Genomic DNA, 57671 nt, shown 5'->3' on the forward strand with positions numbered 1-57671 from the left:
CCGCCATCTCACGGATAAAGGGGATATTCCATCCCGGTGCTTGCGTCGCTTCGTTTCTAAGGGTCACGTTCATGATCATTCTCTCCTTGTTTGGAAAATGTCGATCGATACGATTCACGTACATAGTAAGTTCCTTTTTTCACATTCATTATACCTTTGTTTATCTTTACTAGTCAATAAAAAAACCACATTTTATCTTTATTTATTTTTGTTTATATTTGATTTTATATATTTTAAAACCATACCAAAAAAAAATACCCTGCCGAATTCCGGCAGGGCTAGTCACACATCTATCTAACACGAGAAGGGGTTTACAAGAAATATCTTACCCCCTCTACCTTAATAGAAGCTGAAAATCGCATAAAAAAACAATGAAAAACAGAACGACGCCGTATAGGTACAACTACTTCATGTCTGATTCAACAAAAATGTAAGACGGATGCATCTTGCCTGTCGGCTCGTAGAATTCATCTTTCTTATAAGTGAACCCCAGCTTCTGCAGCAGCCGTTTGGATACACCATTCTCTGGATGATGTCCTGCGAAGAGTGCCTGAACACCCAATTGCTCAAATGCATAGCGAATAACAGCCTTCCCCGCTTCAAGTGCATAGCCTTTCCCCCAGTGATCTCTGGTCAGGTGAACACCGAATTCATAGATTATCTCCTCTGGCGCATAAGGACGTAATCCACAGCACCCTACGAACACACCTGTTTCCTTATCAAAAAGTGGCCAGTACTGCACCTCCATCTCCCGCTGCCGTTCCATTTCCTGCGCAAGTCTGGCTTCGATCTCATCCTCGCTCATGAACCCCTTGCTGCTAATCCACTTCGTCACCTCGGGATCCCCCCAGAGTGCAGAAGCCAAGGGTCGGTCCTCCTCGCTCCAGGTAGAGAATTGAAGACGTTCCGTTTCCAGAAATGTTTCTCTGCTTTTCACGCCTGTTTTATTGGTTTGATCCATATTCCTACCCCTCCTGCTTCTATGCATGCTTCTACGAATGACTCTACTATAAATTACTCGAATAGCTTCCCTCATAAACAGAAGGATTTATTATTAGAAATAACAGGCTGTGACTCTATTACTACCATCTATCTTAATTATCTCTCCATAAATAAGAAAAGCCCCTGTCGACATCTAGTCCGACAAGGGCTTATCAAAGCATGCTGCATTCATTAGAAATCAGATGTTGCGATTTGGATCGTACCGGTCGAAGCACCTGCAACCGTAGTTAACAAGGCAGCAACGAGCAGCAAATGAACCGACAACGTGAGGCTGTTACCTGCAGGAATCGTATACGTGATCACGGGTGCATTGACACGAGTGACAACCAGATCTACCGGAGCAGGTCCAAAGTTGTTGACCGTGATGCTGGCATTAGTACCTCCAAACAGATTTTCGTAATACGATTTCCCTACGCCAGCAGCCAAGTTGTAAAACTGTTGTGGTAAAAGGATGGCCATTGAAATCACCTCCTTTTGCTTTGATACGGTATTCTATGTTTGAAATCTAGCATTGTAACGGTAAATTGACCGTGGAACTATGTCCATTTTGATAGAATTCATAGTTTATATGGGCCACTAACACAAAAAAAGCCCCAAAGGGATCGACACAAGATGTGTCCGCCTTCAGGGCCTCATGATTATGCATATAACATGAAAAAGTTTAACTCATGTCCTTGTTGCTTGAGATAGTTGTACAACTGGGAACGATGATGGAACACATGGGTTACCGTCTCAATTTGCCATTTCACCTGTACATGTCCATGCTCCATATAAAAGGCGGTGGTAGATCGATTCAACAGGTCCTCTTCACTCAGTGATACGATGTACGATTTGTACGTTTCAAAATTGCGCCACAGGACCGCTTCCAGCTGTTCAATATCCTCGATACCAGATAGACTATTCTCTATTGTTCCAACTTCCGCTTCACTTTTCTCCTGCATGATAGCAAGGTCAGATGCCGTAATCTGAATCCAGTGGTGAACCAGTTCCACCAGTGAACGCATGTTTTCCTGAGGGCGATAAGCCCAATCTTCCGGACGAATCAGGCGAATCAGAGAAGCTCCAGTCCGTACACCTGTCTCCAACTCATCCAACAGATGATCTCGAATTTGCATTGTTCCATTCATAGGTTAAGTCCCCTTTATTTTAAGTTCTACATGTCCAGTATATACTATAGCTCGTCTGATCTATTGTACAATTCGGACAACATCCGGCGATGCTCGCTCGCAGCGGTCAGTGGGGTTTCTCCATATAACTTGCGAAATTGCCGAATCAGATGGGCCTGATCGAAGAATCCATGATTTTGAGCCAGTGCCGACCAGTCCATACGACGCCCCTGATGGATATCTCTCAGAACACAGTGAAACCGAACGACCTCGCTAAACCGTTTGGGGCTGATCCCCACCCATTCACCGAACTTGCGATGCAGCTGCCGCTCACTGACAACCTCGCAGCTGGCCAGCTCTTTGACACTCATCTGCCCACCATGAACAAAGATCCGGTGCATGGCATTCTTCATCAAATCTTTCTCATATGTACTTCCATCCCCAGATAATAGGCACAAGTACGTCTCCATGACCTGCACCCTCTCTTCAAAATGCTTGGTCCCAGCCATTCGCTCGCGAAGCTCGTCGATGTTAGCTGGCCAGCATTCCTCCAAGGGGACGCGCCTGTCCGTGAAGGATTCCAGCGGCAAACCGTGAAAGTGACGTGCCCCACCGGGGAAAAATCGAACCCCAAAGGTATAGTCCGCAGACGGTTTGACCTCTATACTCACTGGAATGGCAAACGGCTCTGTATAATTACCACAGTAGGCAAAAGAATGCTGCTGAAGAACAGCATCATATGTTATCAGGATATCCGTACAACCATCAGGTAATACTCTGCCGGGCACACTCTCTAAAGGATTGTAACCAGTATAAGAAGTAGTCCCCGATTCCCAGAAGCAAGCGATATAGGCTGTCATCGGGTGAGACGGTGTTTGTTCTATGTAATAGGTGTGTACATCGGTCCCATTCATCTGGATTGGCCTGAACAACGGGTGCAGCCTGGCGTCCACCGAAAACTCCCCTCCTAAACGTCAGATAACTATTCAATCACTCTACTATTTTCTCTATCATATCATCTCAAGGATAATTCAGGAAAAAAAGTGCCCTACCGGAGGACAATCCGATAGGGCCATTTACACATCTATTTAACACGAGAAGGGGCTTACAAGATTGATATTACCTTCACTACCTTAAATGAATCTGAAATTGAGATGAAAGGTATATCAAATTTAAATTACCTGCAAGCAGTCATCCATCCTGCTGTCATCAAACGAAACAAAAAGACCCCAAAAGAAGTCACTTGTTCAAGTGCACATCTCTCGGGACCTTCTTCTACTCATGGATATGAGTTGCTAGATGGCTCATAAAGGTTGTAAAACCTTTATTACATCATGCCGCCCATTCCACCCATGCCGCTCATATCAGGAGCACCAGCAGCGCCTGCAGGTTCTGGCTTGTCAGCGATAACCGCTTCAGTAGTCAAGAACATTGCCGCTACGGAAGCAGCGTTTTGCAGCGCATAGCGAGTTACTTTCGCAGGGTCAACGATACCTGCTTCGATCATGTTTACCCATTCGCCAGTAGCAGCGTTAAAGCCTACGCCCACTTGTTCTTTTTTCAGACGTTCCACGATGACAGAACCTTCTTCGCCAGCGTTAGCAGCGATCGTACGGATTGGTGCTTCCAGTGCTTTCAGCACGATGTTTACACCTGTTTGCTCGTCACCGGACAGTGCTACACCAGCAACAGCATGATATACGTTCAGGAGCGCAGTACCACCACCGGATACGATACCTTCTTCAACCGCAGCGCGAGTTGCGTTCAGGGCATCTTCGATACGCAGTTTGCGTTCTTTCAATTCAGTTTCAGTAGCCGCACCGACTTTGATTACCGCTACGCCGCCGGACAATTTAGCCAGACGCTCTTGCAGTTTCTCTTTGTCGAACTCGGAAGTTGTTTCTTCCAGTTGCGTACGGATTTGGCTAACACGTGCATCGATATCGGATTTGTTACCAGCACCGTCAACGATGATTGTGTTTTCTTTGGTTACACGGATTTGGCGAGCTGTACCCAGTTGTTCCACAACAGCGGATTTCAGGTCCAGACCCAGTTCTTCCGTGATCACTTGGCCACCAGTGAGGGCAGCGATATCTTGCAGCATTGCTTTACGACGGTCACCAAAGCCAGGAGCTTTAACAGCTACAGCGTTGAATGTACCACGCAGTTTATTTACAACCAGCATCGCCAGTGCTTCGCCTTCGATATCTTCAGCGATCAATACCAGTGGTTTGCCTTGTTGTACGATTTTCTCAAGCAATGGCAGGATGTCCTGTGTGCTGGAGATTTTTTTGTCCGTGATCAGGATGTACGGGTTGTCCAGAACAGCTTCCATTTTGTCCGTATCTGTGATCATGTATGGGGAGATGTAACCGCGGTCGAATTGCATACCTTCAACCACTTCCAGCTCTGTTGCGAATCCACGGGATTCTTCAACTGTGATTACGCCGTCTTTGCCCACTTTTTCCATAGCTTCAGCGATCAGTTCGCCTACTTCTTCGTCAGCTGCAGAGATTGCTGCAACTTGTGCAATGGATTGTTTAGTTTCAACTGGTTTGGAGATGGATTGCAGTTCAGCAACAGCCGCTTTAACTGCTTTGTCGATCCCTTTGCGGATACCGATAGGGCTAGCGCCTGCAGTTACGTTTTTCAGACCTTCTGTGATCAGTGCTTGAGCAAGTACAGTCGCTGTTGTAGTACCGTCACCAGCAACATCGTTTGTTTTGGTTGCTACTTCTTTAACCAGTTGTGCACCCATGTTCTCGAATGCATCTTCCAGTTCGATTTCTTTAGCGATGGTTACACCGTCATTCGTGATGAGCGGGCTTCCGAATTTTTTCTCCAAAACCACGTTACGGCCTTTAGGACCGAGCGTTACTTTTACTGCGTTAGCCAATGCATCCACACCGCGAAGCATGGAGCGACGAGCGTCTTCACTAAATTTAATGTCTTTAGCCATGGTAAGAAAACCTCCCTAGTATATTGTAAAATGATCTTGCTATATGGTTCGGTTAACCGATTAAATTTGAATTAGTCGAGAATCGCGTGGATATCGCTCTCTTTCATAATCAAATATTCTTTACCTTCGAATTTGATTTCTGTTCCGGCATATTTGGAGAAGATTACGCGATCTCCTTCTTTCACTTCCAGAGCTACACGTACGCCGTCTTTCAGTGCACCCGCTCCAACGGCAATAATTTTGCCCTCTTGCGGTTTTTCTTTAGCAGAGTCCGGAAGTACGATCCCGAAAGAAGTTGTTTGCTCTTGCTCCAGTGGTTCTACCAATACGCGTTCACCTAAAGGTCTGATCATGAAAAATAGCCTCCTTTTGAAATTATATAACGTTGCATTGTAGGTTGTAGCCATATGTATTAGCACTCGACAGTGTTTAGTGCTAACAACCAACTTTATGATACTCAACTTGAAGCATGATTTCAAGTCCTTTTGAAGAATTCTTGCGAGAATTTACGCTGCATTAACATCAGGACACCAAAATGGCGTGTTCAGCCCTACACCTCTTATTGCGTAACCCTGTTACCGAGTCACCAATCAGCTCTAAGCGAATCACTAAACAGCCCTTCACCATTGTATCCATTGCTGGGCAAAATATGCCTGCCTGTCCCAGAACGAAGATCTCTGCGTAATTCATTATACCGGGCATAGTCTAATTGAAAGGTGTAAGAACAAGAGCACAGGAAGGATCACTTAACCTGCGCTCTGCTCATTGTTGGCACGTACATATCTCGCCTCTGCCGCTTCATCGGCCGCAAGCTGCTTGCGGTATACGATGGCAGACAGAAACACACTGATCTCATATAACAGGAGTAACGGAATCATAACAAGCAGATCGGATATGAAATCCGGCGGCGTCACAACAACTGCGATGAAGATCAGGACAAAATAAGCCACCCGCCGCATCTTTCGCAGACGGATTGGATTCAATATCCGAAGCCCTGTCAGAAACATGATGATCAGCGGAAGCTCGAATAACAGCGATACCGGCAGCACAATTCCAAACAGGAAACTGAAATACTGTTTCATTCCATAGGTCTCCACAAGCCCCATCTTCTCCGTAATCGTAGAAGTGAAAGCGAGTGCCATCGGAAATACAACATAGTACGCAAAGGCCAGTCCAACGAGAAATAACAGAAATACATAAGGTACATACTTCAGTGTCGCTTTCCGTTCACGGGGCCGCAAGCCTGGACTTACAAACTTCCAGATCTGAAACACCGTAAAAGGCAGCGTAATAATCAATGAAAACAGACCGGCAATCTTCATATAGATCCCTATTCCATCCCAGAAGGAGAAGGCATGCAGTACAAACCCCTGAGCCGATTCCGCCTTCGTCAAATAGCGGTACACCGGATCTGCCACGAAGAATCCTGCCACCAGGCCCAGCACAAAAACGCTTAACACATAGATCAGCCGCTTGCGCAGCTCACTCAAATGTTCCGTAATGGTCATTTCTTCATTCTGCTGCGTCATTCCTGCCCTCCATTATTGCCAGCTTAAAATACAAAACCCTTCCGGCAGGAAGGGATTTCTCATTCATTGCCGTCAGGTTACTCCGGCAGACGCTTGTCTACAGGCTTGGGAGCGGGCTCAGGCTCACTATCCACTGCCAGCGGCTTGGATTTCTCCTGCTCTTTGCGATTGGACGAATCATCCTCAGAGATGATTTCACGTGCGCCCTCTTTGAATTCACGGAAAGTACGTCCAACAGCACGTCCCAGTTCCGGGAGCTTGTTAGGTCCAAACAACAATAAAGCGATCACGGCCAGCAAAATAAAACCTGTTGGTCCAATGGAACTTAACATTGATATTCCTCCTCGTCTCAAGCTTCGAAGATGCGTACACTTGGCCCTACACTCATAGATGCCTCTGCTGTAATTTACAATTAAGCCCATCATACCACAGATGTAACCACTTACATAACCCGCAAAATCAACTAAGGAGTATAAAAGAAACGATTTTTAATCCTACATCTTTCCGGGTTGATTGCCGTTATTGCTTAAATTGCCCTGTAACCATCAGGAGCGCTTCGGGAAGCTGATCCATAATCGCAGCCAGGTGCTCATGCACACCCTTCGGTGTACCCGGCAAATTGACAATCAGCGTACGTCCACGAATCCCGCACACGCCCCGGAACAGCATGGCGGAACGATTTTTGCTCATAACGCTGTATCTCATCGCTTCTGCCATTCCCGGAACTTCACGTTCAATGACCCGACGCGTAGCTTCCGGTGTAATATCACGAATCGCCAGCTCTGTACCTCCGGTCGTTAGTACAAGGTCTGCATGAAAATAGTCTGTCATCTCAATCAAGGCCGCAATAATCTCATCGGGTTCATCCGGAACGATGCGGTATTCCACGATCTCCCCACCCAGTTCTTCTTCCACTAGCTCCCGGATTACTTGTGCACTCGTATCCTCACGTTCCCCGCGGGCCCCTTTGTCGCTGGCTGTCAGGATTGCTGTTCTCCACACCATAAAGATCACCCTTCTCCTCTATGAAAATAAATGTCCCTTATCGGTTGAAATCACCGTTTTTGCCACCACTTTTGGATTGCAGCATCGTTGGTCCGATAATCATGTCTTTTTGCAGTGCTTTGCACATGTCATAGATCGTCAGTGCCGCTGCTGAAGCCGCCGTGAGCGCCTCCATCTCGACACCGGTTTTGCCTTCTGTTTTGACCGTGACCTGAATCGATAGTTCGTCCAGTCCGTTGTCCTCAAAACGAATATCCACACCATTCAGTGCCAGCGGATGGCACATCGGAATCCAGTCTGACGTTTTCTTGGCGCCTTGAATTCCTGCGATTTGAGCCACGGCGAGCACATCACCCTTCCCGATCCGTCCCTCCCGAATGGCTTCCAGTGTGGAGGGGTTCATCGTGACTTTGGATACGGCCACTGCCGTACGCACAGTTACTTCCTTGCCCGAAATATCCACCATACGGGCACGTCCCTGCTCGTTAAAATGTGTCAGCTTGCCTTCGCTCGAATCCGATCCATTCCTTGCATTGGAGTTCAATACCATCACAACCCTTTATTCGATATGTAGTATACCTTCGGTTGTCATCAACAGATCCATACGCAGATCAAACGGGTCCATCGGAATGTCATCCTGCAGTTGTCCCGGCAAGACGAGTGCAGCGAGAAGCGGCCTTTTCCCCGCCTTGAAGCACTCTGCTTCGAGCTGCTCGGCAAATCGGTCATAATATCCGCCACCATAACCAATTCGTCCGCCGTGAAGATCGTATCCAAGACCGGGTACAATGACGAGATCAATATTCGGCCATTCCTCACGCTGAAGCACCTCGCAGGTGTCTCTGGGTTCCGGGATCCCCCATACGCCAGGCTCAATATCGTGCTCTCCGGCCACCCGCCTTAATTCCATACGGGCCGGATTCGCCAGTACTTTCGGTGCGAACATCCTGTCGCCGTGCTTCCAACCATCCTCAAACAGAAAGGCCGTGGATGCTTCGCTTCTATATGACAAGTAGCTAAAAATCGTCAACCTCTGCTTGTCCTGCCGAAGTCGCTGCAGCTCCTGTTTAGCCACAAGACTAACTTTACTCATGGCATGCTGCCGAATTGCCTCATCCATCAGATCACGACGCTTCATCAGTCTGGAACGAAGCTGGCTTTTGGGTTCCGTCCGATCCTGCATGTTCCTGGATAACCTCCTGTTGATGTGGAAGGTAGTAAAAAAGCGTCAATTCAAAACAATTATATGTTAAGACCAGTTGTCGTCTCGTTGAAAAAATTAAAATGAGTGATTTTCTGCAAAATCCTCATATATTCACATGTCTTCTTTCAGTTTATCATTGATTGAGCAAAAAGACTACACGCCGGGGCGCTCGTTATCGGTGCATTTGATCTGTATTTCATGTAAACTGGAATGTAGTTGAGTAATCAAGAACTGGACCTATGGAGGAACTTAATTATATGCTGCTGCAAGTATCCGGAATTATTAAACGTTATGGTGTCGATCCGATTCTGGACGGCGTGAACTTACAAATATTAGAACGTGAACGCATCGGACTCGTGGGCGTGAACGGTGCGGGGAAATCCACCCTGCTCAAAATCATTGCGGGCGAAATGTCCTATGACGGCGGACAAATTTTCAAATCCAAAGAGACAACCCTAGGTTATCTCGCCCAGAACAGTGGTCTACAATCCGACCGCTCCATCTGGGAGGAGATGATGCATGTTTTCTCTCACCTGACCCAGGCTGAGGCTGAACTGCGGAAGATGGAACAGGATATCGCCGATCCGGCCCAGATGGAGGACGAAAAAAAGTATGCGGACCTACTTGAACGCTACGCCCAGCGATCAGACTGGTTCAAGGACCACGGCGGTTATGCGATGGAAACGCGCATCCGCAGCGTCCTGCACGGCATGGGCTTTGGCGAGTTTTCACCCGATACTCCGATTGCTACCCTAAGCGGCGGACAAAAGACACGTCTTGCACTTGCCCGCATCCTGCTTCAGGCACCTGACCTGCTTATGCTGGACGAGCCTACCAACTATCTGGACATTCCGACCCTAACGTGGCTGGAAGATTATCTAAGAGGTTATTCAGGGGCACTGCTCGTTGTATCCCATGACCGGTATTTCCTTGATCGGCTGGTGACCACCATTGTGGAGATCGAACGGCACCGCTCCAAAAAGTACACAGGGAACTACAGCCGTTATATGGAGCTGAAGGCTGCCGAGTATGAGAGTCAGATGAAACAGTACGAGAAACAGCAGGATGAGATCGCCAAGATGGAGGATTTTGTACAGAAAAACATTGTACGTGCATCCACGACCAAGCGTGCTCAGAGCCGCCGTAAAGCGCTGGACAAGATGGAACGTTTGGACAAGCCGATGGGTGATTTGAAGAAAGCTCATTTTTCTTTTGAGACAGCCGTCATGTCGGGTAAGGAAGTGCTTCGTGTGGACGATCTTTCCGTCGCTTACGATGAAGCTTCGCCATTATTTCGCAATGTCTCATTCGATCTTAGACGCGGGGAAACGGTAGCGCTGATTGGACCGAACGGGATTGGGAAATCCACGATGCTGAAATGCCTCACCGGAAGCCTGCGCCCGGTAAGCGGCCAGATCCAGTGGGGAACCAAGGTGCAGATCGGCTATTATGATCAGGAGCAAACGGGCCTAAACCCCAATAATACGGTTCTGGAGGAACTGTGGAGCGCTTATCCCGGCATGGAGGAAGCAAGAATTCGTACCGTGCTTGGTAACTTCTTGTTCAGCGGAGACGATGTACTCAAAAAGATCTCCTCGCTGAGTGGCGGTGAGAAGGCTCGTGTCTCCCTCTCCAAGCTCATGCTCAAGGAAGCCAACATGCTGATTCTCGATGAGCCTACCAACCATCTCGACCTTTTTGCCAAAGAAGTGCTGGAAGCAGCGCTCATGGATTATGAAGGCACACTGCTGTTCATCTCTCATGACCGGTATTTCCTCAACAAAATGGCTGAACGAATCGTGGAGCTGCATCCTGGAGGAACAGAGCATTACCTCGGAAACTATGATGACTATATTGAGAAGAAGCAGGAGCTTGAGGACATCGCACGCGAAGCTGAAGAAGCAGCTCTCTCTTCCTCTAAGCGTTCTGTGAAACCAGATCAGGAACCAACCGAGAAATCCGGAGCCGCTTCATTCGAAGCAGACAAACAGGCCAAGCGTGAGGAGCGTAATCGGCAGCGGAAACAGGAAGCCCTCGAACAGCAGATTGCCCAGCTGGAAACGGAAATTACAGAGCTTGAAGCCCAGATGGCCCTGCCAGAGGTGTATCAGGATTACATGAAGCTGCAGGAGCTTCAGGGAGATGCGGAAGCACGGAAGCACCAGCTGGCCAAAGCGTATGAAGATTGGGAAATCCTCGCGCTTGAGTCTTGATTTCACCCCTCGTTAGCATCCGTATTAGGCTCATGTGCAAGTTCAGTTAGTAATAAGAGAAATAGTAAAAGCCGACTCCTTGACCGGATCGGCTTTTCTGTTGTTATTGTTGAATATGAATCACTTCAGAATTATTTTAGAGATTTTGCATTTGTCAAATTTACTCGAATTGTGAAAAATATTTTTACTCTACTCCATTTCATATTTATCCACAGAAAAGCAAGATAGCAAGCAATTTAATAAAGTTAATTATACAGCGGTAGAATCGCATTTTTGAACAAAAACCATATTTATCCACCAAGTTATCCACGTTATCCACAAGTTTGTGGATACAATAGGTGTATACTATCCCCTAAACCCTTTTAGTTTCGAAAACATTGCTGGATTGGCTTTGCTACAGTTACCCACAAATTATCCTGAATATGTGGATAACTATAATCACATCTTGACAGATCGCTTTTTACTTATATAGATTATCTCACATAATCAGACAAAAGCAGACCTTCAGATCAAGGTCTGCTTTTCAATTTCCGATAAGTCACTTTGCTCTTTTACCTTAGCCATACAACCTTTTCTATACATGTACCGACTTGTCGCTTTCCGTTGACTCTGCCTTGAGTCCCGCAGCGTTACATGCTGCCACATAAGCAAGACCTGCTGCCATAACAATATCATTATGCGTAGCCGTTCCTCTGAATTCCCGTCCTGCACGCTCCACGGCAACAGCCGCCTCTGCCGTCGCCTCTTCTCCTCCGCTCAGCGCATGGATTTCCATGTCCACGAAGCTGATATCATCGGAAATGCTCTGACCGATCGCACGGATGGCTGCTTCTACCGGTCCGCTGCCCACCGCAGAATACGTCTGTTCGCCCGCACCTGTCCGGATCCGAACGGCTGCCATTCGATCCGTCATGCTGCCTGCCGTTACCTGCAGTTCAACCAGTTCATAATCCTGCGCAGGAATGTTCATCGTCTGGCTGACCATTTGCAGCAGTTGATCGTCACTGACCACTTTTTGCTTGTCAGCCGTTTCCTTGAATACTTCGTACAGTTGCTCCATTTGCTGCTCATCCGGTTCGAAACCGTACTTACGAACGCGGTCTTTCAGGGCGTGACGACCGGAATGTTTCCCCAGAATGATCATGCTGCGCGGAATACCCAACGCTTCAGGATCCATGATTTCATAGGTGTTCCGATTCTTCAGCAGTCCATCCTGGTGGATTCCCGATTCATGCTGGAACGCATTGCGTCCGACAACAGGCTTGTTATAAGCAATCGGGAAGTGCATGGCCCGGCTGATCTGGCGTGAAGTCTCGTATAGCTGATTCAATTTGATATTGGTTGTGGCACCAATGGCATCTCCTCGTGTCTCCAGTGCCATGATCAGCTCCTCCAATGCACAGTTTCCTGTACGCTCACCGATTCCGTTGATCGTTACTTCGATCTGGGAAGCCCCGTTCGCGATCGCAGCCAAACTGTTGGCCACTGCAAGTCCTAGATCATTATGACAGTGCGCGCTATACCGTACTTGATCGCCCCCCCTTGCCCCCTCGCGGACTCGGCGGAACATCTCTCCGTATTCATGCGGCAGCGCGTAACCAACGGTATCCGGCAGATTGATGATGCTGGCCCCAGCTTCAATAGCTACCTCAACCATCTCGATCAGGTCATCCATCTTGGTCCGGGCTGCATCCATCGCCGTGAATTCCACAATGTCGGTAAACTGGCGTGCATAGGACACCATCTCCCGTGCAGTAGCAACCACCTCACTACGCGGACGACGCAATTGGTGCTCAATATGGATATCTGACGAAGAGATGAACAGGTGAATCCGGCGGCGTGCAGCATCAGCAGTTGCTTTCACTGCAGCGTCTATGTCTCCTTTGACCGCACGGGCGAACCCGCAAATTTCCACGTTTTGCAGTTGTCTGGATATCGCCTGGACCGCCGCGAACTCACCTGGGCTGGAGATCGGGAATCCAGGCTCAATGACGTCAATGCCAAGCGCAGCCAGTTGATGAGCCAGCTCAATTTTTTGCTCGGGCTGCAGACTGGCCCCAGGTGCCTGTTCTCCATCACGCAGTGTAGTATCAAAGATCTCAATTTTCCGCTTGTTCATTTCCGTTGTCATTATACTCCGCCTCCATCAATTTCAATGTATGTGTATTCCATGATAAACATTATCCATGCTGGTTTTTTTCTCCTGAGTGCATGTCGACTTGCACTCCTGAATTCAATACCTGCTCACCATTCCAAAACGATGCTCTTCCACACCCACCCATTTGCTGCCGGCAGCAAAACAAATAACCCGCCATCTCATCTAAGAGACGGCGGGTTATATCCCCTCCGCGGTACCACTCTTGCTTGACGATTCCGGCTTGCGCCAGATATCATCCACCTCGTCGTCTCCAGACTCACCATCTCTGCGCTGTTCATCACGCTGCTTGGTGAAGCAATCTGGAGAAACACCCTATAACGGTGGTCAGCCGTTGCTGTGTACACAGGAATTCCTGTTTCCACAGCTCCGTTCCCGGGCGAGATTCAAACGATTCCAGCCACTGCGTCGCACCACCCCGCAGCTCTCTGAGCGCTTCATCGTTTTACTGCTCCCGTTCATTACATTTATCGTATGTAACCCTTTTGTTCAATCAAAAAAGCCTGCCATCTCTCGCAATAATGCAAGAGACGACAGGCTGTAACCATCGCGGTACCACTCTTGTTGACTTTCCATGCTCCCAAGGCAGCTTCCGTATGCGTCCATACGGATCTATTTCCTCAAGGTTGAAAAATCCCCTTTGTTATTGCCGAGTTCTTCCTGACATTCAGGTCATCTGCACGGCAACGGCCCAATCACGGAGGCAATCCGTAACGATGTACTTTCTCATGACCAGTTCGGCCTTCGGATCTCCTGGGGAGTTTCCGTGTTCCATCGTTCCGCTTCCAGGCGAGTTTCTGGTTTCCTTCGACTGCGTTGCACCACCCCGCAGCTCTCTAAGACCCGGATTAACCTTACTATTCCTGTTCATTGCGTTTTCGGTTCAGGACTTCAATATCCTGTTTAAATTTGTAACTAATATACAATCTTCACATGCTGCTGTCAACTCTTAAATTCCAATGTTTGACTACATAGACTGAACAGACCATGCCTCCAAGGATAATCCTGGATCTGCCTTGGCATCGAATTCCGAGATTTCACCCCGCTGCCATTTCAAATAAGCGGCAGCTCCGATCATCGCTGCATTATCCGTACAGTACTCCATCGGCGGGATCAGCAATTCGAGTCCTTCCTTGGCACATCGCTCCTGCAGAGCCGAGCGTAAACCGCGGTTAGCCGCAACACCTCCGCACAGCAGCAGCTGGCGTGATCCGTATTCACGAACAGCTCGCACCGCCTTCTCTACCAATACTTCCACTACAGCTTCCTGGAACCCACGTGCAACAGCAGATGGTTCCAGCGTTTCTCCACGCATTTTGGCCTGATTGAGTGCGTTCAGAACAGCAGATTTCAATCCGCTGAGACTGAAGTCATAAGAACCCGCTTCCAGCCACACCCGAGGTAACGGCACAACCTGTTCTGCTTCAGAAGCCATCCGGTCCACATGAGGGCCTCCCGGATACGGGCACCCCAAGGCACGTGCTACCTTGTCATAAGCCTCGCCTACGGCATCATCCCGTGTACGGCCAATCAGCTTGAACTTACCCTCGGATTCCATATGCACAAGCTCCGTATGTCCACCAGACACCACCAGAGCCATCGCAGGATATTGCAATTCATGTGTAAGCCGGTTGGCATAGATATGGCCAGCAATATGATGCGTGCCAATCAGCGGTTTGCCCAGAGCCATGGCAAGCGTTTTGGCTGCAACAATACCTACCAGCAATGCCCCCACCAAACCAGGTCCCTGCGTTACGGCGATCGCGCTCAGGTCTCTTGGACGGATACCGGATTGTTCAATCGCCTGTTCCATCATCAAGGTAATCACTTCAACATGCTTACGTGAAGCGACCTCAGGCACCACTCCGCCAAATGCCTTATGTGTTTCAATCTGACTCGAGATCAGGTTGGACAGCACTTCCTGCCCATCCTTGACCACGGCAACCGATGTTTCATCACAGCTGGTCTCCACCGCCAAAATATAGGATGGACCCGATTGTTGTTGTTCACTCAGTTCGTTCATGAATCCGTTACGCTTCCTTCCTCTTCGCCGCTCCGGCCAGCAGGCGGCAAATTCGCCCACATAATCATCGCATCCTCCTGATTGTCGGAGTAATACCTTTTGCGAAGACCTGCCGATTCAAACCCTTTTTTCTCATACAAACGCTGGGCAACCAGGTTCGATACCCTCACTTCCAGCGTCATTCGCTCCATGCCAAGATATGCCGCTGTTCTCATAAGCTCATCCAGCAGCTTTTCGCCAAGCTTGCGACCCCGGTAGGCCTCTCTTACCGCAATGTTGGTAATATGGGCCTCATCCATAATGGTCCACATCCCGGCATATCCGATAGCCTTGCCTTCCAGTTCCATGACCATATATTTGGCAAAATGATTATTCGTTAATTCGTTTCGAAATGCTTCTTCCGTCCAGGGCATCGTAAATGCCTCATGTTCAATTACCATAACATCCGGAATGTCGTTCAATGTCATGAGTCTGAACTGAAGTGCTGCATCCTGTCCGTAACCTTCCATATCGTACATCCGCTCGCCACCCTTCTTTCAGCCTTTGCGCAGTAGATTGGCTTCCGCCTCGGCCAGCTGGGTGTAGTTCGGCACCAGCGCGTGCACATCGTCGCGCTGCCCTGCAAGCAGCGCTTCGGCGCCAAGGCGCCCGATCCAGCGGCCTTCCAGCTCATAGGGAACGAGCTGGAGCGCCGTTCCTGCAGGGCAGCGGAGCTCAGCCGCTGCTGCTGCATGCGGGCCCGTCTCGCCGACAATCCAGACGGCTGCGGGCCGCTCCTCCGGCGCCGCCTCCGCCATGCGGGCGGCGAGGGCTTCCAGCCATCCGTCCATCATGCGGATGGCATCTGGCGCGAGCCGCCGGGGCGCATCGCTCCCGGCGGAGGCGAACAGCGCGGTATATGCCTGACCGCGCCGCGCATCCACGAGCGGAACGATCCAGTGGACAGGGGCGGCACCTGTGCCGCCCTGGTCCGCGGATGGCGTTCCGCCAGCCCCTGCTGCGGCAGGTTCATCTGCCGCAGCTTCGGCCTTGGCCGCGAGGCCTCGGTGCCATCCGCCCCAGGCCATCGCCTGCAGGCTGGACACCCCAGCAACGGGGATGTCCCATGCCCAGGCGAGTGTCTTCGCCGCCGTTACCGCAATGCGGATACCTGTGTATGAGCCTGGTCCGATGCCTACGGCAATGCCGTCCAGCTGGCCAGGTGCAGTGCCGCTGGCTGCCAGCAGCTGCTCCATTACAGGCACGACGTGCACGGAGTGATTCCGTTCAGCACGTTCATTGCGCTCCTCGAGCAAGGCGTGATCTTCCATCACCGAGGCAGCCATCACCGCGGTGGACGTATCCAACGCCAAAAACCGCTGACGCGGCTTTTTTTGTAAATCTTCCATCATCTATTGACTCCATTCTGTCTGAACTGCCGGCACATGGCGGCATAAGTCTCACCGTATCCATCCAGCGTAATCTTGCGATCCTCCGGACCGGTTGTTTCAATCTGTACATGCAAATGGTCCTCCGGCAGCAGTTCGGGAATGATACTGGACCACTCCACAAGACTGACTCCCGCTCCATAGAAGTATTCATCCAGTCCAAGCTCGTCCGCTTCTTCCAGTGAAATACGATACACATCCATATGATATAAAGGCAAACGTCCTTCATATTCCTTGATTAACGTAAACGTGGGGCTGTTCACCACTTCACGTATACCCAAATGCCAGGCAAACTTCTGTGAAAATGCCGTTTTGCCCGCGCCCAAATCACCGTCGAGTGCAATCACCATTCCGGCAGTTGCCTGTTCAGCAAGTGCGGACGCGAGCGCTTCTGTATCTGCAATGCCATGGGATTGATACACCCACTGCTCATGCGTCTTATTCAATATACGCCCCACCTTTGGCGGTCAGCCGCCTGAGTTCACTTTGAACCTTATTATATCGGTCCCTTTCTTCCCCCGCAAGCATCGGGGATGGACAGCAAAAGCGATACGGGTCGTCATAAAGTCAAATAAACCGGCACCTGACGGCACCGGCCTTCCTAAGACATCTTGCTATCTAACAGTACCTTCGCTAACTTTCTACTCCTCCAGGCGGTCCACACGAACCGTCTGTGTATTACCGGGATTGCTGCCTACCTGAACCGTTGCCATCCCATTAGCTTCATCCACATGTTCGATCCATACCGGATCTCCCTCCAGGGTTACCGCAATCGTATCTTTGGAATCGTAAATCGCCTTGGCACGTTTTGCATCCATCATGTTATTCATACTCTCCTTCCGGATCATCATGTGGTTCACGAATCATCGTGTCCGTCGTACTCTCACCAATATACCCGTTATCCTCGGTAACCTGGCCCCCACCTAACCCTTCATTCACCATCCGGTCAATGTCGAGCATGAAGGACTCCCGATCAAGTGGCAGCTTTTCGGAAGTCACCGCTTCCCAGTTCACCGCAGCAGCTGGCGTGTAAAATTCTTCAGAATCCTCTGCCCCGGCAATGGGATATGGAGAAAACGCATGTTTGTGCGCTTCTTCTTCATCCCTACTGTTCTTCATTTCGGCACCTCCCAGCTTGTTCGATGTCATCCACTTCCTGACTCACATGCTTAAGACTCAATACCGTGTTCAAGCATGTTTCTGTTATCATCCCCCAGTCAGCCCGAACCATACGAATTCATCCTGTAAGCGATTATCCAGTCACAGAAATGCCCATACTACATCATAAAAAGGTACCTCGGAAAGGAGCCGACCCATGCATACGGTCTGGAAAGGTGCAATCAGCTTCGGTCTCGTGCACGTCCCTGTCAAAATGTTCTCGGCTACTGAAGACAAAGACATCTCCATGCGCTACATCCATAAAGTCTGCGGCAGCCCGCTCGCTTATGTGCGTCAATGTCCTTCCTGTGAAGTGGATGTGAAGTGGGAAGAAATTACGAAAGGTTATGAATACGAAAAAGGAAAATTTGTGCTCTTCGAAAAAGACGAGCTGGAGGCCCTGAATGATTCAGCCAGCAAGACCATCACCATTCTGGATTTTGTGGACTTGACGGAGATTGATCCCATCTATTTTCAAAAAACATATTACCTCTCTCCCGATCAGGCCGGCGGTAACGCTTATCAGCTGCTGATGACAGCCATGCGGGATACAGGTAAAATCGGCATCGCCAAGGTCTCCATTCGTTCCAAAAGCAGCCTGGCTGCCATTCGGGTACTGGAGGATTGTCTCTCCATGGAAACCATCTTCTATCCAGATGAGATTCGTCCGGTCTCACAAGTACCAAACTTGCCAGAAGCTCAAAATGTCAATGACAAGGAATTGACGATGGCGAAGCTGCTGATCGATCAACTGTCCACGCCTTTTGAACCCGGCAAATATACAGACGATTACCGCAATAAACTGCTGGATCTCATCAATCACAAAGTTGCGGGTGAAGAGATCAAGATTGCGCCGGCTAAACCGGAAGCGAATGTCATGGATCTGATGGCAGCCCTTCAAGCCAGCATTGAGGCAGTCAAGCCCATTCCGGCAGATCCGGGAACTGCAACAGCCAAGCCCAAGAAACGCGCACCCAAAAAGACAGCGGTGCAAGCCGTGGTCGGAGGCGATTCCGAAGCCGCTCCAGCCAAAAAGAAAAGAGCAGCTTCCAAACCCAAAACATAACGAACAAAAATTTTTATATGACATGAACCATCCGGCTCTGATAGCCGGATTTTTGTTTTTAAGAGCTCTTATGTCCACTAGCTTAAGTTTGCTCGTAACGTGAAAATACAATTGACGAAAGAAGATTTATATTTTATATTAACTTATAAAAAGTAACTTATTTATAATTATAAAGTTTAGCCTATCGAACCGAATTCGAGAAAGAACTAACAACCTATATTTTCATGCAATATATATTCGATGAACTCAAACCCATTTAATTTAGGAGGAAATCATATGACTACCCCATACCAAATCCCTGCAACGACTCACTTGGGTGAAGTAAGCCTGCGAATCAGCAACCTGGATCGATCCATAAAATTCTATTCCGAAGTGGTTGGACTTCAATTACTGGAACGTCAGGATATGACGGCAACGATGACCGCGGATGGCAAAACGTCGCTGCTGCGCCTGGAAGAACTGACTGATGCGGTGACCTTGCCTGTACGCTCGCACGCAGGCTTGTACCATTTTGCCATTCTGCTGCCTGACCGCAAGTCCCTCGGGCTTGCACTCCGCAACCTCGCTGCCTCAGGCATTGAAATTGGTCAAGGGGATCACCTGGTGAGTGAAGCCTTTTATATTTCCGATCCGGATCAAAACGGCATTGAAATCTACGCTGACCGTCCACGTGATACCTGGAGACGTGATACAGACAACAACTACATCATGGCCAGCGATCCGGTAGATGTACAGAGCTTGTTCGACATCTCGGAGAATGAGCCATGGCATGGCCTTCCGGCCGGAACGGTTATTGGTCATGTACACTTTCATGTACGCAGCCTGGAAGAATCCCGCCGTTTCTACACGGGTGTGCTCGGGTTTGACGTCGTTGGCAATTTTGCGGGCATGTCGGCGCTGTTTGTTTCCGCAGGTGGGTATCATCACCATATCGGCCTGAATATCTGGGCAGGCACAGGCGCTCCTGCGAATCCGAACCAGGCTACGGGAATCGACTACTTTACCATCGTATACGCCGGACAGGAACAACTTCAGCAAGCGCTGGAACAATTGCGCACGCAAGGTGCCGCACTTGAGGAACTGGGCGGTCAATGGTTTACCATTGATCCGCAGAATATCCGTATACGGCTGGTTACAGCAGAATAAACGTGTTACTCCATTATTTTTAATTTTATTGCATACCGTGGAAGCTCGGACAGTGTACATCTCTTGACCCTTTGTTTAGAGATGATGCCCTGGTCCGGGCTTTTTTTATTATAAATATGGTGAATTTGGCGCATCCTAACCTAATATCCAGTCCGATCGATGAAGGAGAACCCACATGGTTGAAAAGGGACGTTTGACTGTAAGGCAGCTTGCCGCCTTACTGTTCCTCTGCACAATTGGTGAACAAATACTTGTATTTCCGGCCATGATCACCTCGTTCGCCCATGAAGATGCCTGGATATCCGCTTTATTCGGTGTCGCCGGAGGTATGGGGATTTTGTCCATTTTTTTGGTCACCTATAAGCTTCACCCCAAACTCAATCTGATTGAAAACGCACTTCGAACATTCGGACCTTGGATCGGGGCCTTGTTCAGCTGCTTCTATTTGTTTTATTTTCTGATTAGCACGTCCACATTCGTCAGGGAAATCGGCGATTTCATGTCGACGCAGATCCTGCGGGAATCACCACTCTGGTTCGTGCATCTGCTCTTTGTTTGCTCCCTGGTATGGGGACTCATATGTGGCCTTGAGTGCATAGCCAGGAGTGCAGAGCTTTTGCTTCCATTAATCGTCTTTTTTTTGCTTATTCTGACGGTTTGTCTACTCCCTCACGTAAAGTTGGATAACATCCAGCCGGTTCTTGCTCAAGGCATTGCTGCTCCATTTCGAGGTTTTATCGCTGTGCTGACTTATCCTTACTGTGAGTTATGCATTTTCATGATGTTATTCCCGTACGCCAAGAAGGAGCCTCATTTGGAGAAGGATATTCTTCTGGCAGGACTTATTGGCGGCCTGATGCTTACACTGACACTGACCATTTGTCTTCTGGTTATGGGACCGTTTATGACGCAGCATCATTGGTTCGCCTCTTTCCAGCTCTCGCAAAAGATTAATATAGGCAACTTTCTGCAGCGAATTGAAGCCTTCATGGCCTCCGTTTGGATTATCGCTGTTTTTTTCAAAAGCATTCTGTTCTTCTACAGCTTTATCCTGGGAGTTACGAACCTGTTCCGACTTTCCAGCTACCGCAAACTTATCCTGCCTGCGGCACTATTAATTTTGGCCATGTCCATTCTGGTCGCTCCCGATGAGGTTTTTTATCTCAAAGTGATTATCCCCTATTGGATCGACTGGGATCTTACATGCGGCATCGCACTCCCTGTGCTGCTTATTTTGGTACATAAATTGAAGTCTCGTGTTTCAAAACTAGAACGCTATAACAGGTAAGCACTTCTGATTACGTTTACTCAATACCGCCACCCGAAAGGAGTCCTGCACATGTTTAAACCTCTGGCACCCTTTGAACCCGTATCTCGGGACAACATTCCAAACGGACCTAACTGGATTGCCCAGGTGAAATGGGATGGCGTTCGCATGCTTGCGTACGAGGATGGCCATGAACTCAAGTTGATTAACCGCAGACTGCACGACCGGACGGTTCAGTACCCAGAGCTGGTCTCTGACCGCAATCTGTGCAGCGTCCCCTCCTACATTCTGGATGGCGAAGTAATTGCGCTTGACCCCGAAACGGGAAAACCTTCTTTTTACCATGTTCTGCGCCGAGACCGCATGAGCAAACCAGACGCGATCGCCCAAGCCGTGTACCGGATTCCGGTGACTTATATGGTTTTCGATATTTTGTACTGTGATGGAAAATGGGTCACCGATCAACCGCTTGCAGAACGCCAGCGTCTGCTGCATCGTGTCCTCAACCCGGGCTCACACGTTCAGGAGGTGACCAATACCTCCGATGCGGCTTCATTGCTCACCGTTATGAGACAGCATCAGATGGAGGGAATTGTCTGTAAAGACCTTACAAGTACCTATGGCATCAATGGCAAGGATCAGCGCTGGCAAAAGGTTAAAATCATGCATGATCTATATGCCATGATTGGCGGGGTTACCTACCGGAGCGGCGTAGTTAACGCCATTGCGGTTGGTGTATATGACGGGCCTCATTTTGTCTATATTGGTCATGTCGGCACAGGGAAGCTAAACTCACCCACCTGGCGTAAACTGACCGAGCAAGTCGAACCTTTGATTCAAGAGGAGCGGCCGTTCCATAACGTGCCCGAACGAAGCTCAGAGACGACATGGATCAAGCCCCAGCTCGGAGTCAAAGTGCAATACATGGAGCTGACCCAGCATCGAACGCTGCGCCACCCGAGCATACAAGCATTTGCGGAAGTGTCCCGTGAAGACTGCCTTGCCAGCCAGCTCGTTATTGATGTGTAGTTGTTACTCTATATTTCGTTTATCTCTTAAGAAAGGGAGGTGTTGATATGCCCCGCACGATCAAAGGTACCATTACCATTGAGGGAATAGAGCTTACTGTAACCAATCCCGATAAACTGCTGTGGCCTGAAGCAGGAGTAACGAAAGCCATCTATTTGCAGAAGCTTGCCGCTATTGCTCCCTTTCTGCTGACGTACACCAGGAACCGCCTCCTGACAACCATTCGGTACCCGCATGGTGCAGGCGGTGAATTTTTTTATCAAAAAAATGCTCCTGAACCCATTCCTGAGTTCGTACGTACCGAGATCCACGAAGGCATCCGCTATATCGTCATGGACGGTCTTCCTGAACTGCTGTGGCTCGGCAATCTTGCCGCTCTGGAGTTCCATCCCTCCTTACACGCCGTAGGCAGCCATCTCCCATGTGAATGGATGATTGATCTCGACCCCTCACTTGAGGATGAGCCACGTATTATGCAGGCTGCTCTGATAGTAGGGGAAACGCTGACTTCCCTTGGCCTCCGTTCCGTACCCAAAACTTCCGGTGCCACAGGCATACAGATCATCGTTCCCATCCGTCAGGGCGTCACCTTTGATGAGCTGCGGGATATTGGTCACTTTGTTGGCAAATACGTCACCCAGAAGCATCCTGACCTGTTTACACTGGAGCGGCTCAAAAAAGACCGGGGGGACCGCATTTATTTCGATTACCTGCAGCATTATGGCGGCAAAACCCTGGCAGCACCATATACCCCTCGAGCTAAACCCGGAGGTACCGTATCCACCCCGCTCACGTGGGATGAAGTTCGGGAAAATGTGTCGGTTAAGGATTATCATCTGATGAATATCGTGGAACGGCTTCAGCAGGTAGGCGATCTCATTGCCACTGTTGAGCCGCAGCCCGTTGAGCTGATCACGCAGCACTTGAAAAAGAAATAGCCGGCTGCCCTCAAACCAAGGGTGCCGGCTATTTCTTTTATTTGAAGCTTTTTGTTTATATCGGATAAAACTCGCTAATGGATACCTTTTTTCTTGAAACGTCCGCCCTTCACGTCATGAATGTTACCGATCGCCACAAAGGCTTGCGGGTCCCAATCTTCCACGATCGACTTCAGCTTCGCTTCTTCCAGACGAGTGATGACCACAAAGATAATCTTCTTCTCATCCCCGCTGAATCCACCTTCCCCATCCAGGAAAGTAACCCCACGACCGAGACGGTCTGTCAGAGCTGAACCAATATCCCGATATTTCTCACTGATGATCCATACCGATTTGGACTGATCCAGACCTTCGTTAACGATATCAATCATCTTCATGGCAATATAGTAGGCGATCATCGAATACAGAGCATTCGGCCAACCAAATACAAATCCCGCGCCTGCGAAAATAAACACGTTAATAAACAGCACAATCTGTCCCACAGAAAGTGGTGACTTCTCACTCAGCAGGATGGCTACGATCTCCGTACCATCAAGGGATCCGCCGGACCGGATAACGAGACCCACACCAACCCCCAGAATCAATCCGCCGAAAACAGCTCCGAGCAGCGGTTCACCTGGTGTCAAAGCAGGAACATGGTGCAATAATGAAGTTCCGATGGACATGACAACAATGCCAAGCAATGTGGACAGTGCGAACGTTTTACCAATTTGTTTGTATCCCAAAATCAGGAACGGCAAGTTGAGCAAGGTCAGGAAAATCCCCAGCGGCAGATGCGTAAGCTCTGACACCATAATCGAGATCCCCGTGATTCCACCATCAATTACGCCATTGGGCACAAGAAATATTTCAAGTGATACGGCCATCAGTGCGGCACCAATCAAAATCATTACAATACGTTGCAGGAGCTTCAGCGTAAATACCGAGCTTTTTACATTCCGATCCGGTTTCGATGTTATTTCTTTAACCGTTACATTGGACATGGTATCCCCCCCGTTTGATCAATATGTGAATCAATTTCATAAATCATTTAAATACCGAACGGGGAAACTACATATAGAAGAAAACGATCTCGGTCGACCCTATACGTACCCTGCTTATAAGCATCTAAAAGCAATATGAAATGGATTCAAATATGTCTTAATTCCGGTTTACACTTCGAAAAGAGAGCAAAAAGGAGCCTGTTTCCCGCAGACTCCCCTCCTTCGCCAAGACATGATTTATATATTTATTATATCATAAAAGATCAAATTTGAGCAAAATAGTTAGCAAAAAGAAGATAAATTCAAAAAAAGTGAATTTATCTTCAGAAATCGAACTAAAAACGGCTAAAGCAGCGGAGAAAGCATGCGAGAAAGTATTTCTGCCCCTTTTTGTCCTCGTGATCGCCCCTGAAAGACTTCCAGATCAATTTTGCTGCATTCCTGCAGATCCCGTTCAAAATCTTCAATAAGCCGATTCATGGAAGAAGCCTCAAACAAGACGGCGGTCAACTCGAAATTGCAGAAAAAACTCCGCATATCCATGTTGGCAGTTCCTACGGTTGCAAGAAGTCCATCCACAATCATGACTTTGGCATGTACAAATCCTTTTCGATATTGATAAAACTCCACTCCCGCACGAAGCAGTTCCTCAACGTAAGAGAGAGAGGCCAGATGAACAAGCCGGGAATCCGACTGGTAAGGAATGATAATCTTAACATCCACTCCGCTTACAGCTGCGGTCTTGAGTGCTTCATACAGGGCAGGGTCCGGAATAAAATAGGGACTTGTAATATAGATGCGGTTACAGGCTACCGAGATGGCACCAAAACACATCTCCTGAATGGCATCCCACTCCTGGTCGGGACCGCTGGCGAGAATTTGAATGCGTTCTTCACCGCTGCATATGTGGGGTGGGAACAACTCGGTCAATTGAGGATCGGAAATCTGCTCTCCAGATGCCAGCTTCCAGTCATTAAGAAATGTATTCTGCAGGAAATAAACGGCATCTCCCTCAATCTGCACATGAGTATCCCGCCAAAATCCAATATTCGGATACTGCCCAAGATAATCATCGCCTACGTTTATCCCGCCCACGAATCCTACCTTGCCATCCACAACGACAATCTTACGATGGTTGCGATAGTTCACCCTGCGATCAATCGTAGCGATCAATGGTGGAAGAAAGAAGTGAAACTCTACTCCCGCTTCCTTCAGCTTGCGGATAAAGCTCCAGCTCATTTTATGACTGCCCAGACCATCACAAATAAAACGAACCTTAACCCCTTCCTGTGCCTTACGAATCATGACTTCCTGGAATTGGGTACTGATCACATCATCCCGGAAGATATAAAATTCAACGTGCAAATGATGTTTCGCCTTCTCCATTTCATGCAGCATTGCAGAAAATGCCTCTTCTCCATTCGTAAGCACCCTGCTGTGATTACAACCGGTTATCGGGCTTTCCGACAGATGGGTTAATAAATTGAACAACCGCTGCTGATGCTCGAAGCCGTGATCCGGCATCTGCGAAGCATCCTCCACGATATGGGCTTGTTCCCAGATGGTCTCCCTGATCTCCCGGAAGATTCGTGATCCTGCCTTGCGGACCTTTTTACGCTTGTTATAGTCCTGCGCGACAAAGTAGTACACTACGAACCCAACGAGTGGAACGCAAAATAAAATAAACAGCCAGGCCACTGCCTTGGACGGATTACGGAATTCCAGCACCAATATTGTGGCTGCCTGAAAAATAAAAACAACTAAGATGATGACCAGCCAAAGCATTCGGCTTCCCCCTTGATGACATTCTACTGCCTTTCTCTCTCTCTTCATCAGTTTTGACGATAAAGGATATAGCTAATCATAGATACCCAATGTTAGGCACATTCGTAACGTTCGCATAGATAAAACATTACATACATAAACTAAACCTACGTTTTTGGACGGGGCTTCCTTTGAAAGGGTTGTCTATACTGACTGTGTTTGCATCTACATATTCTTTATCATGTCTAAAAAACCGCACCACAGCGCGATTTACAGGCGTTTTACCTTCCATAGTCTTCCTCCTTCGCCCCGCAGGAGGTGGTCTTCTGACCTTAAATTCGATATAATATTCGTTAAAAACTTATTACCTAAAGGAGAAGAGTAGTGAATGGACAGTGAGAGGTATGCGTTAAATTTAGTATTGGTTGCGATTTTGATAGGATTTTCAGCATTTTTCGTTGCGGTAGAATTTGCCTTGGTACGAATTCGTCCAAGCCGGATTGACCAAATGATTGCAGAAGGAAACAAGCGTGCTCTGGCTGTCAAACAGGCTGTTGCCAACCTGGATGGATATCTGTCCGCATGTCAGCTCGGGATTACCATTACATCCCTGGGTCTTGGATGGCTTGGTGAACCGACGGTTGAGAAGATTCTCCACCCTGTGTTTGAAAGTTTAAGTATGCCTGAGGCGCTCTCATCGTTCTTATCGTTTGTTATTGCCTTTGTCGCCATTACATACTTGCATGTTGTGGTTGGTGAACTAGCTCCCAAAACGATTGCAATCCGCAAAGCAGAAACGGTTGCTCTGCTGACGTCTACACCTATCATCTGGTTTAACCGAATTATGTATCCTTTTATCTGGCTGTTGAACGGCTCGGCGAATCAACTGGTCAAATTGTTTGGAATCAAGCCTGCGTCCGAGCATGAAGCGGCGCATTCAGAAGAAGAACTGCAAATTATCATTAATGAAAGCTTCGAAAGCGGCAAAATTAATCAGGCCGAGTTCGGTTATGTAAGCCGGATCTTTGCTTTTGATGAAATGCTCGCCAAGGAAATTATGGTACCCCGGACCGATATGGTCTGCCTTTATGTCAATAAAACGAATGAAGAAAACCTGGAAATTATCCGGGAGGAGCAATATACCCGATTCCCGGTTGTTAATGAGAGCAAAGACGATATCATCGGTATCATCAATACCAAACAGTTCTTCCTGGAGCTCTACGGAAACGATGAACCTGTTGATCTGTCTTCGCTGATCCAGCCCGTATCTGCTGTTCATGAAACGACTCCGGTGAAGGATCTGCTCAAGAAAATGCAGAAGGACGGTGTGCACATCGCTGTACTGGTCGACGAATATGGCGGTACATCAGGGATTGTAACCATTGAGGATGTACTCGAACAGATTGTCGGTGAGATTCGCGACGAGTTCGATGCGGACGAAGTGGAAGATATCCAGATCATTAATGAAAACTATGTGATTATGGATGGCAAGGTATCCCTGTCGAAGGTCAACGACATGTTTATGTCTAACCTCGATGCCGATGAATGGGACACCATTGGTGGATGGCTCTACAGCCATCGCCCGGAAATGAACGAGCAGGATGAGTATGAATTTGAAAACCTGACGTTTGTACTTTTGGAAAAAGACAAAAACCGTTTCTACAAGGTGGCTGTTGTACCTAAAGAACCACTTGTCATGTCTGAGTATACGGATGAAGACGAGAAAGAGGCCTAATCGGGCTAATTAAACAACTCCAAATATTTAACAAGAAGAGCACTTACCTATATTGGTAAGTGCTCTTCTTATTATTCCAGCTCAATGCGTCACTCTCCATGTTATCACTCCACTTTCAATACCCATTTCGCAATATCATCGATAATGGCTTTGGAGACATTAGATGGCTCAGCGTACTCTTGACCAATCGAAAGTCCTTCATAGCTGGCTAACAGATGATTTACTTTTGGATAGCTATTGTGCGTTACATTGGAATGACCTTGAAGAGCCGTTTTCCAATTCTGGAATTGATCCATAGACACTTGCACATCATTTTCACCTTGTAGAATAAGCATGGGAATATTTTGTGTTTTAGCGAGTTCCGCAGGCACATAATCTCTCTGCTCAAACCACCAATAAGCAGGTTGAAGTGGAAATGCCTCAGGAAGATGATCTATAGAATAGTTAGGATCTTTAACGATCGCAGCTACATTTTTGTAAAAATCAGCTTGTTCTTCAATGATCGCCGTGTCTAAACCAAGCTGCTTCATTCGATCTACCAATTCGTCCTGCTGCTCGGTAAGCACATCCACAAAGCTGCTACTTGGTGCAGCAAGCAGGATACTGCCTGCAATATCATGTTGTTTATCCTCAGCAATGATTAACGGTACTGCAAACCCGCCTTGACTATGTCCAGCTACAAAAATCGCTGTAGAATCAATATGTGCATTCTTTTTAAGTAAGGCTACGGCATCGGTTACCTGATCCACACTTTCTTGTTTTAATGTGAATTTAGGCTGTGAAGCCACTTTATAGGTATGCTCATAGGTGATCTTATCGTATCTTAATACAGCAACTCCTTGTGAAGCTAAACCTACCGCAAGATCACGAAATGGCTTTGCCCCACCAATGGCAGCGTCTCGATTGCTAGGCCCAGAACCGTGTACTAGAATGACAACCGGGAAAGGTCCCTCTCCCTTGGGCAAAGTTAATGTTCCTGGTAAAGCTAAATCACCCTCACCAACCGTAATGTCTTGTTCTGTATAAGCAGATGGATCGTCGTAACTTGGTTTTTGATACACATTTGGAGTAGCCGCGGCAACATACAAGTCATCCACCAGTCCGTCATGATTCATTCTTACGGTAATATTCACACTGGTAAGCTCTGTTTTAAAAGTATATGTGACATTGCGATGCACGGAGTTGTTCTCTACGTGTTTCGCTACGGCTTTATTTGTCATTTTCCCATTTTGACCTTCTAATGCTGACCATAGCTGACTCAATAACGTGGGTGACAACACTCCACTCACAGAGGAATGAACATACTTCACAGCCTCCTTGCCATCCCCTTCACTTATAAGTGAAATGAACATATCCTCAGGTGCTGCCTTCAGTGCCTCGGTAAGAAATCCCCTATCCATAAAGGTAACCCCTTTCGTTAACTGAACAGGATGGTCTAAGGGGATGACTTTCCCATTCACGATCGCCTGTTTCTCCCCTACCTTAACTACAATGGTAAGCTCATTTTTTGTTATTTTAATTTGTCCTGTGTTTTGCTGCCAAGATACCTCTGCCCCATTCTTTACTGCAATCTCACGAATAGGAACTAGATTTTCATGATCAACGGGTTTCTCAGCAGCTGCTGAGATGGATGTTACCGGCAGGATAAGGCATACGAAAGTAAGAGAACATAATAGCTTTTTCCAATTGTTCATCGTCAAAACTCCTCCTAATCATTTTTATGATATGCATAGATCTATGAGCATTTATTGGCTCAGAACTCTGCTTATAACAACAATAGCAATGATAACTAACAACAGGACCCAAGATAGTGGACGAGCGAAGTTAATCGTCCAGCCTATTCCATAACGTTTCTCTACAGTAAAAGAAGGATCATTGGGATTGAAGTAAATAACACCAAGCTTCCAATACTCATCTTCATTCACAGGCTGCTCCTTAGAGCGTTCTCTATCCTCTTGATGATTACGAATTTTCCCACCGCCTTGTCTGCCTGTGAGAGACAGCCATATTGCGCCTAATACTATCACCACAGGGACGATAAAGCTGATAGCCGTTAGCAAGACCAGATTGGGGACGAACATATTGATTTGAATGAAGGCAAATAAAATAGTAAGAAATAGCCCTGTTATTATCGTGAATAGGGACCATTTACGGCGGAATTGAATATTTTTAGCAGCAAATTGGGCAGGATCCGTCGTGGTAAGCTGTTGTTTGCTTGTTTTAATACTCCAGTTAACCAGCATCAGGAGTGCAACTACTCCTAGCTGTACCAGATTAATAGCGAGTACTGAAAGGTAGGTTTTAGGCACACTGGAAGTGACATTGCCCTGAAAATCATATTTCATTGGAACAACGCTAGGAAGTGCATCAAAATGATCGCAACGGCTACAATAACAGCTATATGAATTAGAAACCAATAGTTGGAATACGTGAGCTTATTTTGGCGGAAGGTGGTATCAATTTTAACCCGTTGAGGTGCTTCTGCAGTTGGAAGTGTTCCCTTTAACCTTTTCATCTTGAAATGAAAAATTAAATGTAGTGCTACCGAGTACACAACGAACATCATGGTGCAAACACCAGTGATTATTGCTGTAGATTCTTCATTGGCAGATCGGAGTAAAAATAGGCAGACAAATATAATCACCCCGTTTCCGATCAGGCTTACTGCAGCAAACGTTTTACGTAACTTACGTAGAATGGGTGTGTAATAATTATATTCACTTACCGTAACCCCAAAGCTAATGGTTTCCCTTGTTAGATAAGGTGTAAAGGATAGAAGTAAGACTAATGGAGCAAAGATTAAGATGACAGATAAGATACTAAATAGTTGCATACATAACACACTCCCTTATTCGTTTATTCCTTGTTGTGCCCCATCTTCACATCATCATAGATTTGATCTAATACTGCAGACAATTCCTCTTTGGTCATGCCTCGACATATCGCTTCGGCAATAATCGGTCTTAATTCTGTTTGCTGCTTTTTCAAAAAATCATCCGTTAGACCAGGCATTCCATCAGGGTTTACGACAACGCCCTTTTGTCTGTGAATTAGTATGTATCCATCTTGCTTGAGTAGTGTATAAGCCTTATTGACCGTATGAAGGTTAACACCAATATCTGCTGCCAAATTCCGAACTGAAGGTAGCGCTTCACCTAGCTGCAGTTCACCACTAGCAATGCCTTCGATAATTTGATAAACCAATTGAGAATAAATGGGGAGTTCGGACTGCATGTCAAGTTGAATAATCAAGAGTTCACCTTCTTTTTGTTGTCTGTTATATATCAAGTATAACAGATATAACATAAAGGGGCAATGCGCATGGAAATAAAGCCGCGTATCAATGGCAAGGGCAGCCTTACCTGACCCTTCACCATTGATACGCGGCTTATCTTCAAGAGCTTAGTCTTATGTGATTCAAGAGCAATTAATTGTGGAAGCACATGACCATGTTGTATTTTACATTCCATTCAAAGTTCAGTCTTATCTTCAACAATCCGATAATGGATTTTACGAACTATAATTTTCAGGATCATATATAGCGGAATAACGATGATCATACCCAAAATGTTCCACAGATCGGCACCCACGAGCAGCAAAATAACCGTTGTCAGCGGATGAATATCCAGCTGCTTGCCATATACATAGGGAGATATCAGGTTATCCTGAATCTGCTGGGCAACGACGATAATAATCAGCGACCAGATTGCCATTGACGGCGATTCAATAAAGGCCACAATCACGACAGGTATTGCTGCCAATATTGCACCCACATAAGGAATAAAGTTCAATATGATGGATGCAGCCGTCAGCAATAGCGCATATGGCAAACCAAGGATAAGAAAACCAATGTACATCAGGATCCCGAGTGCAACATTGACAATAACTCGCCCAACAATAAAATTGCTCAGCGCTTCATCAATTTCATGAACGGTCTCTTCTCCATCCTTCCGATAACGTCTTGGCAATAGCAGGGTAAGATTGGTGCCAAACTTGCTGCCTTCCTTAAGCATGTAATACAGCATGATTGGAAAGGTGGCCAAAATGATGACCAGATTGGATACAACCGAGAACAGACCTGACAGATAATCACTTACCTGTGTAATTCCCTGTGTCAGGAATTCGGAAAATCTTGACACAAGATCCGAGTTCTCCGGCAAGTATTTGGACAGGAATCCGTTTCTCTCCAGTTCGTTTAGCTGTTCACTAAGTGAGGCTATCAGAGCTGGCGTATTCTCAATAAAGTTCCACAGCTGCTCACGAAGTGACGGCCATATGAGCACGCTAAACCCGGCAATCAGCAGGGCTATCACAACATAAATAATTAGAACGGATAGGGCTCTTTTCAACCGATGTCGTTCCATGAAATCAACGAGCGGCCGAAGCAAATAATAGAAAAAGCCCGCGATTAACAGCGGAATAATAATGATATGTATGAGTGATGTTAACGGGCGGAAAATAAAATTAACCTTATCCCCCAAATACACAATGAGCAGCAGCAAAATAATGGCTGTGCAAATTCGGTAGAACTTGTTATTTATCAAGAAATTGATCCCTCCATACACTGCTCTGCCAGCACTGGGCTATAATCTGGTGCACCTTCTTCAGTCACCTGATTATATGTACCCTTAAATGCAAGTATTGCCACATTGCATGTCAGTTAACGTAAAGGACCTTTCTCTTGCCGATGAAAAATGAGCAAAAAAAGAAGCAGGCGGTTAGCCTGCCACATCTCTTTTGCTGAATACAACCCACGATACAACCATAAAAATCACATAGTACACGGCGAGTACGGCAACCGAGAAGCCAAGGGTCATTCCCGCGTTACCCCCGCCGAACAATCCGAGGTCCATTCCCGAATTCATATACCGGCTGAGATCCATGTTATTAAATAGTACATATTTGGCCCAGTCATAGCGAGCTGGATTGAAGATCAAGGCAAAGATACTCTGGGTAAACATGATAAACAGTGACAGGCCAATGGCCAGTGCTCCCGAACGAAACACGGAGGAGACCATGAAGGCAATGGCCAGCGTAATAAACAGATCGACGTACAGGTATGCCCATAACGTAAATGCATACGATGCCGAGGTTACGCCGCCAGCTGCACTTCCATCATGGGAGAACAGAACATAGGACATTCCCGTTGCGAGCAAGAGAATAAGTACTGTGCTGAGCAGACTGAAGCCCAGGACGGTAATGTATTTTGAAGCCAAAATTTTGCTACGTGACCACGGACGAATAAGCAGCAGTTTAATTGTGCCCCATGTGAATTCGCCGGCTACCGCTTCAGCCGCAATGACCACACAGAAGATGGTATTCAGGAAGAATACAATCTGAACCGTCGTTATTGCCGCTTCCCAGAAGTATACGTCACTGCCTCCCATGCCTTCTCTCAGCAGCACAGGAAGCAGCAGCGAAATTAAAGCCAAAAATGAAAGCATAATCCAGGTACGGGGACGCCGGAAGATTTTCATATTTTCATTCAACAACAGATTTCCAAAGTTAGGCAATACCTCCGCCCCCAGTCACTTGTAAAAATTGATCTTCGAGTGTATGTGTTACGTTGCGGATACCGTATACCTGAATACCTTCGCTCACCAGTCTGGCATTGAAATCCGGAATCTGGTCACGCGACAGACGCACCACAAGCATGTTGCCCTGAACGGTCGCATCCTGAATAAGTTCTGAAGCACGCTGTGTATCATTCACCTCAAAGGCCACTTCCGTCAGTGCATCTGTTCCAGCTTCAGCTTTGAGGTTTCTCACGTCAATCAACTTACCATTCTGGATAATGGCGACTGTATCACACATGAGTTCCATCTCTGACAACAGGTGACTGGACACAAAGACCGTAATGCCTTCTTCACGGGTGAGCTGACGAAGATAATCCCGAAGTTCCCGAATCCCTTGCGGATCAAGGCCATTGGTTGGCTCATCCAGCACAAGCAGCTTCGGCTTATGTAATATGGCTTGGGCGACACCAAGACGCTGACGCATGCCCAGAGAATAGGTTTTCACCTTATCATGAATGCGGGCTGTAAGCCCCACACGCTCGATGGTTTCTGCAATACGTTCCTTGGTAATCCCTGGTGACATACGGGCAAAATGGACGAGGTTCTGATATCCGGTGAGAAATTTGTACATTTCCGGATTCTCTACAATGGCACCTACCTGGGCCACCGCCTGCTCAAATTCATTTTTGATACTATGTCCCGAGATGAAAATATCTCCCTTACTTATGGACATAAGTCCGACCATCATCCGGATCGTTGTTGTTTTACCGGCACCATTAGGCCCTAAAAAACCAAAAACCTGCCCCGGAGAAATATCCAGAGTCAGGTCGCTGACCAACGATCGGGAAGATATGATTTTACTGACGCCCTGAAGTCGGACGACCGGCTCCTGCTGCATGCAATTCCCTCCCTCATCGACAGGCTAATAAATCATGCCCGCCTCTCATATGAACATAGTGTATCATAATCTTTGGTATAATGTCCCGTAAACTGGGTGTTCTCCTTACGCTTCATATGGATCTGACACGCTCCACAGCATCCAAGCGGCATCTCACTCCGGTAAAATCCGGTGCGAAATACGTGATTGCCTCCATAGCCCTCTTCCTTTAATTCGACAGAGCCTCTACCAACCGACACAATCATCCCACAACTGACACAGTAAAAGCGGCTCGTTTCGATCACAGAAATTCCTTCCCCTCAACAAGGAGCAATGTAGTCCCTGTTATTTGTCGTTAGAAGCTGAATTTTGATACATTTTGTATCTACCTCGTAATTTACTTGACCTCAGGACTATTGTCAAGCCCCTTCTGGCTTTAAAATAGAGTGAAACACAAAAAAAGCTCTATAAATGCGACAAAAGTCTCGCATTTATAGAGCTTAAAATAGGAACAATGATACAATATGATGCAAAGTATAGGTATATATTAAACTGCCACCCCACATCATGGGGATCACTCGCTGCTCTCACTTGAATGCTGTTCCCCGCCCTTGCCAGGGTAATACCAGAGCAGTGTCCACTCCTGTCCATCCTGCACGACGTAACAGGTCTGTACAATGTCCAATTGCCCAAAGGTACTTCTGTACTTCATGGTTATTCCGACCTTGTACGCCTCGGGAAACGGCTTTACGCCATCCATCACCGTAACATCAAATTCCCGCTCGGGCTTTTCCATCTCAAACTCAAAGGTTTCCACGCCAAAATGCTGCATGAAGATATGCGCCCTGGACTGCAAATAAACGCTTTTGGAGAAACGCTCTTTCATCAATGGGTGAAACAGTTCCCATGAGCTGCCGAAATCGCCCGCCTGCTCATACTTGTAAAACTCTTCAACCACCGAAGCGGCGTCGTCCGGCGCATCTGCACGAAAGAGATATGGGATCGTTCTGCCTATTAACCATAGCAGCAGCAGCACAAGTGCGATGAATCCGATCTTTTTGAACAAGGCATTACGATTGCGTCTTCGCAGCATGTTCGTCCCTCCTGTCCTACTCCATTCTTATGATGAATAGCAGGAAAGTAGAAGCTGGAGGAACAAGAGCATTTCCTGGGAAATCCCTTTGTTCAAGATCATCCTCAAGAACTCGAATGTCCGTGAGACCTCAATTTACGGATCACTGCCTTCGTCATTACATATATTGCAATCCCGCAGCAGCCTCCGATCAGATCCACGCCGATATCACGTATCGAACTTGTTCGATTAGGGCTAAACTGCTGTATATATTCGTCGATAGAGGCGATCATAGCTACCACAATCAGCGAAGCAGCGATACAGGTCAGCATTCGCATTTTCCTGTATCGCAGTCCACCGTAGACAAGAACCGCCAGCACAGCATAGACAAACAAGTGTGCACTCTTGCGAAATATAAACTCGGCAAAATCATAGGGTCTCTGTCTCAATGAATAATCATGCTCTCCGTAAGTGAACTGTACATCAGGCAAGACAAATCCAATTTTGACTTTTTCGGACAATTGATGCAGCCAAGGCTGAATGGTCTGCTGTTGGTATGATTGTTTGGACATGGACCAAATCACCAAGATCCAAACTGTAACCAGCAACAAGGACAAGATAAAACCGTATAATCTCCGTTTGCGTCCGTGTCTCCTTTTTCTGGAGCCCTCCTCCATCAGTATTGTCATCACCACTTTCGTTGCCCAATCCAAAATCTTTTATTTCTGCAAATTCTCCTGAATGATCCCATGAATGCGATCCCGTTCCTGTTGTTCCACAATGTAATAGTAAATACCATTAATTTTTTCGCCCTTGCCCTTGATTTCCACGGTATCAATATGTTCAAGATCACTCCGATAATCCAGAATGAGTTCCTTCATTTCATCAAACGTCAGATCCGTCCTGACGTGTGTCCCGAGCTCATCCAACATGTTTTGAAGATTGAGTACACTGGAGAACTGCATTGTATTTTTCATCATTTGCTTCAATACTTCACGCTGTCTTCCATTACGACCTAAGTCTCCTTGGGGATCATCATACCGCATTCGTGAAAAACCAAGTGCAGCCAAGCCATCCAGATGAATATTTCCCTGTTCGTAACGTCGACCGTCATAATCGAATGCAAACGGATTGTTTACGTCCACACCACCGACCAAATCAATGATTTTCGCAAAACCTTCCATGTCCACTTTCATGTAATAGTGAATAGGGACATCCAGAAACTGTTCCACGGTTTTCACCGACATGTCTACACCGCCGAAGGCATACGCATGATTGATTTTGTCTTCTGTGTTGTGGCCTACAATCTCGGTTCGTGTATCCCTAGGAATATTAAACATAAGCACTTGTTTTTTGCCGGGATTTACACTTAATACGATCATTGTATCTGAACGGCCTCGATCGTTTGGACGTTCATCTACTCCCATAATAAGTGCGTTGAAGGGCTCTTTGCTATTGATATCTACTGGCAGTCCACCTCTGCTATCCGAAATGGAGACTGGCTGCGCCGGATCACGCGGTTCGTAGATCTGATCAGCCGTAGATTTGACAGATTGGTATAGGTACATCGCATAACCAAAAATAGCAATGACGAAAATGGAAACCACCCAGATCGAAATTTTCATCCACTTTTTCATGGTATTTCCTCACTCACGTTATGATGATCTTTCCGTTTAGATGATCGCTGCCGCTTTGCCCTCAGCGTGATTAAGTCCAGGACGGCCTACAGAATAATACTGGAATCCGGAGGCTTTAATTTGTTCCTTGTTGTACACGTTACGTCCGTCAATCATGATCGCTTCATTCATCATGCTTGCAAGCTCCTGCAGATTCATCTGGGAGAACTCTTTCCACTCCGTCAGCACGCAAAGGGCATCCGCTCCTTTGGCAGCATAAAGGGGGTTTTCTTCCCAAACAATCGAGGCGGCATCAACTTCTCTGCGGAAGTTGGTTGTGGCAATCGGATCATACGCCTTAACAACAGCCCCGGCTTCTGTCAAATACCTAATAATATCAATAGCTGGTGCGTCCCTGACATCATCTGTATCCGGCTTAAAGGCAAGACCCCAGATAGCAATGGTTCTACCGCTAAGGGTTCCAAAAATCTCCTCAAGCTTGCGTATCACATTGAAACGTTGATCCTGATTCACCTGAACCACAGATTTCAGTAATCTGAAATCATAATCCACTTGGCCTGCAATCTGAATCAGCGCCTGTGTATCTTTCGGGAAACATGAACCACCGTAGCCAATGCCAGCTTTCAGGAATGAAGAACCGATCCGTTTATCATATCCCATGCCTTCCGCTACACGTGTAACATCTGCGCCAACCTTCTCACATATATTCGAGATTTCGTTAATAAATGATATTTTTGTTGCGAGGAATGCATTGGACGCGTACTTAATCATCTCAGCAGACCGAATGTCTGTAACGATCAAGTTTTCGGTTAATGGGCGGTGAAGTTTCTTGAGCGCTTGAATCGCTCGTTCACTGTCCGTACCAATGACGATACGATCCGGGTTCAGTGTATCCTTAACAGCCGAACCTTCCCGTAAAAATTCAGGTACCGAAGCCACATCAAATGGTTGAGTGGAGATACTCTGGATGAGCTCTCTTACGCGATCATTCGTGCCCACAGGCACTGTGCTCTTGGTCACAACAATTTTATAGCTCTCCAGATGGGTACCAATCTCGATTGCCACTTGCTCAACAAATCCCAGATTGGCCTCGCCGTTTGGCAAAGAGGGGGTTCCGACTGCGATAAAAATAATATCGGATTCACGAATGGCCTCTGCGATATCGGAGGTGAAGGATAACTTGCCTGCCCGTTTGTTGGCAACCATGAGTTCCTGGAGTCCAGGTTCGTAAATGGGAACTTCACCTGCATTCAGCATTTCCACTTTGTCCTGATTGTTATCTACACAGATGACCCGATTGCCGAGTTCAGAAAAGCAGACTCCCGATACAAGACCTACATACCCTGTTCCAATTACCGCAATATTCATCTTGTTTTCCCCCAGTTCACACAATTTTGGATGATGTCCGCCCATTCCATTTCAATCCTTACAATATCCTCTTCGATCAGCTCGCTGCCCATCTGAACTTCGATAATTTCAAGCTCCGTGATGGCTTTTACACTATGTTTTCCGCCAGATGGGATTGAAATGGTATCTCCCTGATTAATTCGTTTTAAATCACCATCCAGAATGAACTCACCCTGCCCGGAAACAACCGTCCAAACTTCGTTTCGCTTCAGATGATACTGATAGGACAGATTTTTATCGGCCCCAATAATAATGCGTTTCGTTAGTACCTCTTCGCCCTTGGAATTCCGTGTATAATCGAGCACTCTATAGCAGCCCCAGCGCCGTTCTTCATACATAGGGCGTTCCGCACTATCTTTAAGGACTTCTTTGATCTGTGGACTCGCCTCTTTCTCGCTGACCAGAATACCATCCGGGCTAGTAGCCACAATTACATTAGAAACGCCCAGTACGCACACCGGGATATTCAATTCGTTGACCAGATGTGTATTTACTGAACTATCTGTAACGACTCCCTTGCCCACAATGTTAGTGCTCATCTCATCCGTCAGCGTATTCCACGTCCCCAGGTCTTTCCAGTACCCATCGTAAGGTGTAACGACAATCCGAGATGCTTTTTCCACAACTTGATAGTCGAAACTGATTTTCTCCAGTCTGCCATATTGCTTAAGCATTTCTTCATACTGGATGGGCAGCTCAAGCTCGATAAGCAGATTAATAAGATAATTAAGTTTGAACGCAAAAACCCCGCAATTCCAAAGGGCAGATTGCTCAATCATCTCTGCTGCTTCAGCCTCGCGAGGTTTTTCTTGAAAACGGGATACCTTGAAATACTCCTTATGCTCTTTTTCTCTCGTTTCACTTGGTTCAGTAACGATATATCCATATTTCTCGGAAGGATGAGTTGGTTTCACCCCGATTAGAGCCAGATCCACTTCTGATTCCAACAGAATCTGTTCTAGATCCATAACTTTGTAAAAGAAGGATTCCTCCACATAAGGGTCAACCGGAAGTACAGCCACAGTTTCGTTAAGACTGACTCCCTGCACCGAATAGAGATAGACAGCCGCTAATGCGATAGCAGGGAAGGTATCCCTACGCTCCGGTTCAACTACTAGGTCAACGTCCTCACCCAGTTGGCTCTGTAAAATTTCCACCTGTGGCTTGCTGGTTGCAATCGTAGCCCGTTCACTCAGTCCTGTTTGCTGCAGCTGCCGCCATACACGCTGTACCATTGACTCCGATTGTCCTTGAGGACCTTCAAGCACCTTGAGGAACTGCTTCGAACGTGTATCATTGGATAAGGGCCACAACCTTTTGCCTGATCCTCCAGAAAGAAGTACGATTCTCATGACGTCGTCACTCACTCCTTTATATCCATTTTTATACAGTTGCAGTTGTTGTTTCCCTAAATCCCTGTTCCACGGTAGTTCTGCCTTTGGTGGAACCCGCCATGTTTGCCGTGTTCACCTCATGTGTCCATAGCTGGTAATAACCTGAATTTTTACCGTACGAGTTATCAATAAGTACATTGGGCTTTGCCATCAAGCATGATAAAATATGTCCATGCAATCTGGAGGTATGGATTACTTCATATTTAGCAAAGAGGCGAATGGCCTTTCGCACCAGATAACTGCTGTACAGTTTCCATACAAACTGCAACATTTTTCTGCCTCTACGTTTACGGAGGGCACTTGCCGTCAAAAAGATTAGCTTTTTTTCATATCTATTAAATAGGGAGGCCCAATCGACGCTATCTCCTTGAATAACTGTGTCTTCCTGATCAATATTGATCTCGATATCTGTTCGCAAGAAGTTCAGTCTTCCCTTTTTAGGTACTGTACTAGTAGATATCTTCCAAAGTTGATGTGCCATATCAGGCAGCAGGCCTACGTGGACATTTGTGAAGTATGTGGTAGCCAACTCGTAGGAAGAGTTGTCCCTAGCGTACACATAGAGTCTGGAGTGACGATTGAAAATGTCCGCCGTTTTTTGAATATTCGCTGTATCTTTATAAAAGATTGTCTGTGGTAGAATCACGATTTTATTCCGTGGGTAATTCTGAACCACCATTTCTCGAAGATTTTGATGAGAATCATACAAATCACCGAAGTTACCACCACCACTCATCACGATAATATAATCCTCGGGAATCTGGACCCCATCATGGAAATCATGAACGCTATACCTGTCAACCACCTGAATTTCGTAACTTTTGAAAAAAGCTTCTGCTCCTTTCATGATCAGAAGGTCCCCACCATTGCTATAGACTGGATAGTCAATATAGAAAATTTTCGATTTGGGAGGAACGACCTCCAATATTTGCTTCAACCGTTGCTTCAACTCATCCATGGGGTGAGTTCTTTGCGAGTTTGGCATCTTTCCGGGCTCCTTTGAATGGATTCTTCTCTCTAAACTGTTGCTGCAGGAATTTGATATCTTCCTTGTCATAGAGCATGCTGCGAACGGGCAGCTTGAAAAGGACCGAAATCGAGATCAGTGACATCAGAATGCGAACGAACGAACCAATCAGCAACGCAACAGCAATGCCCAACAGCCCAAGCATAGGGGTAAGCACAAAAAATAACGTGACTGTCACGGTCAGCGCAATGACCTGCCTCAGCACGATAACACCTGGCCTTCCGAGCGCGTTAAAAGCCGACGCCAGTATCCATGATCCTCCACCAACGATGCATTCCAACGAAAGCAAGTAAAACACGCCACTGGCCTGTAAAAATTCAGGACCGAAAAGAAGGCCTATGAAAAAATGTCCGATGAGCATACTCGGTATGACTACGATGGTCATTAGAACCATACTAACTCGAAAAGCTCTACCAACAAGCAGCAGTACTTGCTCCTTCTCCATGCCTGCTACCTTTGGAAAAATAACATTGGTAATTGCATTTTGGACGACATTGAACATCCTCGAAAGAGCATATACAACCGAATAAAGACCGAAATCACGAGGTGTAAGCAGAGCAATAATGATAATCTTATCGAACTGGGTATAAAGCGTTCCCAGCAGCTCAACACCATACACGCGGATACCATAACTAAACAAATGCACACAGGTCTTAAATTGATGGATCAAATGAGAAAGAGAAGCGAATATCTGTCGTCTCATCATGAACATGTAGGCGACCAATACAAGAAGTGTCGAAGCAAGACTTACAGCAATCGCTCGTTCTACCGTAAGTGAACCAGCCAGCCAAAAACCGATCAAACCTAACAAATTCAACAAAGGTACGAGCAGCCTGGACAGATTATAAATGTGGAATCGCTCCGTGCCCTGGGCGGCGGCTGCCAGAACTCCTGTCAATAGAAGGACCGGGACCATAAGCACCGTGTACCATCGAGCCAGTGTGACCAATGTATCCGAGTATCCCGCTAGCCAGGAGGACATACACAGCCAACTGATCAAACCGACAATTATACTGATTGGGAGTTGTACGACGAAACTCATTCCAATATAGGTAGATAGCTGCTGCTGATACTTTTTCACGTTGTAGATCAACGAAGTAGGCAAACCAAATGCCGCGAGTCCGGACAGCAGTGCTGGCCAGAACAACACGGTGGCGAGTTCCCCTTTCCCCGTTGCTCCGAACATACGAGCAGTCAGGATCGAGGTAATTGTAGTTAGTGCCATAATAGCAATGTTCGCAAAACTGGTCATGAAGATGGTTTGAAGCATACTGCGTTGTCTGGGGGGCTTAGCGATAGCTATGCTCATTACGTGTTCAATCCTTTGCCATTGCGGAATGAACCTACTATCGTTCCATTACGATAGGAAATTTTGGCCATCTGACTGGTTACCTTTTTTACATTGTTAAACGAGATCGCAATAACTAAAGCCGACTGTGCGATTCGAATCAGATGTTTATAAATCCCCCATACACTCTTTTGATAGCGGGTAGCGTCACTAATCCCCTGCCAATATACCCGGCGCAACAACCAACGCTTATTTAGCCTGCTTTTGGCAATCTTATGTTCTACAACCGCATATGGACTGTAATAAATTTTATGAACTACTCGAACCCGGCCAATGAGTTCGCTCTCCTCGCTTGACATCAAGTTATTTCCTACACGCCCAAGATCCACTCTAAACGGCTGGATCTCCTTAAATATATTCTTTCTAAATGATACATTTGCGCCAAATGGAATATGGGGAGCCTTCATCTCCACAATACTGTCAGAAAAGTCCATTACGGTATACAAACTCACAATATCATCTGGAATCCACTCCGGTTTTCCACCTTCCCAGATGGGCACAATCTTGCCACCTACACAACCTATATCAGGGTCCATATCGAAGATTTTGATAACTTCGTCAACCCAGGTAGAGGCAGCAAGGGCATCGTCATCCAAAAACATCACAAACTCACCTTTTGCCTCCTCAATTGCCCTGTTCCTTGCATAAGACAAACCCAATTGCGGCTCAAAAATATAACGTACATGTTCCGGAAAGTTCAAGGATTCAAACAGTTCTTTCGTGTTATCCGTGGAGCGATTATCAATAACCAAAATTTCATATGTCATGTAGTCAGACTCGCCTTTTAAAATACTATCAACAGCCTGCATGGTGTCATGTCCCCTGTTGTGTGTACAGATGGCTACTGATGCCCTCATCTTCTCACCTCAAAATATGCAGTTTTTTTGTGCTCAAGCCAGTTGCCTTAACAGCTGACCCCGATGTGACCAAAGACAATGATTTATGACCCAGTCATACCCATTTTCACCGAGTTTTTGTGCCAGTTCCTCATCCACCACCAATTGTTCGATCCGGTCCGCAATCTCGCTTTCGTCCAATGGATCGACGAGATAACCGGTAACGTGATCCTTGACGGCATCAGGAATACCGCCGCTATTGCCGCCAATGACAGGTAACCGGTAATAGTTAGCTTCCAGAAATACAATTCCGAAACCTTCGACATCACCTTTTTCCTTAATATCTCGACTGGGCATGATAAACAGATCAGAACATTGATACAGTTGATGAAGTTCGTGATCAGGGATACCTCCTGTAAAAATCACGACATCTTCCAGGGCATACAGCCCAACCAAACGCTCCAGTTCACTTCGATAAGGTCCTTCACCACAAATGACATATTTCAGATTGGGAATGTGTTGAGTGACATGTCTAATCGCTCTCAGTGTAATGTCATGACCCTTCCGCTCTACCAACCTTGAGACGGTAATCAACACTTTTTTTCCGTGCAGATCATATTTATTTCGTACATCCTCATCCTCACTTGAAGCACTCTTCAACTTACCTATGTTTAGTCCAGGTGGAATGATCACGATTCGTTCTTCCCCAATGCCTAATTCAATCAGTCTGGATCGGGTATATTGACTATTAGCTATCACCTTATCGGAACGTCGTAAAATATACATTAATACCGGAAAAAGCTTGCTGTTCTGCATACCCATGACGTCCAGTCCATGAACGTATGTGAAGTATCTGGTACCGAAACAAGCTTTCATGACAGGTCCAGCTATTCCTACAGGAAACACGTTGATAAAATGGATTTCGTCCGTCTTTTTGCGCCATTTCAGCACGACTAGCTGGATAATTAATATAAGTTGTGAGATAAGCAAGAGTACTTTATTCGTGTTCCAGAAAATACGCTTGCGTATAATTTCAAATTCTGCTTCCTCGTCAAACTGCCTGGCCTGCTCCGTATTTTTGATTTTATTGGTCAGAACGGTGGTTTCCTCAGCAGGCATCTGGGAGATGAGCCCATAAGCATAATCATGAATTCCGCCTTTTTCAGGGGGGAAATCAATTGCTACAAAAACTTTGTTCATATCCGTATCTCCCTTGAAAGACCGTGGCCAGCCTCTTTATACCGTATTCATGATAATATTAACCGTATCTTTGGCACACTTGTTCCAGGAAAAGAAAGCAGAATGTTCCTTGCCCTTGGTGGACAACTGGCGCCCGAGCTCTGGATCGGATGTAATCTCCACCAGACGTGATGCAGCTTCCTGCGGATGGAGTGGATCAAAATATAGTCCTGCGTCTCCGCATACTTCCGGAATGGATCCACGGGAAGAAACAATCACCGGACATCCCAGAGCCATTGCCTCCAGCGGTGGCAACCCAAACCCCTCGTACAATGAAGGGAAAATGAAACCGGCTGCACGCTCATACAATGCTTTTAACTCTTCATCAGAAACGTACCCTACCCAGTTAACCCCATCTGAATCGCTGACCTGATGATTGCTGAATACTTTGCTGTTTTTGGATCCTACAATAACAACACTCAGATTTTGGGCTTTTACTTCTGGTAATATCTCCAAAATTAATTTGAAATTTTTATATGGATTCATTGTGCTAACAGCCAGTACATACGGTGATTGGATACCATACTTTTCTAAAGTTCCTTGAGCAGCCTGCCTGTCATGAATATGATCTATACCCAGATGGGTAACAGAAACCTTCTGTGCAGCGATTTTACAGTGTTGGATCAGTTCTCCTTTGGAGAAATTGGATACCGTAATTACCTTTTTGGATATCCGTCCCAACCTAACCGTCAAAAACTGGTACCAAGAACGAAACGCAAACGAAAATGCTTTAGGATAACTGAAAACTGACGCATCATGAATGGTTACAACTTGATTTCGTTTAAATGCAGGTCCCGTATTGCAAAGGTTGATCAGCAACCCTCCCCTTGAGTAAAACGGAAGTTCAAGTTGCTCCCAAACATGTCCCTTTAATTTGCCAACTTCCTGATGGCGAATGTGCTTTAGTTCAAGCTGTGTAATCACATCGGCCGGAGACAATAGACGAAACTCGTACCTTGTTCCGTCCACTTCTCCAATGTCGATCAACTTGTCAATCTCTTTCACGAGTTCAATGGCATATCGCTGTACTCCCGTAACGGTCTGGGTCAGAAAACGTGCGTTAATGTATATTGTGATCATGTCATTCTCCATTTCTATTCGGAATTTTCAGATGTGAGGTCATGTGTGCCTCCTGTGAAGTAACACTCATATTCCGCGCCTCATAATATAGACTCACGAATTCTTCATTCATTCGATCAGCACTAAACTTATCCTTATATATGCCATGTCCCGCTTCTCCCATAGCAGTTAACGTTTTCTTATCCAACTTATTCAGAATGGCCAGCAGTTCCTCTGGCTGGTCAAGATCAAAAACGTAGCCGTTCACTCCATGGGAGACGACTTCCGGCAAAGATGACCGATCACTTGCAATTACCGCTTTGCGGTTCTTCATCGCCTCAAGCGCAACCAGAGGCAATCCTTCCCATCTGGATGGCATAATCACTGCATCGCATTGCTGATAGTAACGGTCAATTGAGGCATTATCCACCCAACCCAGTCGAACAACATTTTCAGGAAAATGCCAATTGTTTTTCTCAAGCACACTGTCACCAATGACATACAGGCGGATAAGATCTTGTAGTTCTGGATGTTTACCCAACACCTCGAGCAGAACGTCCAGTCCTTTTTGCCGGTCAAATCGCCCAACGAACAAAAGCTGAATAACCCCAGATGCTTCAGCATAGTTCCAATCTGGAAGTGCAGTCTTTTCAGATTGAGCATTCGTTTTTCTATCCCGTAGGCCACTGTATACAAACCTTGATTTGGCTGGAGACATACCTAGCCTAACGGACTTCTCCAGTTCATATTTGGAAATATTGACGATGAAATCGGTTTTAAGTTCAAGGATCTTCTCGATCATGAAATAAGCCTTTTTATTGATAGGTTTGGTATCCATGAGAAAAGACCAACCATGCGAGCAATACAATACACTTGCTTTGCGTGGAGTAACAAAAAACAAGCCCCTTGCGAGCATTCCCGCAAAAGAGCTGTGAACGTGAATAATATCGGGTTGAATCTGCTTAATGGCTTGATGGATCTGTCTCATTGCAGAAAAGAAGTTCTTAGGATGGCGCTTATACTTGTATCGTATAATGCGCTCTGGCTCCAAATCGAAATCTGAAGCTGAATTGTAATCGCTCATCAACAAATAAACATCGAACAAACGACTCTGATATGCAACGACCTCGTTTAAATAAGTTGCCACTCCCCCAACAACGTATTCTCCTATATGCAAAACCTTCATCTAATCTCACCCGCTTTATATGGTATATCGCCTGCTTCGCGTTGTTGATAAAGGGCCATACCGATGACGATCCAGATCGATATATTACCAGGGAACATCTCAAGTACGTTCGTTGTAAGACTCGATGCCGCTACACCGACGCCAAGAGCAATCGCCATTTGCGGTAAACCCATGATGTTTACTGAAGGCAGCCAATTCATTCGTTTTACAAGGCAGATCATAATCCACATAAATAAGGCAAACCAATACAATACGCCAAACCATCCTGTCTGTTCATAAAACGAAAAATATTGATTGTCTACGGCAAAGTTATTTGACTGTAAACCAATGATATGTGTTCTTCTACTTGCTGCACCTACAGAGCCAATCCCATTCCCTATTATTCCTGCCGTTGAGTAAGGTGACGTCAAATTTGCACCCCAGACCTGAAAACGGTCCATCAAGGAGCTCATTGACAAAAGATTGTAGCTATTCAGCATCTGGGTTCCGAGCATAGCGCCCGCTGGAAGAAGCAGAAACACACCGGCCAACAATAGCACGTTATGTTTATTGTATTTCCGAACACGAAGGAGAAACATAACAATCTGATAAACAATCCACAGAACCAAAGCAGACCGAATTGTGGATAAGAGCAAAAAACTGATCGTCAGCAACTGAATACTTAGACGAATTACTCTGTTCTTTTCCGCCAAACGAATTCTCTCAGCGATCAAACCTGATATCAGTAGAGCATACGCGTAGCCGTCAGGCGAATAAGTGATTGAGGACAGACGCGGCACACCTTCGAGATAGTGTTTTATGTTTACTCCATAGATAAAACCAAGTGAGATCAACTTATCTATACCAAGTGAATATTGGATCAACCAACCTGCAATCAACAAAAAGAAGATGATCAGATTCGTTCTGGCAAATACATAAATCCCTTTAACCTTGGCAATAAACATTCCCGCAAAAATCATTAGGATGGGTAAGAATGTTATTTTAAGCCCGTAGATTAACGTAACTATGCTTTTGCCCAAAAGCAGGTTAAGTGAACCAATTACAACTATGGATCCGAGCAAAAATAGAAAAGGAATAATGAATTTTTGCTCGTCACGATATACTTTGCTTAAGGCATACACAGCAATTAGTGCCATTCCGGCATCCTTTAGAGAACGGATAAAAATGTTGTCCACGTAAATGGAAATAAGCCCATAACATGAAAGGTAAACCACTAAAATATGCATTAGTACTTTGAACAAGGCATGATTGGATTCATCTTGGGTTCTTACGTATACCGGTGCGCCTCTATTCATGGAAATAATGTGCATGTTAGCCTCCATTACCTGATCAGCTTTTCGTAAATGTCCATATGCTCCTGAAGCAGGTAAGCTTCATTAAAGGTTTGGCTATACAAATGGCATTGCTCTTTTAGCTGCAATTTCTCGCGCTCACTCAAGCGATAGTAATGCATAATTGACTGTGTAATGGCTTCAGCACTATGAGCAGGAAAGGCAAACTCTTCAGTATCTAATAGAATTTCAGACATGCCTCCAACACGTGAAGCATACACAGGTGTACCTACCTGGTAAGCTTCTATGACAACTCTGCCAAAGGGCTCATCCCATGTTGACGGTACAATGATTAGATCCATGGCTGCCATCTGTCCTGCAATTTCCGTTTTCGCCACTTTTCCTTTAAATTCGATGCGATTATCTGAAGATGCTGAATGCTGCAAGGTAGAGAGCAGCGGTCCATCTCCAAAAATACATAGTTGACCAGCAATATTTGGATCCAGGGATTTAATCGCATCAATTAAATAGTGGACACCCTTCACTTCAGTTAACTGTCCAAAGTATCCAATTTTCAACGGACGGTCCCCGTTAACCACTTTTTGTTTATACAATTCTGTAACGGATAGAGCAGTCTCTACGATATTATGAACTACATGTTTGTTAGAGTCTTCGAAGAACCCCAGCGAAGTATGACTGCCCAGGATATGGTTGGAGATGCCGATGACCGAAGATATTGTCCGACTGAATCTCTTTGAAATCGTTCTGTACATTTTGGAGTATGCAGATAGGTTGATTGGATCAATCAGGGAAAAATCCCGTAGCGTATGCACCACAGGAATGCCCATTTCATATGCTGCCCTCCAGATCGCCAGACTAAGACCAGGGAGGTTCTGTGTATGAATTAGTTCTGGCTTTGTTTTAGCTAGATACTGCTTGATGTGCTGATACTGTCTTACATTAAAAACATCTTGAAGGCGCCACATGATTTTGCTCGGAACGGATACACTTCGGTTGGCGTCTCCAATCCAATATCGATTGTTGTAGGGCAAACGGACTACATGAATTCCATTCACATGGTCTAATCGAAGTTCTCGTTGACTATGTTCACCGACAGTCAAGACTTCGACTTCGTAATGACTACTCAGCGTCTGTGCAAGGATCTGCGTTGATATCTCTGCCCCGCCAATGACATGCGGAGGATACAAACTATGGGCAATCAATATTTTATGCACTCATCTCATCTCACTTTGATTAGCTTCATGGAGTTTCCTGCAATGTGGCACGAACATTCTCAATCGTTAACTTCAGTCCTGTTTCCAGTGATATTTCCGGCTCCCAGCCGAGCACGGTACGTGCCTTATCAATCACAGGACGGCGAACTTTGGGATCATCCTGAGGCAAAGGCTGGAACACCAGCTTACTGTCGGATTGGGCCAACTTTTTTACTAAATACGCCACTTCAAGGACAGTGTACTCCGTCGGATTGCCGATATTAATAATTTCTCCATTCGCCTCTTCGGTTTCCATCATTTTTTGCAGACCACGAATATTGTCATCCACATAGCAGAACGAACGGGTTTGAGAGCCATCCCCATAAACGGTGATGTCCTGTCCGGTCAGTGCCTGTGTCACAAAATTAGAGATGACACGGCCATCATCATTCCGCAAACCGGATGAATACGTATTAAAGATGCGCGCTACTTTAACGGGAACTCTGTGTTTCGTGTAGTATTCATAACAAAAAACTTCGCCCAAACGTTTGGCCTCATCGTAACAGGCTCTCGGTCCCCATGTGTTTACATTCCCGCGATAACTCTCAGGCTGTGGATGCACCTCAGGATCCCCATAAGCTTCACTTGTACTTGAAAATAGAAACTTCGCTCCCTTGGTTCGGGCCAGCTCAAGCATGTGATAGGTTCCCTGCGTGTTCACCCATATGGTACCGATTGAATCAGCTTGATAAAATTTGGGTGAAGCCGGCGACGCAAGATGGTACACCTCATCCACAGGCTGATCAATCAGAAAATCGAGTGAAGCCGCCAAAGTGACATCAGCTTCTTGAAAATGGAAAAGGTGGCTGTTCGCCACCTCTTCCAGGTTACTGGACACGCCTGTCGACAGATTATCAATTCCTGTAACCTGATGACCTTGATGAATTAAAGATTTGACCAGGTGGGATCCCAAAAAGCCGGCTGCCCCCGTCACTACAATATGTTTCAATACGTTCACGCTCCGTCCGTCAAAATGTATTGCTTTTAATCATTACCATGGCCGTTCTGAAGATAATTTTAATGTCTAACTGCAGCGAGACGTTGGAGATATAATGGAAATCATATTGCAGATTGTGATGGATGGGCTCTTTGCGAGCTTCACTCACCTGCCATAACCCGGTGATACCTGGTTTTACCAGAAAACGTCTGCGCTCCAGATCGGTGTAGCTTTCTTCTACAATTCGCTTCATTTCAGGTCTAGGACCCACAAAGCTCATATCACCCTTGATAATGTTAAGCAATTGTGGCAGCTCATCCAGACTCGTCTTGCGAAGCAAGCGACCCAGACGGGTGATTCTGGGATCATGACTTGTCGTTGGAGATAACCCATATTTCGGTGCGTCCGTACGCATCGTTCTAAATTTATAAATATTAAACTTGATTCCGTTTTTTCCGTAACGCTCCTGTTTAAAGATCACAGGCCCTTTCGAATCGAGTTTGATCATTACCGCAATGACAAGCATGATCGGAGATGTGAGCAGTAATAGGAAAGCAGCTACAAAGAAATCAATGAGTGGCTTCATAACGTCGGCGTACCCGCCAACACGTTGGGAGTACGGCTGTTCTAGCAGTTTCCCATGGCCTTCCTTGGCAATGGCCTCGCCGCCGCTTCCATAATATTCTGGTCCCGAGAGATTCACAGACCATCCCCTCCTGCAACAAGCACTTGGTTCAGTTTTTCCTTCATTAAGATCTCTTCGATCGCCATTAAGACAGGTGCACGCAGCTCTTTATTTTTCAACGCAAAATCTAGCGTAGTCAGGATATATCCTAGTTTCTCTCCCACGTCGAACCGGGAACCTTCGAAATCATACGCGCTGATGCCTTCATCGTGATTAAGCATTTGCAGAGCATCGGTAAGCTGAATTTCACCACCAGCTCCCACATTTTGCTCTTCCAGATACTCGAATACCTTAGGGGTCAAAATGTATCGGCCCATGATTGCGAGATTGGAAGGAGCAGAACCGAGTGGCGGTTTCTCTACCATACTATTTACTGATGTAAGTCTTCCATCGGTATGCAGTGGATCAATAATTCCATAGCGATAGGTTTCACTTGGACTTACCGTTTTCACACCAAGCACCGACTGGTTAACCTTCTCATATTGTTGAATCAACTGCTTCGTGCACGGTACTTCGGATACGACAATGTCATCGCCAAGCAACACGGCAAAGGGCTCATTGCCAATAAAATTCCGGGCACACCAAACTGCATGCCCCAGTCCCAGGGCTTCCTTCTGCCTTATGTAGTGAATATCAACGTTGGAGGATTTCCGGACTTCTTCCAGCAAACCCAGCTTGCCTTTCTCCAGCAGATTGTGCTCCAATTCAAACGCACTATCGAAATGATCCTCAATTGCACGCTTTCCTTTACCAGTTACGATAATAATATCTTCAATACCGGAAGCTACTGCTTCCTCCACAATGTATTGAATAGTCGGTTTGTCTACGATAGGGAGCATCTCTTTAGGCATTGCCTTTGTAGCGGGTAAAAATCGGGTCCCCAAACCTGCTGCGGGAATGATTGCTTTCCTCACTTTAGTCATAAATACCACCCTATCCTTCTTATTTTTATGGTTTAAAAGTATGAGTTGAACCACTTAAATCCATGAAACCTTGAAATAAATTGATGCAATTCTTACTTTCAATTTCATAAAGGGGCATTCAACCCAACCTCACGTCACACCCTTGACGATTAACGTCTAAGGTACACTACCCACAGTGTGACCGAGTGCCTACCTTGATAAAGGTATAGTAGACATGACCTGACAGTGCTATTTTGGATTTATAACGAATGCCACTTAAACGTTCTCGACGTAATCAGCATTCCGATTTTTCGGTACCTGTACATTGTTCAGAACTGCTCCGAGAATCCGAGCATTTACATGTTCGAGATGTGCCTTTGCCTTTTTGACCAAGTCTTTCTTCACCTTGCCTGCACTTACGACAAGAAGGACGCCATCGCACAATGAACTGATAATCAAAGCATCCGTCACTGCCAGAACTGGCGGAGTATCAAATAGAATGACATCGTATTCTTCCTTTAGACTCTCCAGCAGTGCTGTCATTTTACGGGAACCCAACATCTCGGAAGGGTTGGGCGGAATCGGACCAGAAGAGAGAACATGCAATCCTTCCACATCCGTTTCTCTCAATACTTCCGTCACTTTATATTGACTCGACAATACACTGGTCAGCCCTACATGGTTGGGCACATTAAACATGCGGTGCACGGCAGGTTTGCGCAGGTCCGTATCCATAAGCAGAACCTTTTTCCCTTCCTGTGCATAGGTCACGGCCAGATTTCCGATCGTTGTGGTTTTACCTTCACCCGACAAAGCTGAAGCGATCATGATCGTTTGAATCTGACTATCAATGGATGAAAATTGGATGTTGGTTCTCAGCTTACGATAAGCCTCAGATGAACTGGACTTGGGATTAGCCATTGTAACTAGGCTTCCTTTATCATTGGTTAACCGTGGCATACTGGCCGTCACCTACCTGTTTTTGTGATGTTGTCTGTTTGGAGCTGCGGACTTCTTCCTTTTTGATTTTGGAAATGACAGCGAGTGCTGGAATTCCAAGCTCTTTCTCCAATTCATCTTCGGTTTTCAACGTATCATCCAAGTATTCCAAGAGGAATACAAAACCTACTGCCAGCAGAAGTCCTACGAGAAAGCTGATCAGGATATTAACGGTTGGATTTACATTGATGGGTCTTGACGATTCCGTGGGTTTGGCTTCACTTAGAATGGTTACATTATCCACTTTCATAATTACGGGGATTTGGGACTCAAACACTTTAGCAACGGCGTTAACTGTTTTGGCCGCTTTTTCCGAAGACAAGCCAGTAGCGGTTAAACTCATAACCTGGGATTCATTCGCTGTAGTTACCGAGATGTTTTGTGCCAGTTGATTGCCGTTCATGCCTAGATCGGGGTATGTAGCAGCTACTTTGTCGAGGATTGCTGAAGATTTGATGATTTCCATATACGAGTTAATCACTTTAATGTTAGTTTGAATGGACCCAATATCCAGACTGGGAACACCCTCTGCGTTATATGCCTGATTGACGATCAATTTTGCGTTCGCTTCATAAATGGGGACGGTAAAAAAATAATTTTTGACACCTGCTCCAATGCAAGCAACTGCAACAAAGGCTACGATGATCCAAATTCGCTTGCGTAAAATTTGCATGTACTCTTTCAGTTCCACCTTGTATTCCTCCCATTCAATTCGGCGATTATGATGACATTCTATCGATCTGACTGCTTACCAGAACAACAACCTGCGTTTGAGAACCTTCGGTTTTTCTTGCTCTATGTCTATACTTTGGTTGTTCCATAACGACCAAGCATTATTTTTTAAGCGTGCAACCAGTTCTTTGCCAAACCTGCGGCCTAGCTGCTCATATGCAGCATTCATAGCAAAGGAACGAATATGAATGTCATGAGCGTCAGATGAAATGAAATGAAACGGGTTTTCTTTGCAAAAATGAAAACACCATTTCTGAACTTTTCGTCCGAAAAGTCCTATGATGGACTGGGCCGTGAGCTGAATCAGTGCGCCCTGATGAATGTATTCAACCAATAGTCCAGGATTATTCTGGATTGGGTGATTCCTTTCGGGATGAGCAATGATAGGTACGATACCGGCTACTTTAAGTTCATGAAGTATTCCGGTGAACTGCGAGGGAATATAGCCAAAGGGCAATTCCAGCAACATGTAACGACTCCCGGCAAGTGTGCAGCATTTGCCTGCGTGTAAGTCTCGAATCAGAGCTTCATGAACCCTGATCTCCTGTCCGGGGCGGATCTCCAAGCGAATGTTGCGTTTGCGAAGCTCTGCACGAAGCAGTCCCACTGCCTGATTGACCACAATCGGTTCATTATTGTAATGCCCGTTCAGGTGATGCGGAGTTGCAATGATCGAGGTAACTCCCGAGGCTGCCGCCTTCTGGGCCATGTCGATGGACTGTTCCATGTGAACCGGACCATCATCAAGACCTGATAAAATGTGGCAGTGTATTTCAACCATATCCAAACTTCCTCAATGTATGATCCCCCTCGCCCTTTTATTCATCGCGCAAAATGCTTTTGGTGTTAAAGAACTAATGCATAACGCTATGAAATATAGTAAAATGGCGTTAAGTACTTGCATGTTCAGAAAATGTTTAGAATTTGTCAGGCTTCATATGGTAAAATCGATGTAATGATAGGTTTTCTGCAGGTCCGGTTGTTCCGCTGCCTTTTCATAGGCAAATCGGGATACCGTAGGAAACTGCACGTCACGAAGCATCTGATTTAACTGTCCAGTTATATATAGTGTCTGCTCTTGCTGAATATGCAGGCTTGAATGATACAATGTAAGCTCGCCGAAGGGCTGTTTCCATTGCAAGCTTGCCTGAAGCCTTAAACATACTTGGCGATCTTCTACATCCAAACCGATCAACATCGTTGACGATACCGGTAAAACCAGGTCACTCAGGAAAGTAATCGCTTTTGTATCCATCCCAAGCAAGAGAACGGGACGTCGTTTGCGGTCTACTGTCTTACCCTGAAACTCCTGAATGTACATATGGACATTTAATTCTAGATCGGCCCATTCCTGAATCACTGAATTCATCGTTTCATTCCTTTAGAATGGATTAGCCTTCAAGTGTTGCCATTATTCCTTCTCACAGGTATATTGCATAGACAACTTGGAGACACTTAAATTATTCCAAATGATACATTTTGTAACTTCCATACGTCCAATTTACGATACAAATTGTATCATGTCAAGCAGTATTTGGACATGGTTCTTTTGATTTACGACAATATGAGATGTCCTTAGACAGACCTATTTCAGATATAGGTCTGTCCAAGCGTCATCTTTTTGCAGGAAAGCTGCCCTGATCAAAAAATAGCTCAGGATTGGTTTAATATATTTGACATGGCGTTCAGGGGGAAAAGCGTATGAACTACGGAAATCGCATTGCTGAATTAAGGGAACAGCGGGGACTTACTCAAGAAGAACTTGCGAGCTCCATTCATATTACCAGGGCCGCTCTCTCCCATTATGAGAAGAACCGACGCAAACCGGACTTTGAAGTATTAACCAGGCTTGCTGACATTTTTAATGTATCCATTGATTATCTCATAGGGCGTACGAAGCAGAGCGATGTGGTTATGGATGAGGATGTTCGAGAATTTGTGGACTCGCTTGAATTATCAGATAAGGAAGTGTTGGATCGCTTCGATCTGATGATCGATGGTAAACCCTTAACAGAAGAAGAGGCACGTCGTTTTATTGCTTTTGTCCGAATGGAACGCAGCATGGATTAACTCCAACAAAGGAAGACCCAGTCCCGAGTAGTCATCTTTTCGGTTCCTGGGTTTTTTTGCGTCTTAACTCCTTCCAATACATATTTGTGTATGATCCTGGTTATTAGTGCTCATTGTTGACGGAGGATATGAACTCGTTCCAACGCTCCGGGTCGATTCCGCATTGCAGTAAAACCTTCTTGATGTCCATCTCGGTTGCTTTCACTTGTTTACCTGTCGGCTTAAGTTCGCCCCTGTTTGGATTCTTCATATTCATTCCGCTAACCTCTCTTATCTATATATACTTTCTCTGCACTCCAAAACTAGCCTTATTATACTTGAGAAAGTTCCTCAATGTTGTCGTCTCATGGCGATAGCGTTTTTGGTACGGGTTCTAATTTTGTCGAAACACAAATAGGAGCTTTACAGCGCCTCATCGGCAGCCATAAAGCTCCTATTAATTCTTCATACAACCCATTCACGCAATCCTGTTAAAAGAGGGACTCAACCTCCCGCACGTGCAAGCTCACGCATATTGGCTTCAAATGCAGCCAGCAAAGCTTCCTCTCCCGTCAAGCCTGTCGCCTGAACACGTTCGATCTGCTCTGTCATCCGTTTGAAGTCTTTCGGAATAACCCGAACGAACTGGTTCACAGAATCCTGCCAGTTATCCAAAATACGCTCACCTGCAGCACTGCCTGTATAAGCCACATGACGTTGAATCATGCCGCGCAGGTCTGCACTTTCCGATACATCTTCAATCCGCTCCAAAAGAACCATTTCCAGGTTACAACGCTGCAGGAAAGTGCCTTCCGGATCATATACGTAAGCAATACCTCCGGACATCCCGGCTGCAAAGTTACGACCTGTATCGCCCAGAACGACGACACGTCCACCGGTCATATATTCACAACCGTGGTCACCCACACCCTCCACAACGACTTTTGCACCCGAATTCCGTACGGCAAACCGTTCACCTGCAATCCCGCGAATATAAGCTTCACCACTGGTCGCTCCATACAGAGCCGTGTTACCAATAATGATATTATCCTCGGCATTGAACGTTGCTTTCGGAGAAGGCATAACAATCAGTTTACCTCCTGATAATCCTTTACCAACGTAGTCATTGGAATCACCTTCAACGGTCAGGGTCATCCCTTTAGGTACAAAGGCCCCGAAGCTTTGTCCGGCAGAGCCGACAAACTTGAATTGAACGGTGTCTTCCGGTAGTCCAGCAAGACCATATTTCCGTGTAATCTCACTACCCAGAATCGTACCTACTGCCCGGTTAACGTTCGTAATCGGAAGAACAGCCTCAACCGGTTGGCCAGATTCGATCGCAGGTTGAGCCAACGTCAGCAATTGCTGCATGTCGAGCGTCTCTTCCAATTGATGATTCTGGTGCTGTGTACGATAACGTGCAGAACCTTCAGGCATCTCAGGTACATGCAGCAGCACAGACAGATCCACACCTTTTTTCTTCCAATGATCTACTGCCTGAACCGTTTCAAGACAGTCTGTACGTCCAACCATTTCCTGAATGGTACGGAAACCAAGCTCAGCCATAATTTCGCGTACATCTTCAGCGACAAAACGCATGAAGTTCACAACGTGAGCCGGATCACCCATGTAATTTTTGCGCAGCTCCGGATTTTGCGTTGCTACACCTACCGGACATGTATCCATCTGACAAACACGCATCATGATACATCCCAATGCCACGAGTGGTGCTGTGGAGAAACCATACTCCTCCGCTCCAAGTAAGGCAGCAATCGCAAGGTCACGACCATTCAACATTTTGCCATCTGTTTCCAGAACAACACGGTCACGCAGATTGTTCAGCATCAGCGTTTGATGTGTTTCGGCAAGACCAAGCTCCCAAGGCATACCCGCGTGACGGATCGAACCTTGTGGAGATGCACCCGTACCGCCGTCGTATCCACTTACGAGGATAATATCGGCACGACCTTTGGCTACACCTGCGGCTATGGTACCTACGCCGACTTCGGAAACCAGCTTCACGTTGATTTCCGCACGTGGATTCGCGTTTTTCAGATCATAGATCAACTCAGCCAAATCCTCGATAGAGTAAATGTCGTGATGCGGTGGCGGTGAGATCAGACCCACGCCAGGTGTTGAACCACGAACCTCAGCAACCCAAGGATATACTTTACGTCCTGGCAGCTGTCCACCTTCACCCGGTTTCGCACCTTGTGCCATTTTGATCTGGATCTCGTCAGCATTTACGAGATAGTTCGACGTAACACCGAAACGTCCGGATGCAACCTGTTTAATGGCACTGCGCCGTGAATCACCGTTGCTATCTTTAATGAAGCGAGCCGGATCCTCCCCGCCTTCACCTGTGTTTGATTTACCACCGACACGGTTCATAGCGATCGCCAAATCTTCGTGTGCTTCCTTACTGATGGAACCGAAGGACATCGCACCTGTTTTGAAGCGGCGCATAATACTTTCAACGGATTCCACTTCCTCCAGCGGAACTGCCGGCCCTGCC

59 protein-coding genes and 2 other annotated features (2 of these 61 running past the window's edge) are annotated in these 57671 nt (G+C 46.4%); of the genes, 9 read left to right on the forward strand and 50 right to left on the reverse strand.

Annotated features, from left to right (window positions below):
- From rhaD to CHH60_RS19375, 12 genes are all read right to left on the reverse strand, one after another.
- On the reverse strand, window positions 1–73 hold the beginning of the coding sequence (gene rhaD / locus CHH60_RS19320) for a rhamnulose-1-phosphate aldolase (protein ID WP_095360664.1). It extends 773 nt beyond the left edge of the window; only the first 73 of its 846 coding nucleotides appear in the window; the start codon lies at window positions 71–73; its stop codon lies off the left edge, out of view.
- Between the two features lie 330 nt (window positions 74–403).
- A complete protein-coding gene (locus tag CHH60_RS19325) occupies window positions 404–961 on the reverse strand; it encodes a GNAT family N-acetyltransferase (RefSeq protein WP_095360665.1) in 558 nt (185 codons plus the stop codon).
- 212 nt (window positions 962–1173) lie between these two features.
- Window positions 1174–1461: a hypothetical protein gene (locus CHH60_RS19330; RefSeq protein WP_095360666.1), complete on the reverse strand. Its 288-nt coding sequence runs from the start codon at window positions 1459–1461 to the stop codon at window positions 1174–1176.
- Between the two features lie 179 nt (window positions 1462–1640).
- Window positions 1641–2129 carry a DinB family protein gene (locus CHH60_RS19335; RefSeq protein WP_095360667.1) on the reverse strand — a complete coding sequence of 163 codons (489 nt, stop codon included), beginning with the start codon at window positions 2127–2129 and terminating at the stop codon, window positions 1641–1643.
- Between the two features lie 44 nt (window positions 2130–2173).
- A complete protein-coding gene (locus CHH60_RS19340) occupies window positions 2174–3061 on the reverse strand; it encodes a helix-turn-helix domain-containing protein (protein WP_095360668.1) in 888 nt (295 codons plus the stop codon).
- Between the two features lie 374 nt (window positions 3062–3435).
- The gene (gene groL / locus CHH60_RS19345; RefSeq protein WP_095360669.1) at window positions 3436–5067 is read right to left on the reverse strand and encodes a chaperonin GroEL; all 1632 of its coding nucleotides are present in this window, start codon (window positions 5065–5067) and stop codon (window positions 3436–3438) included.
- Between the two features lie 71 nt (window positions 5068–5138).
- Window positions 5139–5420 carry a co-chaperone GroES gene (gene groES / locus CHH60_RS19350; protein WP_090918205.1) on the reverse strand — a complete coding sequence of 94 codons (282 nt, stop codon included), beginning with the start codon at window positions 5418–5420 and terminating at the stop codon, window positions 5139–5141.
- A 393-nt stretch (window positions 5421–5813) separates the two neighbouring features.
- Window positions 5814–6596 carry a twin-arginine translocase subunit TatC gene (tatC, locus tag CHH60_RS19355; protein ID WP_095360670.1) on the reverse strand — a complete coding sequence of 261 codons (783 nt, stop codon included), beginning with the start codon at window positions 6594–6596 and terminating at the stop codon, window positions 5814–5816.
- A gap of 77 nt (window positions 6597–6673) precedes the next feature.
- Window positions 6674–6928, reverse strand: a complete 255-nt coding sequence (gene tatA / locus CHH60_RS19360; protein WP_095360671.1) for a twin-arginine translocase TatA/TatE family subunit — start codon at window positions 6926–6928, stop codon at window positions 6674–6676.
- Between the two features lie 187 nt (window positions 6929–7115).
- Window positions 7116–7601 carry a MogA/MoaB family molybdenum cofactor biosynthesis protein gene (locus tag CHH60_RS19365; protein WP_095289023.1) on the reverse strand — a complete coding sequence of 162 codons (486 nt, stop codon included), beginning with the start codon at window positions 7599–7601 and terminating at the stop codon, window positions 7116–7118.
- Between the two features lie 37 nt (window positions 7602–7638).
- Window positions 7639–8145 carry a cyclic pyranopterin monophosphate synthase MoaC gene (gene moaC, locus CHH60_RS19370; protein WP_303621385.1) on the reverse strand — a complete coding sequence of 169 codons (507 nt, stop codon included), beginning with the start codon at window positions 8143–8145 and terminating at the stop codon, window positions 7639–7641.
- Between the two features lie 15 nt (window positions 8146–8160).
- Window positions 8161–8784 (reverse strand): 5-formyltetrahydrofolate cyclo-ligase, encoded by a 624-nt coding sequence (locus CHH60_RS19375; protein ID WP_095360673.1) that lies wholly within the window; start codon window positions 8782–8784, stop codon window positions 8161–8163.
- 278 nt (window positions 8785–9062) lie between these two features.
- On the opposite strand from CHH60_RS19375, the gene CHH60_RS19380 reads away from it, so the two are divergent.
- Window positions 9063–11018 carry an ABC-F family ATP-binding cassette domain-containing protein gene (locus tag CHH60_RS19380; protein ID WP_095360674.1) on the forward strand — a complete coding sequence of 652 codons (1956 nt, stop codon included), beginning with the start codon at window positions 9063–9065 and terminating at the stop codon, window positions 11016–11018.
- A gap of 574 nt (window positions 11019–11592) precedes the next feature.
- On the opposite strand, the gene CHH60_RS19385 is transcribed toward CHH60_RS19380, so the two are convergent.
- From CHH60_RS19385 to CHH60_RS30320, 7 genes are all read right to left on the reverse strand, one after another.
- Window positions 11593–13149 (reverse strand): 2-isopropylmalate synthase, encoded by a 1557-nt coding sequence (locus tag CHH60_RS19385; RefSeq protein ID WP_095360675.1) that lies wholly within the window; start codon window positions 13147–13149, stop codon window positions 11593–11595.
- A 189-nt stretch (window positions 13150–13338) separates the two neighbouring features.
- Window positions 13339–13644, reverse strand: a binding site (T-box leader).
- 52 nt (window positions 13645–13696) lie between these two features.
- Window positions 13697–14053, reverse strand: a binding site (T-box leader).
- An 87-nt stretch (window positions 14054–14140) separates the two neighbouring features.
- Window positions 14141–15196 carry a tRNA (adenosine(37)-N6)-threonylcarbamoyltransferase complex transferase subunit TsaD gene (gene tsaD / locus CHH60_RS19390; RefSeq protein ID WP_095360676.1) on the reverse strand — a complete coding sequence of 352 codons (1056 nt, stop codon included), beginning with the start codon at window positions 15194–15196 and terminating at the stop codon, window positions 14141–14143.
- Window positions 15193–15705 carry a ribosomal protein S18-alanine N-acetyltransferase gene (rimI, locus tag CHH60_RS19395; RefSeq protein WP_095360853.1) on the reverse strand — a complete coding sequence of 171 codons (513 nt, stop codon included), beginning with the start codon at window positions 15703–15705 and terminating at the stop codon, window positions 15193–15195. Before rimI ends, tsaD begins: the two co-directional genes overlap by 4 nt.
- A gap of 27 nt (window positions 15706–15732) precedes the next feature.
- Window positions 15733–16584: a tRNA (adenosine(37)-N6)-threonylcarbamoyltransferase complex dimerization subunit type 1 TsaB gene (gene tsaB / locus CHH60_RS19400; protein WP_095360854.1), complete on the reverse strand. Its 852-nt coding sequence runs from the start codon at window positions 16582–16584 to the stop codon at window positions 15733–15735.
- Entirely contained in the window at window positions 16584–17069 is a 486-nt protein-coding gene (gene tsaE / locus CHH60_RS19405; RefSeq protein WP_095360677.1) for a tRNA (adenosine(37)-N6)-threonylcarbamoyltransferase complex ATPase subunit type 1 TsaE, read from the reverse strand. The genes tsaB and tsaE overlap by 1 nt, the downstream gene beginning before the upstream one ends.
- Before the next feature lie 195 nt (window positions 17070–17264).
- Window positions 17265–17441 (reverse strand): H-type small acid-soluble spore protein, encoded by a 177-nt coding sequence (locus tag CHH60_RS19410; protein ID WP_095289132.1) that lies wholly within the window; start codon window positions 17439–17441, stop codon window positions 17265–17267.
- A gap of 4 nt (window positions 17442–17445) precedes the next feature.
- The gene (locus CHH60_RS30320) at window positions 17446–17742 is read right to left on the reverse strand and encodes a hypothetical protein (RefSeq protein ID WP_255248005.1); all 297 of its coding nucleotides are present in this window, start codon (window positions 17740–17742) and stop codon (window positions 17446–17448) included.
- A 196-nt stretch (window positions 17743–17938) separates the two neighbouring features.
- Between CHH60_RS30320 and ku the strand changes: the two genes are divergently transcribed.
- From ku to ligD, 5 genes are all read left to right on the forward strand, one after another.
- Complete coding sequence (ku, locus tag CHH60_RS19420; protein ID WP_095360678.1) at window positions 17939–18847, forward strand: non-homologous end joining protein Ku; 909 nt, start codon at window positions 17939–17941, stop codon at window positions 18845–18847.
- A 276-nt stretch (window positions 18848–19123) separates the two neighbouring features.
- Window positions 19124–19993 (forward strand): VOC family protein, encoded by an 870-nt coding sequence (locus tag CHH60_RS19425; RefSeq protein ID WP_095360679.1) that lies wholly within the window; start codon window positions 19124–19126, stop codon window positions 19991–19993.
- 175 nt (window positions 19994–20168) lie between these two features.
- Complete coding sequence (locus CHH60_RS19430) at window positions 20169–21281, forward strand: GerAB/ArcD/ProY family transporter (protein WP_095360680.1); 1113 nt, start codon at window positions 20169–20171, stop codon at window positions 21279–21281.
- Between the two features lie 51 nt (window positions 21282–21332).
- Window positions 21333–22289 (forward strand): ATP-dependent DNA ligase, encoded by a 957-nt coding sequence (locus tag CHH60_RS19435; protein WP_095360681.1) that lies wholly within the window; start codon window positions 21333–21335, stop codon window positions 22287–22289.
- 47 nt (window positions 22290–22336) lie between these two features.
- On the forward strand, window positions 22337–23227 hold the full coding sequence (gene ligD / locus CHH60_RS19440) for a non-homologous end-joining DNA ligase (protein WP_095360682.1): 891 nt from the start codon (window positions 22337–22339) through the stop codon (window positions 23225–23227).
- A 74-nt stretch (window positions 23228–23301) separates the two neighbouring features.
- On the opposite strand, the gene CHH60_RS19445 is transcribed toward ligD, so the two are convergent.
- Window positions 23302–24210: a YitT family protein gene (locus tag CHH60_RS19445; protein WP_095360683.1), complete on the reverse strand. Its 909-nt coding sequence runs from the start codon at window positions 24208–24210 to the stop codon at window positions 23302–23304.
- Between the two features lie 345 nt (window positions 24211–24555).
- Window positions 24556–25995 (reverse strand): cardiolipin synthase, encoded by a 1440-nt coding sequence (gene cls, locus CHH60_RS19450; RefSeq protein WP_095360684.1) that lies wholly within the window; start codon window positions 25993–25995, stop codon window positions 24556–24558.
- 367 nt (window positions 25996–26362) lie between these two features.
- Here cls and CHH60_RS19455 point away from each other — a divergent pair, with 367 nt between their 5' ends.
- On the forward strand, window positions 26363–27709 hold the full coding sequence (locus tag CHH60_RS19455; protein WP_095360685.1) for a hemolysin family protein: 1347 nt from the start codon (window positions 26363–26365) through the stop codon (window positions 27707–27709).
- 104 nt (window positions 27710–27813) lie between these two features.
- On the opposite strand, the gene CHH60_RS19460 is transcribed toward CHH60_RS19455, so the two are convergent.
- The 7 genes from CHH60_RS19460 to CHH60_RS19490 all read right to left on the reverse strand — a co-directional run bounded on the left by CHH60_RS19460 (window position 27814) and on the right by CHH60_RS19490 (window position 34123).
- Window positions 27814–29403 (reverse strand): alpha/beta hydrolase family protein, encoded by a 1590-nt coding sequence (locus CHH60_RS19460; protein WP_095360686.1) that lies wholly within the window; start codon window positions 29401–29403, stop codon window positions 27814–27816.
- A 51-nt stretch (window positions 29404–29454) separates the two neighbouring features.
- Window positions 29455–30054, reverse strand: a complete 600-nt coding sequence (locus CHH60_RS19465) for a DUF5808 domain-containing protein (protein WP_141236973.1) — start codon at window positions 30052–30054, stop codon at window positions 29455–29457.
- A complete protein-coding gene (locus tag CHH60_RS19470; RefSeq protein ID WP_095360688.1) occupies window positions 30051–30542 on the reverse strand; it encodes a hypothetical protein in 492 nt (163 codons plus the stop codon). The genes CHH60_RS19465 and CHH60_RS19470 overlap by 4 nt, the downstream gene beginning before the upstream one ends.
- Window positions 30543–30565: 23 nt before the next feature.
- On the reverse strand, window positions 30566–30961 hold the full coding sequence (locus CHH60_RS19475; RefSeq protein WP_095360689.1) for a GntR family transcriptional regulator: 396 nt from the start codon (window positions 30959–30961) through the stop codon (window positions 30566–30568).
- 218 nt (window positions 30962–31179) lie between these two features.
- Window positions 31180–32253 (reverse strand): AI-2E family transporter, encoded by a 1074-nt coding sequence (locus tag CHH60_RS19480; protein ID WP_095360690.1) that lies wholly within the window; start codon window positions 32251–32253, stop codon window positions 31180–31182.
- Window positions 32254–32427: 174 nt separating this feature from the next.
- The gene (locus tag CHH60_RS19485; protein ID WP_095360691.1) at window positions 32428–33222 is read right to left on the reverse strand and encodes an ABC transporter permease; all 795 of its coding nucleotides are present in this window, start codon (window positions 33220–33222) and stop codon (window positions 32428–32430) included.
- The gene (locus CHH60_RS19490) at window positions 33215–34123 is read right to left on the reverse strand and encodes an ABC transporter ATP-binding protein (RefSeq protein ID WP_095360692.1); all 909 of its coding nucleotides are present in this window, start codon (window positions 34121–34123) and stop codon (window positions 33215–33217) included. Before CHH60_RS19490 ends, CHH60_RS19485 begins: the two co-directional genes overlap by 8 nt.
- 80 nt (window positions 34124–34203) lie before the next feature.
- Between CHH60_RS19490 and CHH60_RS30325 the strand changes: the two genes are divergently transcribed.
- On the forward strand, window positions 34204–34335 hold the full coding sequence (locus CHH60_RS30325) for a hypothetical protein (protein WP_255248006.1): 132 nt from the start codon (window positions 34204–34206) through the stop codon (window positions 34333–34335).
- Window positions 34336–34676: 341 nt separating this feature from the next.
- Here the strand turns inward: CHH60_RS30325 and CHH60_RS19495 are convergent, their stop codons facing one another.
- The 20 genes from CHH60_RS19495 to CHH60_RS19590 form a co-directional block, all read right to left on the reverse strand.
- The gene (locus CHH60_RS19495) at window positions 34677–35195 is read right to left on the reverse strand and encodes a hypothetical protein (RefSeq protein WP_095360693.1); all 519 of its coding nucleotides are present in this window, start codon (window positions 35193–35195) and stop codon (window positions 34677–34679) included.
- Between the two features lie 104 nt (window positions 35196–35299).
- Window positions 35300–35863, reverse strand: a complete 564-nt coding sequence (locus tag CHH60_RS19500; RefSeq protein ID WP_369680199.1) for a VanZ family protein — start codon at window positions 35861–35863, stop codon at window positions 35300–35302.
- Between the two features lie 30 nt (window positions 35864–35893).
- Complete coding sequence (locus CHH60_RS19505) at window positions 35894–36811, reverse strand: LCP family glycopolymer transferase (protein WP_095360695.1); 918 nt, start codon at window positions 36809–36811, stop codon at window positions 35894–35896.
- 36 nt (window positions 36812–36847) lie between these two features.
- Complete coding sequence (locus CHH60_RS19510) at window positions 36848–38179, reverse strand: UDP-glucose dehydrogenase family protein (protein ID WP_095360696.1); 1332 nt, start codon at window positions 38177–38179, stop codon at window positions 36848–36850.
- Window positions 38176–39570, reverse strand: coding sequence for a sugar phosphate nucleotidyltransferase (locus tag CHH60_RS19515; protein WP_095360697.1), 1395 nt, complete (start codon window positions 39568–39570; stop codon window positions 38176–38178). Before CHH60_RS19515 ends, CHH60_RS19510 begins: the two co-directional genes overlap by 4 nt.
- Window positions 39571–39601: 31 nt before the next feature.
- Complete coding sequence (locus CHH60_RS19520) at window positions 39602–40597, reverse strand: polysaccharide pyruvyl transferase family protein (RefSeq protein WP_095360698.1); 996 nt, start codon at window positions 40595–40597, stop codon at window positions 39602–39604.
- Complete coding sequence (locus CHH60_RS19525) at window positions 40563–41948, reverse strand: oligosaccharide flippase family protein (RefSeq protein WP_095360699.1); 1386 nt, start codon at window positions 41946–41948, stop codon at window positions 40563–40565. Before CHH60_RS19525 ends, CHH60_RS19520 begins: the two co-directional genes overlap by 35 nt.
- Window positions 41948–42844 (reverse strand): glycosyltransferase, encoded by an 897-nt coding sequence (locus CHH60_RS19530; RefSeq protein ID WP_095360700.1) that lies wholly within the window; start codon window positions 42842–42844, stop codon window positions 41948–41950. The genes CHH60_RS19525 and CHH60_RS19530 overlap by 1 nt, the downstream gene beginning before the upstream one ends.
- 33 nt (window positions 42845–42877) lie before the next feature.
- Window positions 42878–44023 carry a glycosyltransferase family 4 protein gene (locus CHH60_RS19535; protein WP_095360701.1) on the reverse strand — a complete coding sequence of 382 codons (1146 nt, stop codon included), beginning with the start codon at window positions 44021–44023 and terminating at the stop codon, window positions 42878–42880.
- Window positions 44024–44059: 36 nt separating this feature from the next.
- Window positions 44060–45142 (reverse strand): glycosyltransferase family 4 protein, encoded by a 1083-nt coding sequence (locus CHH60_RS19540; RefSeq protein ID WP_176476132.1) that lies wholly within the window; start codon window positions 45140–45142, stop codon window positions 44060–44062.
- 1 nt (window position 45143) lies between these two features.
- The gene (locus CHH60_RS19545) at window positions 45144–46307 is read right to left on the reverse strand and encodes a glycosyltransferase (protein WP_095360703.1); all 1164 of its coding nucleotides are present in this window, start codon (window positions 46305–46307) and stop codon (window positions 45144–45146) included.
- Entirely contained in the window at window positions 46304–47617 is a 1314-nt protein-coding gene (locus CHH60_RS19550) for a hypothetical protein (protein ID WP_095360704.1), read from the reverse strand. Before CHH60_RS19550 ends, CHH60_RS19545 begins: the two co-directional genes overlap by 4 nt.
- Before the next feature lie 11 nt (window positions 47618–47628).
- Window positions 47629–48813 carry a glycosyltransferase family 4 protein gene (locus tag CHH60_RS19555; protein ID WP_095360705.1) on the reverse strand — a complete coding sequence of 395 codons (1185 nt, stop codon included), beginning with the start codon at window positions 48811–48813 and terminating at the stop codon, window positions 47629–47631.
- Between the two features lie 25 nt (window positions 48814–48838).
- A complete protein-coding gene (locus CHH60_RS19560; RefSeq protein ID WP_318284002.1) occupies window positions 48839–49810 on the reverse strand; it encodes a UDP-glucuronic acid decarboxylase family protein in 972 nt (323 codons plus the stop codon).
- Window positions 49811–49820: 10 nt separating this feature from the next.
- A complete protein-coding gene (locus CHH60_RS19565) occupies window positions 49821–50492 on the reverse strand; it encodes a sugar transferase (RefSeq protein WP_251641430.1) in 672 nt (223 codons plus the stop codon).
- Window positions 50489–51397, reverse strand: coding sequence for a UTP--glucose-1-phosphate uridylyltransferase GalU (galU, locus tag CHH60_RS19570; RefSeq protein ID WP_095360707.1), 909 nt, complete (start codon window positions 51395–51397; stop codon window positions 50489–50491). The genes CHH60_RS19565 and galU overlap by 4 nt, the downstream gene beginning before the upstream one ends.
- Before the next feature lie 255 nt (window positions 51398–51652).
- Window positions 51653–52336: a CpsD/CapB family tyrosine-protein kinase gene (locus tag CHH60_RS19575; protein WP_095360708.1), complete on the reverse strand. Its 684-nt coding sequence runs from the start codon at window positions 52334–52336 to the stop codon at window positions 51653–51655.
- Window positions 52317–53066 (reverse strand): YveK family protein, encoded by a 750-nt coding sequence (locus CHH60_RS19580; protein ID WP_095360709.1) that lies wholly within the window; start codon window positions 53064–53066, stop codon window positions 52317–52319. Before CHH60_RS19580 ends, CHH60_RS19575 begins: the two co-directional genes overlap by 20 nt.
- A 57-nt stretch (window positions 53067–53123) precedes the next feature.
- The gene (locus CHH60_RS19585) at window positions 53124–53888 is read right to left on the reverse strand and encodes a tyrosine-protein phosphatase (protein WP_095360710.1); all 765 of its coding nucleotides are present in this window, start codon (window positions 53886–53888) and stop codon (window positions 53124–53126) included.
- Between the two features lie 153 nt (window positions 53889–54041).
- The gene (locus CHH60_RS19590; protein ID WP_095360711.1) at window positions 54042–54476 is read right to left on the reverse strand and encodes a hypothetical protein; all 435 of its coding nucleotides are present in this window, start codon (window positions 54474–54476) and stop codon (window positions 54042–54044) included.
- A 332-nt stretch (window positions 54477–54808) separates the two neighbouring features.
- Between CHH60_RS19590 and CHH60_RS19595 the strand changes: the two genes are divergently transcribed.
- On the forward strand, window positions 54809–55177 hold the full coding sequence (locus tag CHH60_RS19595; protein ID WP_095360712.1) for a helix-turn-helix domain-containing protein: 369 nt from the start codon (window positions 54809–54811) through the stop codon (window positions 55175–55177).
- Window positions 55178–55280: 103 nt separating this feature from the next.
- Here the strand turns inward: CHH60_RS19595 and CHH60_RS29885 are convergent, their stop codons facing one another.
- Together CHH60_RS29885 and gltB are read right to left on the reverse strand one after the other, a co-directional pair.
- Window positions 55281–55433 carry a hypothetical protein gene (locus CHH60_RS29885; RefSeq protein WP_176476133.1) on the reverse strand — a complete coding sequence of 51 codons (153 nt, stop codon included), beginning with the start codon at window positions 55431–55433 and terminating at the stop codon, window positions 55281–55283.
- Window positions 55434–55660: 227 nt separating this feature from the next.
- Window positions 55661–57671, reverse strand: the end of a protein-coding gene (gene gltB, locus CHH60_RS19600) for a glutamate synthase large subunit (protein WP_095360713.1). Its footprint extends 2588 nt past the window's final position; the window shows 2011 of its 4599 coding nt (coding positions 2589–4599); its start codon lies off the right edge, out of view; its stop codon occupies window positions 55661–55663.

It is taken from the genome of Paenibacillus sp. 7523-1 (genome assembly GCF_002276415.1).
In the GTDB taxonomy this organism is placed as follows: Bacteria; Bacillota; Bacilli; order Paenibacillales; family Paenibacillaceae; genus Paenibacillus; species Paenibacillus illinoisensis_A.

Coding starts and splice junctions, on each gene's coding strand:
- ligD (WP_095360682.1), top strand. CDS start 22,337: ATGCCCCGCACGATCAAAGGTACCATTACCATTGAGGGAATAGAGCTT.
- CHH60_RS19335 (WP_095360667.1), bottom strand. CDS start 2,129: ATGAATGGAACAATGCAAATTCGAGATCATCTGTTGGATGAGTTGGAG.
- rimI (WP_095360853.1), bottom strand. CDS start 15,705: ATGGAAGGTTACGGACAGGATGCAGCACTTCAGTTCAGACTCATGACA.
- cls (WP_095360684.1), bottom strand. CDS start 25,995: ATGCTTTGGCTGGTCATCATCTTAGTTGTTTTTATTTTTCAGGCAGCC.
- ku (WP_095360678.1), top strand. CDS start 17,939: ATGCATACGGTCTGGAAAGGTGCAATCAGCTTCGGTCTCGTGCACGTC.
- CHH60_RS19575 (WP_095360708.1), bottom strand. CDS start 52,336: ATGCCACGGTTAACCAATGATAAAGGAAGCCTAGTTACAATGGCTAAT.
- CHH60_RS19470 (WP_095360688.1), bottom strand. CDS start 30,542: ATGCAACTATTTAGTATCTTATCTGTCATCTTAATCTTTGCTCCATTA.
- CHH60_RS19380 (WP_095360674.1), top strand. CDS start 9,063: ATGCTGCTGCAAGTATCCGGAATTATTAAACGTTATGGTGTCGATCCG.
- CHH60_RS19550 (WP_095360704.1), bottom strand. CDS start 47,617: ATGCACATTATTTCCATGAATAGAGGCGCACCGGTATACGTAAGAACC.
- CHH60_RS19505 (WP_095360695.1), bottom strand. CDS start 36,811: ATGAAAAAGTGGATGAAAATTTCGATCTGGGTGGTTTCCATTTTCGTC.
- CHH60_RS19535 (WP_095360701.1), bottom strand. CDS start 44,023: ATGAACAAAGTTTTTGTAGCAATTGATTTCCCCCCTGAAAAAGGCGGA.
- CHH60_RS19330 (WP_095360666.1), bottom strand. CDS start 1,461: ATGGCCATCCTTTTACCACAACAGTTTTACAACTTGGCTGCTGGCGTA.
- tsaB (WP_095360854.1), bottom strand. CDS start 16,584: ATGGAAGATTTACAAAAAAAGCCGCGTCAGCGGTTTTTGGCGTTGGAT.
- groL (WP_095360669.1), bottom strand. CDS start 5,067: ATGGCTAAAGACATTAAATTTAGTGAAGACGCTCGTCGCTCCATGCTT.
- CHH60_RS19510 (WP_095360696.1), bottom strand. CDS start 38,179: ATGAATATTGCGGTAATTGGAACAGGGTATGTAGGTCTTGTATCGGGA.
- CHH60_RS19430 (WP_095360680.1), top strand. CDS start 20,169: ATGGTTGAAAAGGGACGTTTGACTGTAAGGCAGCTTGCCGCCTTACTG.
- CHH60_RS19325 (WP_095360665.1), bottom strand. CDS start 961: ATGGATCAAACCAATAAAACAGGCGTGAAAAGCAGAGAAACATTTCTG.
- CHH60_RS19525 (WP_095360699.1), bottom strand. CDS start 41,948: ATGAGCATAGCTATCGCTAAGCCCCCCAGACAACGCAGTATGCTTCAA.
- CHH60_RS19455 (WP_095360685.1), top strand. CDS start 26,363: ATGGACAGTGAGAGGTATGCGTTAAATTTAGTATTGGTTGCGATTTTG.
- CHH60_RS30320 (WP_255248005.1), bottom strand. CDS start 17,742: ATGAAGAACAGTAGGGATGAAGAAGAAGCGCACAAACATGCGTTTTCT.
- tsaD (WP_095360676.1), bottom strand. CDS start 15,196: ATGAACGAACTGAGTGAACAACAACAATCGGGTCCATCCTATATTTTG.
- CHH60_RS19585 (WP_095360710.1), bottom strand. CDS start 53,888: ATGGTTGAAATACACTGCCACATTTTATCAGGTCTTGATGATGGTCCG.
- CHH60_RS19460 (WP_095360686.1), bottom strand. CDS start 29,403: ATGAACAATTGGAAAAAGCTATTATGTTCTCTTACTTTCGTATGCCTT.
- CHH60_RS29885 (WP_176476133.1), bottom strand. CDS start 55,433: ATGAATATGAAGAATCCAAACAGGGGCGAACTTAAGCCGACAGGTAAA.
- CHH60_RS19540 (WP_176476132.1), bottom strand. CDS start 45,142: ATGATCACAATATACATTAACGCACGTTTTCTGACCCAGACCGTTACG.
- CHH60_RS19410 (WP_095289132.1), bottom strand. CDS start 17,441: ATGGATGCAAAACGTGCCAAGGCGATTTACGATTCCAAAGATACGATT.
- CHH60_RS19545 (WP_095360703.1), bottom strand. CDS start 46,307: ATGAAGGTTTTGCATATAGGAGAATACGTTGTTGGGGGAGTGGCAACT.
- CHH60_RS19495 (WP_095360693.1), bottom strand. CDS start 35,195: ATGCTGCGAAGACGCAATCGTAATGCCTTGTTCAAAAAGATCGGATTC.
- CHH60_RS19520 (WP_095360698.1), bottom strand. CDS start 40,597: ATGCCAAACTCGCAAAGAACTCACCCCATGGATGAGTTGAAGCAACGG.
- CHH60_RS19425 (WP_095360679.1), top strand. CDS start 19,124: ATGACTACCCCATACCAAATCCCTGCAACGACTCACTTGGGTGAAGTA.
- tatC (WP_095360670.1), bottom strand. CDS start 6,596: ATGACGCAGCAGAATGAAGAAATGACCATTACGGAACATTTGAGTGAG.
- CHH60_RS19590 (WP_095360711.1), bottom strand. CDS start 54,476: ATGAATTCAGTGATTCAGGAATGGGCCGATCTAGAATTAAATGTCCAT.
- groES (WP_090918205.1), bottom strand. CDS start 5,420: ATGATCAGACCTTTAGGTGAACGCGTATTGGTAGAACCACTGGAGCAA.
- CHH60_RS30325 (WP_255248006.1), top strand. CDS start 34,204: ATGTCCCGTAAACTGGGTGTTCTCCTTACGCTTCATATGGATCTGACA.
- CHH60_RS19365 (WP_095289023.1), bottom strand. CDS start 7,601: ATGGTGTGGAGAACAGCAATCCTGACAGCCAGCGACAAAGGGGCCCGC.
- CHH60_RS19530 (WP_095360700.1), bottom strand. CDS start 42,844: ATGAGGGCATCAGTAGCCATCTGTACACACAACAGGGGACATGACACC.
- tatA (WP_095360671.1), bottom strand. CDS start 6,928: ATGTTAAGTTCCATTGGACCAACAGGTTTTATTTTGCTGGCCGTGATC.
- CHH60_RS19385 (WP_095360675.1), bottom strand. CDS start 13,149: ATGACAACGGAAATGAACAAGCGGAAAATTGAGATCTTTGATACTACA.
- CHH60_RS19465 (WP_141236973.1), bottom strand. CDS start 30,054: ATGAAATATGATTTTCAGGGCAATGTCACTTCCAGTGTGCCTAAAACC.
- CHH60_RS19595 (WP_095360712.1), top strand. CDS start 54,809: ATGAACTACGGAAATCGCATTGCTGAATTAAGGGAACAGCGGGGACTT.
- CHH60_RS19435 (WP_095360681.1), top strand. CDS start 21,333: ATGTTTAAACCTCTGGCACCCTTTGAACCCGTATCTCGGGACAACATT.
- CHH60_RS19500 (WP_369680199.1), bottom strand. CDS start 35,863: ATGACAATACTGATGGAGGAGGGCTCCAGAAAAAGGAGACACGGACGC.
- galU (WP_095360707.1), bottom strand. CDS start 51,397: ATGACTAAAGTGAGGAAAGCAATCATTCCCGCAGCAGGTTTGGGGACC.
- CHH60_RS19375 (WP_095360673.1), bottom strand. CDS start 8,784: ATGCAGGATCGGACGGAACCCAAAAGCCAGCTTCGTTCCAGACTGATG.
- CHH60_RS19515 (WP_095360697.1), bottom strand. CDS start 39,570: ATGAGAATCGTACTTCTTTCTGGAGGATCAGGCAAAAGGTTGTGGCCC.
- CHH60_RS19490 (WP_095360692.1), bottom strand. CDS start 34,123: ATGCAGCAGGAGCCGGTCGTCCGACTTCAGGGCGTCAGTAAAATCATA.
- CHH60_RS19445 (WP_095360683.1), bottom strand. CDS start 24,210: ATGTCCAATGTAACGGTTAAAGAAATAACATCGAAACCGGATCGGAAT.